Below are 55,873 nucleotides of genomic sequence, written 5' to 3' on the forward strand. Positions count from 1 at the left end.
ACTTGTGTTTTTACGTATTTATTAAGCGTCACCACTACAGCAATATTGCGCATTTATTTATTCTTCATACAGGTTTCACCGCTATTTATTGTATAGGTGCGGCCTTTAGCTTACTATCCGTTAACCTTGAGGAAATGAAATTTTGGACCGTTATTCAATACGTGGGCATGCCTTTTTCACCTCCTGCAGGACTGCTGTTTGTTATGCAGTATGTCGGCATAAAGGTAAGGAAAAAACATATTTTTGCGCTTTTTATCATTCCTTTTATTAGTTTGATCATGGTCGCAACAAATGACTGGCATCACCTTCATTACCGAGTGTTTGAAATTGACCCAGTTTTAGGTGCTCCTTACATTCATCAAGAAATTGGACCATGGTACACGATTCACGGCATGTTCATCTTTTCGTCTATGTTCGTTGCTTTGTTGCTTGCCGTTTACCGCTGGAAAGAAACAGCCAAAGCTTACCGCCTGCAGTTAATTGCATTAATGGTCGGGCAATTAGTCCCTATTGTCACAGCTTTTGTCTATTTAATGGGCTTTACGCCGCAGGGAATTGATCCAGTTCCGATGGTTTTATGGGTTTCTTCTTTTTTATATTTATGGTCCATTAACTCATCGCGTATGTTTACAGTCATGCCCGTTGCGAAAGATGCGATATTTAACAGCATCAATGACGGTGTTATCGTGCTTGATGAAGCTTACAGATTAATTGAATTTAACTTAGCGTCGAAGAACATGTTTCCGCAGCTGAAAAAAGCGATGTTTGGAAAACGGTTTGCTGATATTTGGTTCACTCTATCGGGCAGTTCATTTCCTTTTACATTCGAAAATAAAAACAGCAGTCAAGAGCTGCAGCTTTTTTCTGGGGATCAATCTCAGTATACGTATCAAGTTCGCACCTCTCCTTTGCAGTATGCTAACAACAGTCACGGCTTGCTGCTTATTTTTACAGATATCACAGAGCTAAAAAGACTTCAGCTAAAGCTTGAAAATCAAGCTTATTACGATGAGCTGACGCAAATTTATAATCGCAGAGCATTTTTTCAACACAGCAAGCAAGCATTCGATGAAGCAAAAAAGTCTGCATCTTCTTTTACGCTTCTTTTACTTGATATTGATTATTTTAAAAAAGTGAACGATACGTATGGTCATTATACCGGCGATCAGGTGCTTGTACATGTCGTAAAAGCCTGTCAGTCCGTATTACCGCAAGGAGCCCTTTTTGCTCGGTACGGCGGTGAAGAATTTGTACTCGCGCTAAAGGGCTATACTATATCCGAAGGCGAAACGCTTGCCAACCAAATTCGCCGTCACGTCGAGACTCAGCCCTTACTGATTAATAAAAAAACCATTTCTGTTACGCTGAGTCTTGGAGTAGCACAAGCGAAAAAACAAGAAAATGAAACGTTAGATGAGCTGTTGAATAAAGCAGATATCGCCCTGTACGCTGCCAAACAACATGGCCGCAACCAAGTACGTATATATAAAGAGATAAAAGAAACCCTAAAAAGAACCTAAACAGCACTGTTTCGGTTCTTTTTGCTTTTGATTACTATTCTTTCATTTATCAAGTGAAAGTGGTAAAAGACTTGATTTTATCTATGTATTTGCAACTAGAGCATCCTATAAACTATATGTAGATCAAAAAAAGGAGAGATACAGATGAAGATTACACATATTCGTAACGCTACTCTAATTGTTGAATACGGAGGAAAAACGTTTTTAATTGATCCTATGTTAGCAGAAAAAGGTACGTACCCTCCTTTTCCAAATTCGATCAGACAAGATCAAAACAACCCTTTAGTGAACTTACCGATATCCGTTGAAGAAATTATTGCTGATGTAGATGCGGTTATTGTCACTCACCTCCATTTAGACCATTTTGACGATGCCGCTAAACAGGCGTTGCCAAACAATATCAAAATGTTCGTTCAAAATGAAGAAGATGCCGCAGCAGTAAAAGAAGCTGGTTTTAAAAATGTAGAAGTACTTACGCAAAACACGGTTTTTGAAGGCGTTGAATTAATCAAAACAAAAGGCGAGCACGGAAGAGGAGAAATTTTAAAGCGTACTGGTTTAGTATGCGGTGTTGTTTTTAAATATAAGAATGAAAAAACGCTTTATATAGCTGGAGATACGGTATGGTATTCCGCTGTTGGAGAAGAAATCAACACATATCAACCGGATGTCATTGTCGTAAACGGCGGAGATAATCAATTTTTAGAAGGCGGTTCTCTTGTGATGGGGAAAGAAGATATTTACGAAGTTTTTAAAGCGGCCCCTCGTGCTACGATTATTTCTGTCCATATGGAAGCTGTAAATCACTGGACGCTATCAAGAGAAGAATTAAAAGGCTTTATCAAAGAAAAAGACATGACATCTCACGTCTTTGTTCCAGATGATGGCGAGGTTTATACTTTTTAAGAGAAAAGCTGAGATAAAAGTATTCTAGTTGAATGTAAATCCGAACGAGGAATCAAGATTCTTGATGGAGAATCAACTTCGTTCGGATTTTTTCATCGGTATGGTGAACGTAGGTTTCATGTATATGGGTACTTCTAGCGGTTGATTGGAGGGCAAGGCGAAGACTCCTGCGGGAAAAGCGGAACAGGTGAGACCCCGCAGGAGCGTAAGTGACAAGGAGGCTCAGCGGCCGCCGGCGGAAAGCGAAGTCTTGCACGGAAATCAACCGCGGTATTATAAGCGGTTCAGCTCATTTATTCCATTGGTTCATCTTTAGGTTAGATTCATGTAGTTATGTCCCAGCCTCTTTTAATAGTCGTTTCATTTATCAAGTAGTAGTCGTAGTAGCAACCGCTGAAGTGCTCGCAATAACCGCTAGCATAGCGGCTTGCTGGGCTTGAATAATCGTTTCAATCGTTGTATAGATACCTGTTTCGACCAGTCTAGAATCCTTTAGCTTTTCACTGATAACCAGATTAACCGCCAGCATAACATTGATGTCTTTCTGCCACTTGAAAAGTTTGTCTGTATTTAACTGTTTCACCACGTCATAAATAATTTCAATTTCAGCTTCCGGTTTTTCAAACAGTGCTAATAAGCCAAGAACCGGGTAATGCATTGCTTTTACTTTCATACCTGCCGATTCAGAGATTTCTTTTACTGCTAGGCATCTTTCAATAAGTGTATCCCCATGTAAGTTTTTATCGATTGCGAGAATATGACTTAAAAATTGAAGGTCATTCCCTCTTTTAAATCCATGCTGCCCCAATGTGGTATAGAAGTGTTCAATTTCATGCATCAAATCATCAACAGACTCGCTCGTTTCAGCTAATAAAACGGCAAGAGGTACATCACCATTTGATGTAAGGAAGAGATGCTTTTTTTTCATGCCTTGATAAATTTCTACTGACCTTCGAACCATTTCTTTATGGCTTCGACTTGACTCATTCGACAGCATAGCGGAAGCCGCGATATACGTAAATGCGCCTCTAGTAAACCCGCCATGTACCAATTGATCATATACATCCAGAAATTCATAAAACGTTTCTTTTGGATTCTCATAGCGGGTATCCAGCATGGCTGCAATCGTAAATCGCTGCGATGATTTTAATGTAGAAAACATTCCTACTTGATTTTTAATATAGTCACTTAACTCAATATAAGGCTGAAGCTGAAGCGATTTGCCTTTCACTGCATACATAGAAGCGATAGCCATAAACTGCTTCGGATCTGCCACTTTCCATTTGAGTTCATTTTTTAAGCTGATATAAAAACCTCTATACTGATCTACTTTTTGTTGAATCGTTTCCTGTAGCATATCAACACGTCCTTTATTCGTCGTTAGCTTATATACGTAATACTTCAATAAAAGTTTCAATATTTGGTAAATACGCCGTACATTTATGACAATACGAAAAAGACCCCGGAATATTCCGAGGTCTTTTTCATTCAGTTCTACCTATTAACCTCTTCCCGCTTGGAAAGAAGGATATTTTGTCATACCGCCATCAGCAAATAGTGTAATACCTGTTACGTAGCTTGCTTGTGACGATGCTAAGAATGCTGCAACTGATGCAATTTCTTCCGGATTGCCGATGTAGCCCATTGGAATCATGCTTTCTACGTCTGCACGCTGTTCCGGATCTGCGAATTTTTCAGCGTTGATTGGCGTATCGATCGCGCCTGGTCCAATGTTATTTACGCGGATACCTTTTGGCGCATATTCAAGAGCCAATGTTTCCGTCATTAGCTTCATACCGCCTTTACTTGCTGCATAGTGAACAAATAGTGGCCAAGGAATCATTTCGTGAACGCTGGACATGTTAATAACGTTTCCTTTAATGTCATTTTCAACAAAATATTTAATCGCTTCGCGGCTTCCTAAAAACGCGCCTGTTAAGTTTGTATCGATTACTTGATTCCAGTTTTCTAATGATAATTCATGTGAAGGAACCGGGTTTTCAACACCAGCATTATTAACCATAACGTCTAATGTGCCAAACTCTTTAACAGCTGTCTCTACAAGGTTCACAACATCTTCTTCTTTTGTTACGTCGCCTCGAACAATAATTGCTTGACCGCCAGCTTGTTCAATTTCTTTTTTCACTTCTAGCGCTTCATCTTCATTGCTGCGGTAGTTTACAACCACTTTTGACTGCTCTTGACCAAAACGAACGGCCATTGCGCGCCCCAATCCTTTTGATCCGCCTGTTACAACTACTACTTTATCTTTTAAATCTGTATACATCTTGAAGTCCTCCTACTTTTCCTGCGTGATATGTCTTGTTATACTGTACTAATTACAAATACAGTTTAGGTTTTAAAAAGAGAATAAACATTTCTCTATCTCTTCTTTCTCAAACTGTCATTCATTTAAAAAGTAACAAATTCACTTTTGTCTCTTTTCGTTACTTATCGTAACTAAGAGAAATAAAGTAGTCAAACTTTTTGTTTGATCACTTTTATAATTTATTTTTATCTCTCACTTTCTTCATATTTGTTCCCAGTAGAATATAACTTCACACTTCCAACTAACCCCACTTCAAAAGTTTAAACTTTTTCCCTTGCAATTCTTAAATCAATGTATTATATTGTTGATGTATCAATTATTGATATGTCAAACAATTGTCCACAATCAAAAATATGGGAATGACAATAAATAAGTTTAACGCCTAAAAAGAAAGGAATAATGACTATGACTATAAAAGATTTTAACGAAATTGCTTTAAAACGCCGTTCAATTAAAAAATATGATCCTTCAGTAAAAATCAGCCGTGAGGAAATGGAAGAAATTCTTACAGAAGCTATGCGTGCTCCTTCTTCTGTTAATATGCAGCCGTGGCGCTTTGTTGTAATTGAAACGCCGGAAGGCAAAGAAAAATTAGCTAAACTTGCGAAATTTAACAGTGAACAAGTTCATACATCTTCAGCTGTTATTGCCGTGTTTGGTGACATGAACAACGTCGAATATGCAGACGAAATTTTCGGAAAAGCAGTAGAGCTTGGCTATATGCCTCAGGACATTAAAGAACAGCAGCTAAATTTCTTTAAGCCGATTTACGAAAACATGCCAAAAGCAGATATGAAAGACATCGTGCTAATTGATTCAGGTCTTGTATCTATGCAGCTTATGCTTGTTGCTCGCGCTCACGGATATGATACAAATCCAATCGGCGGATACGAAAAACACTTAATCGCAGAAGAATTCGGTTTAGATAAAGAACGTTATCTTCCAATTATGCTTATCTCAATCGGTAAAGCAGCGAGCGAAGGCCATGCTTCTTACCGTTTACCGGTCAATACGGTTACAACTTGGAAATAAGCAGCAGCTATTTCTGTTCATTGAATAAAGAGTTAAAAATGTGAAGTAAAAGGAGATTTTCTGATGAATAACTATCAAGAACTTACAGAAAAACAGCTTTCATTCTTTAATAGCGGTAAAACAAAAGACGTTGGGTTCCGTATCGAAACGCTAAAGAAATTAAGAGAACTTGTTGTACGTCATGAAGACGACATTTTAAAAGCAGTAAAAGCTGACCTTAACAAACCAGAATTTGAAGCAAAACGTGCAGAAGTTGGTCTTGTGCTAAGCGAAATCGACTTTGCAGTTGAAAATCTTGCAGAATGGGCAGCGCCAAAAGAAGTAGAAACACCATCTACTCACGCCGGAGCAAAAAGCTATATTTATCAAGATCCGTACGGTTTAGCTCTAGTGATTGCACCTTGGAACTATCCGTTCCAACTTGCTGTATCACCAGTAGTAGGCGCGATTGCTGCAGGTAACTGCGTGGTGTTAAAGCCTTCTGAATTAACACCTCATACGTCAAGCCTTCTTGCTAAGATGTTTAATGAAAACTTCCCTGAAGAATACTTGACGGTAGTCGAAGGTGAAGTGGAAACAAGCACGGCTTTACTAAAAGAAAACTTTGATTACATCTTCTTTACAGGAAGTACAATGGTCGGCAAAATTGTGGCAGAAGCGGCTGCTAAACATTTAACACCTGTTACGCTAGAGCTAGGCGGAAAAAGTCCTACAATTGTACACGAAGATGCAAATATTGAAGAAGCAGCAAAACGCATTGCGCGCGGTAAATTTGCAAATGCTGGCCAAACTTGCGTAGCGCCAGACTACATTCTTGTTCAGCGAAATGTAAAAGACGAGCTGCTAGCTAACCTAAAACAAGTCGTAACAAACACGTACGGCGAAGATGTTTCACAAAACCTAGACTTCCCTCACGTAGTGAGCGAAAAGCATTTTGATCGCCTTAGCAGCTTCTTAACAAACGGAGATATTGTTTTTGGAGGCAAAACGGATCGTTCTCGTCTGTTTATTGAGCCAACTGTTCTTGACAACATCTCATTGGAAGACAATGTGATGCAAGATGAAATCTTTGGGCCAATTCTTCCAGTCATCGTATACGATGAAATCTCAGAAGTAATTGAAGCAATCGTAAAACGTCCAAAACCATTAGCACTTTATCTTTTCTCTGAAGATGAAGCAGTCCAAGATCACATCTTAAATAGCGTGTCATTCGGCGGCGGTTCTATCAATGATACGATTAATCATATGACGTCTCACTATCTTCCATTTGGCGGCGTTGGTGACAGCGGAATGGGTGCGTATCACGGAAAAGCAAGCTTTGATACATTTTCACACGCTAAAAGCATCTTAAAACGTTCAAATAAATAATTAAAAAGAAAAGCCGAAGTCACGCGTTGACTTCGGCTTTTTTACTTCTTCATTTGTTTAGTTATCTGTTCATATTGCTCTTCCTTTTCTGTAGAAATAGCTAAATCATAAAGAATATGCAAAAAATATTTTTTATCTTGAACAAATAAATATTCTTCTTCAAAGCCTTGAGACGTGTAGACGGCAAACTCCCAAATGTCGTCGTAATAAGCTGGCCCAATGGCCTCGGCGAGATTTCCAAGCGTTTTAAGCAGCTCCATTGTAATGATAATATTACGTCTAGCATAGTGCCGGATATTAGCAAATCCATCATACAAAAAGTCTTCAAATTTTTTATCAGGAATGACCATTCGTACAACGCCGCTGTCATCAACTAAATACGAAGAAAACTGACTAACATCACAAATTTTCCGAAGAATATCGCTAATTTGGTGAATGGAGTTAATCGCCGTTTTGAAGTCATCACTTCCTAATGATTTAATCGCCATCTCGACAAACTTGGTAATAATATGAGTTGTGTCTTGAATATCGGTTTGAGATTTTCCTATATGAACATATCGATGAAAAATAGTTTGATCGATTTCATCCTGCTCTGTAAAATCTCGGTTCCAATAATAAAACAATATCGTTCCGTCGAGTACGTAGTCCCCTACTTCCCTCTCCATTTTGATCACTAAGTTATGCTCTTTGGCATAGTGAATTAATCGGCTGTAATTAACGGTCTGAATATAGCCGGATGTTTGAATATATACTGGATTTTTATCTCCTTCAGGAAAGGAAAATGGTTCGTTATGAGCAGATTGCGTTCGATGAACCTCTAGCTCTTCACGTATCGTCGTTTCAATAGCTTTTATAGATTCCGTCTTCATCGATTGAGTCATATGATTAACTTGCAGCCATTTAACGGAATGATTAATAAAGTAGACAAACGTGCCTGCACTAAAAATTGATAGCGCCGTGGTCGCAAATGGGATAGCAAAGTAGCCATCTACTTGTGAACTGTTTAAAAAGAGAAAGACAAAAAGTGTATATAAGAAACTCCCCATAAAAATCCCGAGAATTCGCTGAGTCGATTTCGAAGAAGCAAAGTTTTTTAACACGCGAGGAGAAAACTGAGCTGCAAATGATGTAAACACAACAAGCATTAAATTAAAGGTAAAGGTCGTAATCGATAAAATTCCGGGCATAATCGTACTCACTAACGTATTGGTTAAATCCATGTTGATTGAAAAAAATGAAGGAACCTTCTCTCCTACTTTGCAATAATAGTCCAGAAACAGCGTCAATGCAGCTAAAAGGACAGAAAAAAGAGCATAAATTAAGGGACTAAACCATATTTGGCTATTTAGCTCATCTTTAAAAGCACGAGGAGAGAGCTGCTTCCTTGCCGCTATCCATCTAAATGTATTCATACAAAACTCTCCTTTTTATTTGTAAATCTCTAACTTTTTTCTTAGTTCCCTAATTTTTTTTGGTTATGCTTATACAATGGAAAAAAATCTATTTTTTAAAATATAGGTACACAAAGCAAAAATGAAATTGACACATACCTCATTAATTTAATCTAAAGATGCACAAATAGGATACATGAGTTGAATGAATATATAAAAGCTATGTTCACCATACAAATAAAAAATCCGAACGAGATGGATTCTCAACTAAGAATCCATCTCGTTCGGATCTTCCTTCAACTAACCTACTTTTATCCCAGCCTCTTTTTACTCTTATCGTTTTACCAGCCTCGGCTCGCTCCACCGCCTCCAGAGCTGCCGCCTCCCCCTCCGCGAGGACCGCTGCCGCCGTTGCCACCGCCACCGCCTCTTCCTCCAAACATCACAAGGAAGTTTAGCAGAAATTGTGTAATCGCTCCTTTAAAAAAGACGAAGTCGAGAATAAGAAAGCCCACAATAACAGCTGCAATCAGCAGCGTTTGAAGGGTTGAGAAATGAACACCGCTATCGGAAGACGGAGATGCTTTTGGCACTTTTTGTTCAAAGTCTGTTCCTAAATCATACTCTTTCACGACTTGGTTATAAACAGCTTTGTATGTGCTTTCTAGCGCCGTATCGTATTTGCCATTTTTTAAGTTAGGAATAGCATAAGAATCTAAAATTTCTCCCGATTTGATATCGGTGATAGCTCCTTCTAACCCGTATCCTACTTCGATTCGAATTTTTCGTTCTTTTTTAGCGAGTAAAATAAGAACGCCATTGTTCAGCTTTTTATCACCGAGTTTGTACTTTCGAAAAGCTTCATTCGCGTACTCTTCTATATCCGCATCACCTAATGAATTCACGGTAAGAATCGCTACTTGAGCTTTCGTTTCATCATCCAATTTTCTGCCCATTTGATTTATTTCAGCTTTTTCCTGATCGTTTAATAGATGGGCAAAATCTTGAACGTAAATATCGCCTACCCCATTTGGAATATCAGGTGCAGCAAAAGCAACGCTTACCGTATTACATAAAAGAGACAATAATAAAGCAAACGAAGCAAGAAATTTCATCACTTATCGCTCCCAAAATCAACTTTCGGCGCTTCTTTTTCTTCATTTGTTACTTCAAAATATGGCTTTTTTTCAAAGCCGAACGTACCCGCTAACATGCTTTTAGGAAATCTCTTAACTGATTTATTGTATTTTGCAACTTCATCGTTATAGTCTTTACGCGCTACAGCGAGTCGATTTTCCGTTCCTTCTAAACTGTCCATTAAGCTTCTGAAGTTTTCATTCGCTTTTAAATCCGGATATTTTTCAACCACTACGAGCAGGCGGTTTAATGCGCCGCTTAACTGTTGATTAGCATCAGCTTTGTCTTCAGGAGTTTTAGCTCCCGCTAGCTGTGCTCTTGCCTGAGTGACTGAATCAATTGCTTCCTGCTCATGCTTAGCATAGCCTTTGACCGTTTCCACTAAGTTCGGAATTAAATCAGATCTTCTTTTTAGTTGATTATCTATTTGGGAAAATTTATTATCTACATCTTCCTGTGCGCTAACGAGACTATTGTAAGAGCTCACTCCGTAAATTACAACAAGCACTAACACAATGATCGTAGCGATCAAACCTTTGTTTTTCAATGTACTACCTCTTTTCCTCATCAAAATAATTACTCTATTTACTAATACGAGCCATGGGCAAAAAAGATTCACTATTTACCAATTTTTATTAGGTTCACATAGATGACGCATCCCTACACTGTTCTTATAGCGCCTCCTTTTATAGTCTCGCCTCTTTCTTGCACATGTCATACCTTACCATTTTATTGCTGTTAAGATAAAGGAATTAGTTTTATATGTATGAGAATGGAAAAGATCAGAAGCTTGTCCAGTATGCGCGTAAGAAAAAGACAAGCTAAAAAGCTGCTTACAACTTCATTTGTTATAAGCAGCACACCTTTATATCTGATTGCCATACGAGTTATCAACATTCGCCAATTCAGTTTGATCAAATACATCCTGATCCAAATTCGTATTTTTCATTCGCGCACAAGCAGCTGAAATGTCTCCGTATGTTGAGTTGATTCCAACAGATTTAACATCCGCTGTGTGTCCGTTGTGAAGAACTTCTCCAAAATTCATCGATCCGTTCCTCGCCATACCATTAATTCTTGTGTTACAGATGTTAATAACTCCTGCCATGGCCATACCACCTTTTCTTAAAATGAATTCGTACATCGTATGCTGTAACAAGCCTATGTGTGAAAGATTTTCAAAAAGTGAAAAGCAAGGTACAAATACTAGTGAAATTATTCATTTCACCCTGCTTCACCCAAAGTTTCCACATGTTTTTATGCTTTTTCTGTTACAATAAATGCATAAGTTATTTTTCATCCATATTGTTTGAAGGAGGATACGTAATATGGACGAACCAAAAGATATTCAACCTAAAGTAGAAAAAAGTTTCGAACTGATTGGCAAGAAGTGGACAGGATTAATCATTTATGTACTTATGAGCGGTCCTAAACGCTTTAGTGAATTAAATGAAAGTATACCAGCCTTAAGCAGAAGGCTTTTGACAGAACGGATTAAAGAGCTTGAAGACCACGGCATCGTTGTCCGAAATGTTATTCCCGACCGCCCTATTCGTTCTGAATATTCGCTGACTCAAAAAGGAACAGAGCTAGGCAAAATATTAGGGCCGATTAGCCAGTGGGCAGAAAGCTGGGTCCAAGATTAATGTCAGTTACTAAAACTACTCCATAGAAAGGATGAGCATCATGGCAAATGTTCTCTATATTACTGCACACCCTTTAGCTGAAGACGAATCACTTAGCATGGCTGTGGGGAAAGAATTTATAGACGTATATAAGCAAACACATCCAGAAGATGATGTGGTTCATTTAGATTTATATCAAGCAGATATTCCATACTTAGATGCAGACGTATTTAACGGCTGGAAAAAGCTTCGTTCTCACTCTTCCATCCAGGATTTATCAACGGATGAACGATTAAAAGTGGGACGATTAGCCGAACTAGGCGGACAGTTCGTACTCGCTGACAAATATATTTTTGTCACGCCAATGTGGAATTTCTCTGTTCCTGCGATTATGAAAACGTACATTGATGCGATTACCGTGTCAGGTAAAACCTTTACATATACAAAAGAAGGCGCTCAGGGATTGCTTAAAGGAAAAAAAGCGATTCACATTCAATCTCGCGGAGACGTGTATTCAGAAGGCCCTGAAATGGCAAGAGAAATGGGCCACCGCTATTTAGAAATTATGATGGACTTCTTTGGAATCGAAGCGTTTGAAAGCATTATTATCGAAGGGCAAGTAAAATTCCCGGATCAAATTCCGCAAATTAAAGAAAAAGCACTCCAAAAAGCCCATTCAATGGCCAAAACGTTTTAAATTCAAGAGAAAAGAAAAAGACCTCGAAGCAGATCGAGGTCTTTTTCTTTTCTCTTCCCTCCCTTATATTTCCCTTGAAATAATGATCACCTTCCTGCTCGTTTTACGCTGAAAATAGATTTAAAGGAAAGATAAAACGCTGTTATTTTTTGTTACTATTAATAACGCACGAAGCAAAAATACACGATTTTTCTTTTTTATTTTTTAATTATCTACGTTCAAAAAAGATAGTTCCTCTAAATGAATAACGTTTAAAATAACGCTTTAAAATGAAAAAAACCTTTGTTTTTAAAGGGTTTAGCTACAAAACCCAAAAGCGTAATATTCTTAAAAACGTTTGTGAATATGATAAAACCCAATAAAAAACCTTTGACTAAATTTGTTACGTAAGTTACTATTAATAACGTAGTAGATGTTTTCGAACATATTATCTTTAATTCATGAAACAACATTTATATATTGAAGACAGAAAGGTGAAAAGAATTATGGCAAAAGTATTATATATTACAGCAAACCCTAACGATGCTACGCAATCATTCAGTATGGCTGCGGGAGACGCATTTATTAATGAGTATAAAGAAGTGAACCCAACGGATGAGATTGTTCACGTTAATTTATATCAAGAACATATCCCTCACATCGACGGCGATGTATTCAGCGGATGGGGCAAACTTGGAAGCGGCGCAGAATTTGACGCGCTTACTCCTGAAGAACAGCGCAAAGTTGCTCGTTTAAACGAGTTAAGTGACCAATTTGCTCAAGCGGACAAATATGTATTTGTTACACCAATGTGGAACTTCTCATTCCCACCAGTGATGAAAGCATACTTAGATGCTGTAGCAGTAGCTGGAAAATCATTCAAATATACAGCAGAAGGTTCTGTAGGTCTATTAACAGATAAAAAAGCGTATCATATTCAAGCAAACGGCGGTATCTACTCTCGCGGCCCTGCTGGTGAATTAGAGATGGGTCACCGCTATATGCGCATTATGATGAACTTCTTCGGCGTTCCTTCTATCGGAAGCCTATTTGTAGAAGGACAGGCTGCAATGCCAGATAAAGCACAAGAAATTAAAGAAGACGGCATTGCTCGCGCTAAAGAAGCTGCACGTACGTTCTAATAACAAATATAAGCATAAAAAAAGGAACATCTCCCCGTGTTCCTTTTTTTTATGCTTGCCATTATAGCTTTGCGTCCCCGCGCAGCAGCGAATAAACATATGTATCAAACGGGATGCCGTTTTGGAACAGGTACTCTCTTAGCGTCCCTTCCTTTTTAAATCCTAATTTGCTCAACAAGGCGATAGATCCACTATTTTGCGTAAATACAATCGCTCCTATACGATTGTATTGAAGTTCGTTGAAGCCATAAGAAATCGCTTCATGAACGGCTTCTGTTGCGTATCCTTTGTTCCAATACTCCGGAAAAAGAGCATAGCTTACTTTTGCTTTCTTATGCTCAGAAGACCACTCTTGAAACCCTATTGTTCCAATCAGCTTTTCTTTTCCTTTTAGCTGAATCCCCCATTTAATCAATTGTTTTTCTTCGTATCCTTTAGAAAAATTCTTAATGATCTCCTTCACTTGGTTGATCGATTCTAAAGGTTTTTGCCCGTAATAGCGCAGAACCTCTTCATCAGAAAAGCATTTTAAAATCTCACCGGCATCATCTTCTACAATTTTTCTTAATATCAGCCGTTTTGTCTCTAATTCTGGAAACATTTTCTTCCCTCTTTTCTGCGCAGCTTATCTATCTACGGTAAACCATACTATTCTCCTCTCAACTAGCAATATCCTGCTAAAACCTTACCCGGGAGGACTCATTTCCTATCCAAATAGTCGATTTACAGCGGAGGTAGTGGTATTTTATATAGTGGGCATAAGTTGCTTTTTATCAACACAGAGGCGGTGAACGCAGAAATGAACCAAGATAAAGAATTGCTGTCCACGATACACGCTCTTCAAAAGGAGCTGCAGCAAGAAAAAGAAAACCGTGCGTATATGCAAAAAGATATGGACGAACTAAGAAGCGCTTTATTACAATCAGAACAAGTAAAACAAAACTTAATTGATCAGCTAGAAAAGAAAGTCGATTTGATTTTAACGTTGATTCAAAAAGGAGACGCATAAAGGAATGGATTTTTTTAAAAACAGCAAAATACTATACACTATTGTGGCACTTGTTATTGCCCTCATCGCTGTATTTACCAACAATTCGCCCATTTCCCTCATTCAGCAGCATGAAAATTCAAGCAGTACATCGAGTAGCACACCGGACACTACATCAAGCAACCAATGCTCTGCAGAGACTCAAAGCGACAGATTATTTACCGGCAAAGAACTTGTCTTACAAGAAGGAAATGATAAATATGGATATTGCCACATTGTCGCGCATATGCAAAAACCAGGCGTTAACAATTATCAAGGTAAAAGCCAATTCAGCAAGTATTTAAATGAAAAACAAGCGATGTCTGTTGCTGAAGAAGTCATCAACGAAGGCGAAGACGGCACCAACAATAAATCTGGCAACTACGTTAAAGAAAAGTATATTAGTTCTTTAAACCAAGAAGTTAGAGTTGTATATACTGACTACAGAGGCAAAGACTACGACTACAGCGTAACGACCATGTATCCAATTGGTCATTAATAATAATGCAGTTAATAAAAGCAGGCGCATGCCTGCTTTTTTTATTTTACCTCTATTTATGATTTACACCTTTAAAAAAGTCTCTGTAAATTTACAGTAGCACTTTTACCTCTTGGACATATTCTAAATATAAAAAAGAAACAGCCCCTTGCTTCTTTTTTTAGAAAGAGGTTACAAATGAGTAACAAGTACAGAGTTAGAAAAAACGTATTACATCTTACCGACATGGAAAAAAGAGATTTTGTTCGTACCGTGCTAATACTAAAGGAAAAAGGGATATATGACCGCTATATAGCGTGGCATGGTGCAGCGGGTAAATTTCATACGCCTCCGGGCAGCGATCGAAATGCAGCACATATGAGTTCTGCTTTTTTGCCATGGCATCGTGAATACCTTTTACGATTCGAGCATGACCTTCAGTCAATCAATTCAGAAGTAACCCTTCCTTATTGGGAATGGGAAACGGATGCACAGATGCAAGATCCATCACAATCAAAAATTTGGAGTGCAGATTTTATGGGCGGAAACGGAAATCCTAAAAAAGATTTTATCGTCGACACCGGTCCGTTTGCAGCTGGGCGCTGGACGACGATCGATGAACAAGGAAATCCTTCCGGCGGGCTAAAACGTAATTTTGGAGCAACGAAAGAGGCACCTACACTCCCTACTCGAGATGATGTTCTCAATGCTTTAAAAATAACTCAGTATGATACGCCGCCTTGGGATATGACCAGCCAAAACAGCTTTCGTAATCAGCTTGAAGGATTTATTAACGGGCCGCAGCTTCACAATCGCGTACACCGTTGGGTTGGCGGACAGATGGGCGTTGTACCTACTGCTCCGAATGATCCTGTCTTCTTTTTACACCACGCAAATGTGGATCGTATTTGGGCTGTATGGCAAATTGTTCATCGTAATCAAAACTATCAGCCGATGAAAAACGGGCCATTTGGTCAAAACTTTAGAGATCCGATGTACCCTTGGAATACAACCCCTGAAGACGTTATGAACCATCGAAAGCTTGGGTACGTATACGATATAGAATTAAGAAAATCAAAACGTTCCTCATAACCCGTTCTATAAACAGCAGTATACAATCAAAAACAGGTAACCCCCTTCCCTTCTGACATAACTTATAAGACCACAAGCATCGTAAAACTCACTGCTTCATTTCCATTCACCATAAAATATAGTTAATCAACCATAATTGGGCTGTGAATAAGCTTCATATAAGGACCTTGGAACATATGAATAAGTTATCAAAGCTTTATAAAAGTTTTATAAATGAAGGGAAGATATCAAAATGCATAATAACGTAAACGCACCTTTTAGTTCTAATGAAAATATGCCATTCTCACCTGCTATGGCTCACCACGCCTATACAGCTCCTGCTTATGAGCACATGATTCCACACTGCGGGTATTCAATGCCGGACTATGGATATATGGTTCCTGAATGTGGATATGGCGTTCCTCACCACGGATGTAATGGTTTTGCCATTATCATCGTACTGTTTATTTTACTCATTATTATTGGTGCATGTGGTTGCGGTTTCTGGCACGATGAGTGTTAACCTAAAAAACTCCAGTATAAATACTGGAGTTTTTTCATGTCTTAATAGGCGGTAGGCACCTTCAGAATTCTATAGCGTTTCATCCAAATCTAGCGGTCTCAGCTTTTCTTCGATTTCTTTGCGCTTCGGCTCTAAAAATGGCGGCAGGGCTAATGTTTGGCCCATCGTTTCAAGCGGTTCATCGGTCGCAAATCCAGGTGTGTCCGTTGATAATTCAAATAAAATGCCGTTTGGTTCTCTGAAATAAAGTGCTTTGAAATAGTATCGTTCTACTTTACCGGAATTCGGCAGGCTGTTTTCATTTAATCGAGCTGCCCACTTATTGTATTCTTCTTCATTTGGAACACGGAATGCAACGTGATGAACGCCACCGCGCCCTAAGCGAACTTTCGGCAAATCAGGTCTCGTTTCAATATGAACTTCGGCTCCGCTTCCGCCTTCACCTGTTGCATAAACCAAAATATCTCTATGATCTCCTGCAAGAGATGGATAAGAACCCACGTAGCGAAATCCCATAATATTTGTCAGTACGTCAACAGTTGGTTCTGGCGTACCCACCGTTAGCGTGACCGGTCCTAAGCCGATAATCGCATGTTCTAATGGAATGTCTTCGCACTTCCAAGGCACACCTGCTCTTACCCCTTTTTCACCGTTGTCCGCAACAAGAAGCAAACGTGTACCTTCATAATCTTTAAATGCTAACGTATCACGATTAGCTCGTTTAGCTATTTCTTCATATTCCACTCCGTACTGCTCAAAGCGATTTTTCCAAAAGTGTAAAGAATCCGTACTTTTAACGCGAAGCGAAACAGTCGAAATGTCAGATGCACCTTGATGCGTTCTTGCAAGTCCCGGAATATCAAAAAACGTTACTTCCGTTCCTGGCGTCCCTTCTCCATCTGCATAAAACAAGTGGTAAGACTGAGTGTTATCTTGATTCACCGTTTTTTTTACTAATCGCATGCCTAAAACTTTGGTGAAAAACTGATAGTTTTTCTCAGCTTTCCCCGTCAAAATAGATACATGATGCAACCCTAACAATTCCATCTGCTCCGCCTCTTTTCATAATATATAAATTTTTTAATTTCCACTAAAATTATCTTTAATTTAATTATCTTTAATTAAAGATAATTTTAAAGGATATACAGCCTGTTTGTCAATAACAAGAAAATGTTGTGAACATAAAAAAGAAACTAAACACATAGTTAGTTTCTCTTTATCTTCCCTTTAACAAACTGCTGATCTTTTCCAACAGCGGTTACTTTTTAAGCACGCGCTGCACATTTTGCTTCATCAGCTCCGCAATTTTTGTTTCATTTTCACGAGACGTCTGCTCTAATTTTTCTATGACTAACTGCTGTCTTTCGACTGAATGATTTTGACTTATCTTTTGTTTGCCTTCTATTTTGCTGATGTCGATTTTAAACCCAATGATTCCTTTACTTAAACCATTCATATAAGCAGGATCAACGTCATTTAGTGTATATGTACTGCTCGGGCTTTCATATTTCTCCACCATCTTCCTCAGCAGCCCAAGCAGTTCTGTTGGTGCTTCAATCACTTTCATGGTGCCATACACGTGAACAGCTTCATAATTCCATGTTGGTACAGCTTGATTCGTTTCATACCAAGACGGTGAAATATAACAGTGAGGCCCTTGAAACACAACCAAAATTTCTTGATTTTCAGCATCTTTCCACTGCAGATTCGGACGAGCAAAATGTCCATATAAAGCTTTTTCTTTCCGGTTTAACATCAGGGGCAAATGAGTAGCATAAGGCTTTTCATTATGATACGAAAACAAAGTGGCAAATCCATTGTCTTCAATAAATTCATACATTATTTGTTCCTCATTCACTTTAAAATACTTTGGAATATACATCGGCGCTTCTCCTTTATCTCTTATTTAGTAAAAGATATAATACTATACGTGTTTGCAACAGCGTCAGTTATGAACTTTTTATGGAGGTCAGCAAACATTTAACCATCTATGAATGGATTTTTTAAGAAGCTTATGCTACACTGCTGCGATGTAAACCGCTGCTTTTTTATATGTATTTATTTAGCACATAATGTAATTAGATACATGTTTGTTAAATAAAGCTTCAGAAACTCAAAAAAAGAAGAGCTTGTTTAAAACAGCTCCTTTCTCACGTTTATCTATACAATTGAGGATTTTTTTCTCGTTTGATAGGTCCGCCTTTGGCTATATGCCACTCAATGACGCAGTCCGTCAAACGATCGTATACGTCGTCTTCTAAATACGGATCTTCTGTCGAAGTGAGCAAGGTGTGAACATCGGCTTTTATTTCGGCTAACATAGCTGTGCTGAATACGTCCGGATCATTCAATACGTCTAGTATATATAGCACCAGCATCTTAAATCCGCCGTCCCAATTGGCATTTCCGTTGCCTTGAGCTTCACAGCGAAGCTTTTCAATGGCCCGGATGACTTCTCCTTCTACGATATCCGACTGCCCATTTCTCGGGACATAGTTTAACCATAGTTCTTTTGCTTCGTCAAAATACTTCATTCTGAACTCCTTCTTTCAAAACTTTATTCCTTTTTGTTCCTTTGATTTATTGCCGTTCCAAATGCAACACCTAAGGCCGTGCCGACCGCAATGCCGAACCCAATATTATCCATAAGCATACCGAGAGAAGCCCCCATCGCAACGCCCATCCCTAACCCCATTCCTAGATAATCTGTCTTTTTCTTTTCTTCAGACAAAAAAACCTCTCCTTTTTCTACTATTTTATTGATACCTTTTATACGTAAAAACCGCGCTAAAAGTTTCATAAAAATGGAAAAAATCAGTCGTTGTAACTGCTTTTTATTTTTAGATGATGAGCTGATAAATGGCCTCTCCGAGCAGCAAAACTGACGTAAGTATGCAGATCACTCCAAATACGTACGTCGTTTTACGTGCAGAAAAATACAAACAACTCAACAGGGAAAGGTATCCAAAACTTAAGAAAAGGGCATTTTAAAAGTAACGAAATTTTTCTTACTTAAAAGGATGGATTACATTGACAGCAAACCAACAGGAATATCTAAAAAAGATACATAGCATACAAGAAAATCTAGCCAAAACGTGGGCTGAATACTGGCAGCAATACTCCACTCCAGGCTCTTGGCAGTTTTGGGTTACCTTGGGGGCTTTCATTTTACCTTTAGTCATTCTCTATTTTTTTATTGATCGAAAAAAAGCCTTTCACTTAGGGTTTTATGGATTTAACGTGCACGTTTGGTTTCACTATAGTGACACCGCTGGAGTTTATAACGGGCTGTGGACGTATCCTTACCAAATCAACACAATCATACCCGTAAGCTTTAGCCTAGATGCTTCGCTTATTCCTGTCTCTTTTATGCTTCTTTATCAATGGACAATTAACCATCATAAAAATTACTATGTATATGCAACTGTTCTTTGTTTGTTTTTTGCTTTTATTTTCAAACCGCTATTAACAGGGATTGGCTTTTTTCAGCTGCATGAATGGGCTACTTACGGTTATTTATTTGTATTTTATCTGGGTGTGATACTGCTATCAAAATGGATTACCAATCTGTTTCTTTATTTTGAAAAACAGCATTAAATTTGATAAGTGTCATCAATAAAAAACGTAAGCATCTTCAAAAGACCTTACGTTTTTTTGATTGTTTTCTTACTAGTTGTCTGCCTTCTCAAAAAATAGAGGGCTTTTCTCATTGTTAATTTAGAACATGCTGCATCTAGCAATAATAAAACTTCTGTTAGCAGCAAAAATCTCACTTTTTCTAAGCCCTGCTTAAATTAGCATTGTATAAGTCCATTAAACTGCTTAAATCATCCAGCAACGGGCAGTGGCCTACGCCTTTCATAATTTTTAACGTCGCATTTTCCCCTATGCCTTTCGCGATGTCAGATGCATCTCTTGTGGAAACCATCTTATCTTCATCGCCTTGAATAACCATAGTAGGGATCGTAATTTTTTCCACCTCTCCTGACCCTTCCACAACACCATTAAAATCGTTTGAAATATTAAATCTCATGAGTGCGTAATTGATATCAATTAAATTTCGCTGCTTGATCGTTCCTTCTAAATATGTTTCAAATTGATCAGCAGACGGCTTATTTTTTGTATATAAAAATTGACGCAGCATCATTTTTAAAAACCATGTGTTTTTTGTTTCTTTTGCGTTTTCTACCATTCTAAATGCTTCTTTTACTTCTTCTTTGGTTTGTATAAAGTTGTTAGGAATAGGCAGTTCTAGGAACGTTCTTCTTGGAATGGGGTAGCCTTTAATGTTGACGGAGCTTAAGAGAATTAAATTTTTGGCATCATTCGGATGATCAATCACATATTGCATAGCAACTGCTCCTCCTAATGACCACCCGCTTATTGTAAAAGCAGACAACTTTAAAGCATCCGCAAACAGTTTGACATCATCTGATAAGTCTTTGATTGTGTGGATAGGTGTATGATAAGTGGAGTCTCCAAATCCTCTTAAATCGATCGCATAAGCTGTGATATGTTCTGGAAGTTCATTCATTAACACATCCCAGTTAAGGGAAGAGTTCATGTTTCCGTGAATTAACAAAAGTACCTCTTTTCCGCCTTTTTTCATTCGGTAATTTACTGTTTCTCCATTCGGTAACTCTACTTTTGCTTGTTCTAAAACAGATACGGTCATCGCTATTTTCCTCTTTTCTTATATAATTAGAACGATCGGTAGCATTTATTTTTTAATACCCTATTTATCAAGATTTAAGCAGTTAGAAAGAAGTTGTGCAAAAGCCAACATAATGCTATGTTATTCTACTTGCTAAAAAAGACAGCCAAATATGCGATTCGGCTGCCTTTTTATAATGAAGAAATATACGAATGAGCAACAAGGCCATTACTTTTTCGGTGCGTCTAATGCTTGATAGGCAAGCTGATATTTCCCGCCTTCAGCCACTTCTGCATGGTACAGAGCTTTAAGAGCAAAGTTTTTTTCAAGGCTGTGCTCTTTCATCAGTCCATTCAGCTTACCTTGCAGTTCCTGATTGTCTTTAATGAGCTGCTTCATCTGTGATTTTAAATATTTCATGGTGTTTTCCGCTCCTTTCACTTGATGAATATCTATCAAGTATATCACTTAAGGATAGGATAATGGTAAAACGACTTACAATTAAGCGATTAAATCTGTACAGCTCTGTTCTTTAAGCGTCCTACAAGCGGAACGACGATGATGCCAGCGATAACAACTTGCATCACATTCCCCGGTATAGAGCCAAGCGGAAGGATCCAATTATGATAAAGAATCACTTCGGCAAAATAGTAGCCTACGATTTTTACAATCAGCGCAGCAGCAACTGCCAGTGTGTTCACAAGTGCTCTTTTACCAGGTGCTTTTTCTGAGATAAGACCTGCTAAAAAGCCCATTGCCCCTACGATAATAAACGTAAACGGCGCCCATGCTGTCCAGCCGGAGATGAGGTCGAATAACCCCATTCCAAAAGCCCCGGCGATGGCTCCTGTCTTTTTGCCGTAAATAAAGGCTGCTATAAAAAGAGGAACGTTGCCTAAATGGATGAGGCCTCCGTTACCCATGATTGGAAGCTTGATGTTGATAAACATTGTCGCTACAAACGTCAGTGCGATAAAAAGTGCATGCATAGATAAAGCTTTGATTTTGGTTGATTCTCTTGGTGAGTATGTTGAATTCATCTGTTGACCTCTTTCTTTTTTTACTACTATCATACTCCTAATTACATACTTAATAAATACGTAAAACTATTTATTTAGTAAGATATATCATTCTAGCAGCACAAAGGGATCCGGCAACTTCACAAATTGTCCTATCCGTTCTTAAAAAAATAAAGCTGCTTCTGCTTCCTTTAGCAGACTGCGGCGCCTAATTTTTGTTATGGTAAAGAGTCTGTTCGGGCATAATATGAGCAAATCGTTCTTTTTCAAGAGTTGACGAAGGCTGATAAATATGAGAAGTTATATGTTTGTAGAAATGAATGGAATAACCTAGAATTCCAGCGGAACCTGTTACTATAATTGTACTGATATTGACCAAGTTCGTTCAGATTGTGGCAGTCATGATTTTTACATACAGTAAGCAAGTTATAGGAGGAGCAAGAATGGATAATAACGATATTTTAATTAGATTACGATATGCCTTGGATTTAAAAAATACAGAAATGGTAGAGATCTTTAATCTTGGCGGAGTAGACGTAACAAAAGAAGACGTATTAAAGATCCTTACGAGAACGCCGGACGAAGAAGACGAGGATGCAGTTCATGAGGACGAACACATCACGTGCAGTAACAATATGTTAGATTCTTTTTTAAACGGTTTTATTACCTTTAAAAGAGGAGAACAAGACCCTAAACCAGGGCAAGCACCTCCAGCGCCGGTTCAAAGCAATCAAAATATGTATAACGTCTTATTAAAGAAAGTAAAAATTGCTTTGTCCCTAACCAGTGAAGAGATGTTAGAAGTATTCGACGACGGTGGCATACGTGTATCTAAAGCAGAATTAGGTGCTTTATTACGAAAAAAAGGCCACAAAAATTACAAACCGTGCAAAGAGAATTTTGCACGAAAATTCCTAAGAGGCTTAACCGTACAATATAGAGGATAAAATGATACACACTTTTTCAAATCAGAGTATCCATTATGAAATACGATATAAAAATCGAAGTTCTTTTGCGATTAAAGTAGACGGATACGGAACGGTCGAAGTCCTTGCTCCCAAAGGAACGTCTACTGAACAAGTACGGATGTTATTAGAGAACAACTGGGCATTGATTCAGCAAAAAATAAACGAAATGAAAGATAGAACGCATGGACCAAAGAAAAAAGTCTATGAACACGGAGAACGCTTTTTGTATGTAGGAAAAAACTATCCGATACAGATTCATCACGATTCGACCATTACAAAGGATTCTGTAGTGTTTAAAGCGAACACGCTTCAGATTTATGTCAATCAGCACGACGATGAAGCGATAAAACAAGCGCTCAAACGCTTTTACTATCAACAATGTAAAGCGCTAGTAACCAAGAGTATCTCCTCCTATCAAAAACATTTTAAAACAAAGCCGCGCTCGATTTCGATTTCGGATAGCAAAAAAGCGTGGGGCACGTGTGATTCCAAGCGTCAGCTAACCTTTAACTGGCGGCTGGCAATGGCACCGCAGCACGTCATTGATTACGTAATCGTTCATGAAATGTGCCACATGGTTCACATGAATCACGACCGGTCGTTTTGGCGTCTTGTCGGGAAAATTATGCCCGATTATCGTGAACAAGAGAACTGGCTGGCAATGTCGAGCTGGGAAATGACGGTGTAGTACCACTAAATAAGAAAAGAGCAGGAGCCCCAGAGGCACACTGCTCTTTTTTTATCTTTAACTATAGCGATATTTTCTTAAATCTTTTAAAATAGAAATTTCTTTTAACAATTCTTCTCCGACATTTGTTTCTAAAACCATTTTTCTTTCTAGTTCTTTGTCAACCAATCGCTTTACGGATAAGACGTCCGTTCCTTCTAATAAAATCTCTTCTTTTGAATTAAAGTGTTTGTGAGCGACTAGCTGCATGCCGTAAGAATTATATAATAATGTATATCCAGCAATCCCTGTTGTGGACTGATACGCTTTTGAAAAACCGCCGTCAATAACAATCATCTTTCCATTTGCTTTGACCGGGTTTTCTCCTTCAATTTCTTTGACTGGCGTATGCCCATTGATAATATGACCATGATCAGGATTTAATTTAAATTCTTCCAGGATGTTTCGGCAGACTTCCTCATTTTCCCGTAAATAGTAGTATGGATTCTTCTTCTCTTTATGCGTTGTTTTATCACTTATAAAATATCTTTCAAACGTCGTCATTGCACGTTTCCCAAAGAGTGATGAATATTCTCCTGTCCATAGATACCAGACCATATCTGTTGCCAAATCATCCGTTTCTTCAGGATGTGCAAAAGCCTCTTGTAAATAATGTTCAAACACATCAAGCAAGTTACGGCCTGCATACGTTTTATCTTCTATCGTCATCTTTTCCATGTTTCCTTGTTCATCTAAAGGAATGCAGCCGTGTATTAATAAGTTTCCGTTGTATTTCAAATAAAGGCTGCCTTTTTTCATCAGAAACTTCATATGTCTCGCCAGCTTTTCCGAATGCTGCACAGAAAGCAGCAGTCTTTCCATCACCTGCTCTTCTTCTTCTAATAGCTGATCAGGCTGCGCCGGGTTAATCGTTGCAAAGCAGCTGTTTTCTAGCTGATACGTGTTTCCGTATATCGTAATTTCATTTTTATCATAATCAATTTTTTCAAGCAACAGCCTTTCTGACATATTAAAGAAAGGACGTCTTTTTATAATCGGACTTTCAAGCTTGAATTGAATCATCGCAATGGCCTGATGAATTTTCGTAATTTGTAGTCGCTCGTGATCGGATAGTTTATCACTTGAGCTTACTTTTGGTCTAAAAGCGGGATTATCATCATAATATTTCTCCGCCAGGTTAAGCAGCGGTCTCAGGTTAATGCCATATACGTCTTCAATAATATCTAGATTGTCGTATCTCGCGCAGATACGAATAATATTGGCAAGACACACTTTCGAACCCGCAAAAGCCCCTAGCCATAGCACATCGTGATTTCCCCACTGAATATCAACGGAGTGATAGTTAATCAGCGTATCCATAATTTTATCCGGTTCAGGTCCACGGTCATAAATATCCCCTACTACGTGCAGGTGGTCCACAACCAATCTTTGCGTCGTATAAGCAAGCCCTATAATAAGCTTATCGGCTTGTCCTAGAGAAATAATCTGCTGAACAATCTTTGTATAGTACTGTTCTTTATTTGTAAATTCATCCGTTTTATATAGCAGCTCTTCAATAATGTACACAAATTGATTTGGCAATGCTTTACGCAGTTTAGAACGCGTGTATTTAGAAGAAGCGTACGAAATGAGATTAAGCATACGATCAATGATTTCTGTATACCATTGATAGAGTTCCTTTTTGTTTCGAAACTGCGCTTTAATTAACGGTAATTTTTCTTCAGGATAATACACTAATGTCGCAAATTCATTGATTTCTTTGTCAGATAATACATTTTTAAAAAGGTCTTTAATTTTCTCTTTTACATTTCCCGAACCGTTTCGCAGCACGTGCTGAAAGGCTTGATATTCGCCGTGTAAATCACTGACAAAATGTTCGGTCCCCTTTGGCAGATGAAGAATAGCTTCAAGGTTAATAATTTCGGTTACCACTTTTTCTTCCGTATCATACTTTTGTGCAAGTAAATCTAGATATTTTGTGTTCAAAACTATGTATCCCCTTTCAACGTTCACCATTTAATATAATCACCGTTATAATCCTGTAAGATAAATTGTGATTATAATGTTACGCACCTCTTATTTAACTCTTTTCTCTCCATGCCTCACCTCTTTATTTTAACCTATTTTACGTATAGGTAAAATGGTATAAAGTCTATTTGTCTATAAAGATTAACCGATCTTGCCCCCTTAAAGATGACAGCTAGCTGGTAACTTAAAAAAACCTGCTGATCTCAGTCAGCAGGTTCGATACATATGAAAGAAGCGCACATAATTAAGAAAGTTTACTCCGACCTCTATACCATAGCAGATTTTTTCTTCCCCCGCTGTGAGAAAACGCACAGCGCCAGATCCTTTGTGGTGGTACGATAAAGATGACCTTTCTGAGACAGGAAAAGTCATCCTTTGTATTATATAAGAGTCATCATTCTGTTGAATCTCTGTTCTTTTATGTTCAGAGATTTTTTCTGTTGAATTTGTTGGATGACGAGAAAAATCATCACATTAATATCTGCTGATACCTTATCCACTCTAATTCTGACCGTTTCACTATTTCAGCATATCCGGTTTTAAAACCCGCCCCTAAGCAAGTTAGCTGTACAACGGGCGCCTTGTACTAAATGGATTTTACGATATAAAAAAGCAGCGGATGTAAAACATCACGCTGCTTTTCTGATCTCTACACCCCAACCTAAAAGTGGATTATTGCAGAGTGTTCGTACAAATGTATTGATTTGTGAACTTAGTGAATGTTATTCTTTCTGAAATTACCGCCTTTAACTTCCGCTACGTCATATACCGTAACAAAAGCCGTCGGGTCAATTTCGTTGATAATTTCTTTCATTTTGCTTTCTTCCAAGCGGTTGATTACGCATGTGATTTCCTTGAATTTTTCATGAGAATAACCGCCGTAAGCTTCTTTGTATGTAGCGCTTCGACCTAAACGATCACGTATTGTCTCTACCATTAACGCAGGCTGAGAAGTGATAATCTGGAAGGTTTTCGATCCGCTTAACCCTACTTCTACGATGTGAATAACTTTGGATGCAATAAAGTATGCAATTGCAGAAAGAATCGCGCCTTGCAGACCAAATACTAATGAAACGAAAATAAATACAAATGCATTTAAGAATAAAATAAGATCACTTGTTCCAAACGGCAGTTTTCGAGAAAGCAGCACGGCCAGCATATCGATGCCATCTAAGGCCCCGCCGTTACGAAGTGCAATTCCCATTCCAAACCCAAGGATAATACCGCCAACAACGGTTACGAGTAGTGTATCTCCTTCAATAATTGCTGGAGTGTGATGCATGAGGCTAGTACCGACAGCTAATGAGACAATTCCGAGGATGGAAAATATGGCAAAGCTTTTCCCAATTTGTTGATATCCTAACCATACAAAAGGAATGTTGATAACGGCGATGAGAACCCCAAGTGGCAAGCCAAATAGGTTTGAAGCGACGATGCTAATCCCTGTTACCCCTCCATCTGAAACATGGTTTGGAATTAAGACAGTTTCTAAGCCGTAAGCTGCAATAATTCCTCCGATAATAACCATTAATGCTCGGAAAGCAATTTTTAGCCGCTTAGGCCTGTGATGTTTTTTAGTTGTGTTCATATAATTCCTCACTTTTAGATGTTTTTTACTATTTAAGTTTACCACAAACGTTCTCTTTATTTGAACTAAGGAGGCTTACGTATCGTTTTTCAGCTCACATAGTGCAAACATAGAGAAAAGAGAAATTCTAGCTGTACAGACTCTATCCTTGCAATAAGTCCCTATTTCTGTTAAGTTTAAGAAGAATTATTTTTGTTCGGTAAAGATTGATAAGTTACATAACTTTCGTCTATAGATTTGAGCAAGGATAGTAACACAATGTGTGCGTGTCACACTAGGAGGCAACAATTATGGAACAAGGTAAAGTAAAATGGTTTAACGCAGAAAAAGGTTTTGGATTCATCGAACGCGAAAACGGAGACGATGTATTTGTACATTTCTCAGCAATCCAAAGCGAAGGCTTCAAATCTTTAGACGAAGGTCAAGCAGTTACATTTGATGTAGAACAAGGTCAACGCGGCCCTCAAGCTTCTAACGTTCAAAAAGCGTAATCCATCATAAATATAAAAAGACAGACTCCTTGGAGTCTGTCTTTTTCATTTCCTTGAAAATGTCATAATAAAACCCTATCCACTGAGGAATAGGGCTTATTAATACAAAAATAGTAATCGGTAATACAAATGGTAAATTCAGTATAGCATAGTATAGACAAAATCCAAACTATAAATCAATATTTATTCATGTTTCATTAATTCTTCTTCAAAGAAAAACGTACTTGGATATTTATCCACTGTATAAGAATATCTTTTCATGTTTTTCACATAATGGCTTTTTAAGATAATCACTCTTTCATTAGATGCTTTTATATTTACAATTTCTCCATTGGAAAATAAGCTTATACTCATATCCCTCATCCTCTCTCCTATCAAAAATAATCAAATTTTTAACTTTATTTATCGGGAAATATAATGTGCATCTCTTAAGGCTAATCCAGCGAAGGTTAGTTATTTTTGATACCTTCAGGCGTATGTGTACTCCTAAAGCATACAGTTCTATAACCATAAGGGGGGTTTTTCTCTTTTTTTGCGACACGACATTTTACATATAGGTAAACCTTCATTAATAGCATTCTGTCACAAATGTCTCTACTTATTTTTTAAGTAATCTTTTTAAATTATTAAAATCCAAAGCAAAAAGACCCCTATGTGGAGTCTTTTTTAGTTTTAATTATGCTACTTTATGAACGTTAGCAGCTTGTGCTCCACGTTGGCCTTGTTCGATATCAAACGTCACTTTTTGACCTTCTTCTAGTGATTTAAAGCCTTCACCTTGAATAGAGCTGAAATGTACGAATACATCGTCTCCGCCTTCAATTTCGATAAAGCCGAAGCCTTTGTCTGCATTAAACCATTTCACTGTACCTTGTTCCATAATAGTGCCTCCTGGTGTGGAATACTCCACGCTTGTATTACTACCCTTGTCCAACCATACTATCTTAAGATAAAAAATTCTATGGAAGAGATTTCTCTTCTCTCAATCTTATACCGAACAAAAATAATTAACTTAATCGTAACATACAGAATCAAAGATAGCAAATACAGGGAATGGGATAAATGATTGAATCATAAAAAGAGCCTTCTCTATGCGTTACAAGGAGAAGGCTCTTTTTAAGTGTTCATATTTTGCGCAGCAGTTAATGTAGCACCTGCTGTTTATTTACTTTATTTTTCTGTTTGCTCTGTATTCCACCATAATGAATCTTTTGGATTTTCAACCGCTTCATTGTATTCAGATTTAGAAGCAACCGTTGGGTATGAACCTTTGAGTGATTTTCCTGCTGTGTTCGCAAACAAGAATAAAATCACGAAAAATCCGATGATGCTCACGATGGTTAAATAAAACGCTGGAGCCAAGTGATTGCCTGTTGCATGAACTAACCATGTCGCAACTAACGGCGTCGTTCCTCCAAAGATAGACACTGAAACATTAAACGTGATCGCTAATGTTCGGTAGCGAATATCTGTGTAGAACATTGTTGGCAGCGTCCCTGGCATTGTTCCTTCATATGTAGCAAGGAAGATACCTAGAATAAGAATACCGATTGAAACAAAGACTAAACCATTTAAGTTAATTAAATAGAACGAAAAGGCTGACAGTAAGCTCAATCCGCCTAAACCGATTAAGAAAACTTTCTTGTTTCCGATTTTGTCGCTCAGTTTTCCAAACATAAGAGCAAGCGGCACCATTAAAATCATAACTGCCGTAATTAATACCGTACCAACTGTGTTTGATAAACCAATAATTTCATTCAAATAAGAAGGCATGTACGATAATAGCATATAGTTTGTAATGTTAAAGAAAGCCACGGCTACGAAACAAACAAACACATCTTTTTTGTGATTTTTTAAAATAGAGAGGAAGCTTTCTTCTTCAACTTCGTCTTCGTTGGAAAGTTCATTTTCAAAAATAGGTGTTTCCCCTAAACTTCTTCGTAAATAAAAACCAATAAGTCCTAAAGGCAATCCTAATAAGAAGGGAATTCTCCAGCCCCATGAGGCCATTTGTTTATCCGACAAAATAAAAAATAGTAAGCTAGCTAGCAGTGAAGCAAGAATATAACCAACAAGTGTACCGATTTCTAGTCCACTTCCAAGCACATTTCGCTTGTTATCTGGAGACGATTCTGCAATATACACCATCGCACCAGCATATTCACCACCAGTTGAAAAACCTTGAATGATTCGTGCAATTAATAAAAGGATGGGTGCCCATATACCGATTTGATCATATGTAGGTAACAACCCAATGAGTAATGTGGAAAAGGCCATTAAAATAATGGTAGTGGTTAAAACGACTTTCCTTCCTAACTTGTCCCCAATTCTACCGAATATAACACCGCCTAATGGACGCATTAAAAAGGCAATCGCAAATGTGGCAAATGTGAACACTAATTTGAGCTGATCATTTTCAACTGCACTAAAAAAGTTTTGACTAATAATTACGGCTAAATATGAATACAAGCCAAAGTCAAACCATTCCATCGCGTTTCCTACTCCTGTAGCAAAGACGCTTTTTTTAGCTTTGTCAATATCTACGACGTTAATTTTTTTCTTATTAAACTTCATTTCATTACGTCACCTCCGCGGTATACGATTATACAAGACTGAGTAGTAAAGTCAAATTTGACTTACTGTATTTCACACTTAAATGTGTTGTAACTCTCTTTATTTTTAAGTAAAAAACAAAAACTATTCATGTGATGTTAAATATTAAAAAAGGTTATGGCTAAAGGGATTGAAGCCAAAAAATGCTGAGGAAGGAACGCTAACAAATAAATGAATTAAAACCAAAATAAACTTTTTTTATTTCAACGTACAATTCATTGCTATTTAAAAAACGATTTTCGCCTAAAATAGGGATCGTTTTCGATGGAATTACAGTCGCTAAAATAGTAACTTGTCGTTAAAGAGAGCGCATCTGGTTTACACTTTTATTGGTATCAATTTCCACTCAGGTTATCTGACAATTATTGTTACAACCCATTAGATATAAGCTTTATTTTGTAATAGATACACTGTTTCTATTACAAAAATTATGTAGCCTTAAAAATAAATATAAAGCTCGTTCTAACAAGTGAAGCAATGGATGATTCGGTCCATAGAATAAAACTTTAAGAGTTGGCTGGGGGTCGAGGGATAAAAATTCAACTCCTTTCTCCGTATAATCGTTCGTGGCTTCAAGTAAGTTTTCTACTGTAAAAGCAAGCTGGTTTACAGTGTTACTTTTGGCATATTCTTCAACTTGCGTAATATGCCAGCTCTACTCCCTCACCACGCTGTTTTCCGGATAGAAAGATACTCTCTTTCTTCTCTTAGATACCCCATATGACGAACTTTAAACCTAAATACACCCGTATAGTTTTGAATATAAAGATTCACAATTATTACATTTTTTTACATTTGGTAAACGTTTTATCTGCGTTAACATAAAAAAATAGACCTTCGCTTAGAAGAAGATCTATTTTTTTACTCGCTTTATTTTTTAGTAAGGCTGCCATTTCGCTCTAAAACAGGGACTTCAATATCTACTGTGTTTGGATATTTAACTCCAAGCCCTGTATTTAAAGCAACAACCGTTTCATTTTCTTTGATCCATCCTTCTTCTCGCAAACGGCGTGCAGCTAGAAATGTAGCTGCGCCTTCAGGACAAATAAACGAACCTTCAAGCTGCGCAACCTTTTTTTGTTCTTCCACAATCTTATCTTCATCCACCGCAATCGCACATCCATTTGTATTGTATACGGCTTCTAAAACTAAGAAGTCTCCAATTGCTTTTGGTACGTTAATACCAAAGGCAATGGTTGAAGAATCCGGCCAAAATTCAGATTCTTGTTTTCTTTCATTCCATGCTTTTACAATAGGCGCACAGTTTTCAGCTTGTACCGCAACTAAACGAGGAAGATCACCTTTAATCCAGCCAAGCTCTTTTAATTCATTTAACGCTTTATAGATGCCGATTAAACCAACCCCTCCTCCTGTTGGATATAAAATCACATCAGGAAGATTCCAAGAAAACTGTTCAGCAATTTCCAGGCCCATTGTTTTTTTACCTTCAATTCGGTACGGCTCTTTAAGCGTAGAAGCGTCATAAAGACCCCAGGCTTTAATAGCTTCACCGACAATTTTACCGGCATCGCTGATGAGTCCATCTACTAAGTAAAGGTCAGCGCCAGCGACAGCACACTCATTTCGTGTAATAACAGGCGCATCTTTTGGCATCACAACAGTTGCTTTTATGTCAGCGCGTGACGAATAAAGCGACCAAGCGGCTCCGGCGTTCCCATTTGTAGGCATCGCTAACTGTTCAACGCCCAGTTCTTTTGCTTTTGACACCCCTACAGCGGCGCCTCTAGCTTTAAATGATCCCGTTGGAATAATGCCTTCATCTTTCATATATAAGTTTGGAATGTCCATTTCTTTACCTAGCTTAGGCATTTTTATAAGCGGAGTCATCCCTTCTCCTAAGGAAACGACGTTTTCTGGATCTTCTACTGGAAGCAATTCATGATATCTCCATAGATTCGGTTCTCTACTTTTGACATCTCCTGGACTTAGATTGTCTTTCAGTCTCTCTAAATCATACGCTACTAATAAAGGTGAGCCACATTCACATAATTGATGTTTTTCTTTTGGACTATATTCTCTTTTACATTTAGGACAATATAAGTGAGAAACATAACTGAACGGCATCATACACACTCCTTTAAATTCTGTAAACATACTACCCTATATATATTATAATTTATATTATTTTTATCAGAATTGTAAGGTATGATTTACCCATCATTTTATTGAATATTAATAAAAGCCTAAAAACCCCTGTTATAGTAGGGTTTTTAGGCTTCTTTCCACTTTGTTTATATTACTTTTTTAGATTTACCCATCATTACCTCATCTGCGGATATGAACTTTTGATAGTTCTCTCCCTGTTCCTAAACAGATTTATTCATACTTTCTTTCTTAAAGATTCCTATTAACAGCGTAACAAGTCCTATTAAAAAGAAAAACGGAAACAATAACATCATTAATGCAACTCCCGCAAAACCTTCTTCCTGGCTAATCGCAAACAAAATCGAAACGACCCATGAAAAGAACGGAGCTATGATCAATATGGTTGTTGTTCCCCACACTATATATTTTCTTTTAGCTCCTTTCCCTTGGCTTAGTCCGCTTGCAAACATCAGACCTACTACTAAAACCGTTAACGCAACTCCAATTGCCATTTCATCACCGCCTTTAGCAGCTATTTTATTTCTGGCTTTACAGCGTTTTCTTTTTTGCCTCTTGGACGGAGATGAATGCACTTGTAATAACGAGTAAGATCAAACCTTCTCCGATAATCATCAAACCTTTTATTTGAATGTCTAAAGCATCAAATCCGCTTATTTTGGCAAAAGCGTAAAGAAGTAAAAATAAACCGAACAACACCGTAACAAAGGAAATAACAAGGGCAACTATTCTTTTGTTAAACGCAATACTTATAAAAAGGAAGACCGTAAATACGATACTAATGGCCATACAATTAGTTAGAATAAAAGACATAAACACCCCCTTAAATACCTTTTTATTTCATTAATCTTACTCAAACCTAAACCCAATTCCACCATCTACAATAATATTTTGACCCGTAACAAAAGATGCGTCATCCGAAAGAAGCCACTTTACTGCTTTTGCCGCTTCAAGCGGCTCACCAATTCTGCCTAGCGCGTTTAGCTTTTGATAGGATTCATTGAGCTTTGCTTTTTCACCTGAAGATAGATTTGAAAATTTTTCTTCTAACATAGGCGTACGAAATGCGCCTGGGCAAAAAGAGTTAATTCTTATATGTTGATGGCCATATTCTTGAGCAACTGACTTCGTTAAAGCGATCACACCGCTTTTTCCAGCCGCATATACGCCAGTCCCCGCTGAGCATAAAATCGCGTCCATTGATGATGTATTTACAATTACACCGCTGTTTTGTTTGGTCATTACCTGCAGCTGATACTTCATACAAAGCCATACACTTTTTAACGTAACGTTAATTAAATGATTAAAGTCCTCTTCTTTGAATTCATGTGTAGCACTAGAGGAAGCCTCAGTGTTAGCCGCATTGTTAAAGCCCACGTCAATTTTTCCAAATGTAGAGTATGTTTGGCTAACAAGGTTTTTAACATCTTGACTATTCGTTACATCGGTTTTGATAAAAAGAGATCGAGGAGACCACTTTCTTAATCCAGAAAGAGCTTCTTCTCCTTTTTCACTATTTCTAGAAGCGATCACAACATGCATGCCCTCTTTTGCGAGTAATTCCGCTGTTGCTAAACCAATCCCCGACGTTCCACCCGTAATAATACCTACCTTTTCTTCAAACATATCTTTCTCCCCTTTTGCGTTTAATAAGATCTCAACCAATTAAATTTAGCAGCATTATTAGTCATAAGAGTTATTCAGTTTTGGAGAGATTAATACCTGCTTCGGAACTCTAAAAAGAGAGTGAGACACAACTAAAGCAATTCAATCTACAGGCGAGCAAATTGGAGAAAGGAGCTAGTATAGGTCACTTGCTACACCGCTGTTGATTTCCGTGCAAGGCTTCGCCTTGCCCTCCAATCAATCACTAGAAGCACCTACCCACATAAACGAAACCTACGTTCATCACAACAACAAAAAATCCGAACGAGTTTGATTCTCCATAAAGAATCTCCATTCATCGTTCAGATTTTTCTTTAACTAAAATACTGTTGTTACAGTCTCTTTTGATTAGCTACTAATCTGATGTTGAGAAACTGATAAAGTAGATTTTCGATTCCATAAATAAAAGGCATATCCGCTTAAAAATAGAAGCAGCGCGTAATTAACAAGGAAAGAATCGTTAGCGTCGACAGGGCTTGTAAACTGGAGAAAATTATTTAAGCCGTGGAATGCAATCGTAATTCCAATCGATTGACCGTTAACGATCAGCAAAGCCAGCACCAACCCAATAACAAATGCAAATAAAATTTGAAAAATTGTATTTGCTACCGATTGACCGCTTAGTATATTCAAACTGTGCGTAAAGGCAAATAGAAACGATGATAGAAGAACCGCCACTTTATAGCTTTTTGCTGACAGCAGATTAAGGATAAATCCTCTAAATACCATCTCTTCTACAAATGCTATGACTAGAGTTTGGGTAAGCAAAATAAGAACAAGATCAGCAATGGAACTTCCGTGTACACCTTTGTTGCCAATGAGGATAATAAGCAAATACAAAAGAAGCGGAGAAAGAAACAGGATTCTCGTTCTAAACGACATGTTTTGTTGAAAGGAGAAAAAATGCGGCCACTTTTTTGTTTTTGTTAGATAAAATGCTATTCCAATCGCCAAAGGGACGATTCCTAAAAACTGAAGATAATGTGTAGCAGGATGCGTCATGCTCACGTATGCACCGTTTACCACAAACCAAAAGATAACTAAGATTTCTAGGCCAATAACTTTCCACAAAAGCTTTGACTTGATCATCACTACGCCACCTTTCTGCTTTAGGCTTCATTGATAACCTATACTATTCGTTTTAAGGATTTTATATGTTTTCATCCTTTTATCATTTGAGCTCAAAGGCCATGTGAAGCAACGCTTTTTCCTTTTAAAATAAGAAGGTAGTTCCTTACTTTTTTAATGTAACTACACAAGGTACAAAAATACACAAAACCCTGCCCACGTGACATAATCACTGAACTCCATTTTTTTACCGCCTCTAACAAGTACACTAAGTACCCAATTGGAAACACTTCCTTCAGGCGTTTTGTGTATATATCTGCTGGCTAAAGCGTATCCTCCCACTCGAAATAAGTAATAGCTTACTAAACATAAAAAAGATATGGTCATAAAATTTAAATTTAACTCTTTCACCTAGTACACCTCATTATTTTTCTACTATTTCATAGGATAGCTTACGCAGCTTGTTCTTTTACCCTTGTTCGTAAAAGTCCTTTTTGATATCTCGCAAAAGTTTTAAGATACCTTTATAAAAACAAGCAATTAGCATTCCAGCCATGTTGGTTACCATCGTGATTGTAAGATTGCCGATAATCAGGCTAAGAAAAGTACCAAGAAACATGATGCCTATTCCGATATAAAAACCTGGGTGAAGCAGTTCATCGTCGTCTTCTTTTTCTTCTTCCCGAATATTTATTCTGCTTTGTAATGCAACATCACTTTTAATAAATTCATCAATGGTTGTTCCATAGATGTCCCCTAACTTTAAAAGATGCTGGATCTCAGGATAGCTCTGATTATTTTCCCACTTATGTATGTTTTGTACAGATACCCCCACTTGCTTAGCAACCTCTTCCTGAGACATCTTTTGTTCTTCTCTTAATTTTTCTAGCTGATTTCCTAACCTCAACTCATTCACCTCTATGACTGTAGCAGCGTGTAAACAGAATCTGATTGCACTACGTTTTCTCGTTTCCTACAATTCTAACATATTGTGGTAAAAAAGAAAGAAACAGTTAATAAGGCGTATACCAAAGCCTGAAGCGACGGTAATAAAAAATAGTGAGAATTCTCATGTGTAAAAAATGAAAGAATGCACTTTTATCTCTATCCTTTTATTGTTTATACTAAATAGTGGATTGTACGAACGTAGAAATAAAAAAGGAGGCAAAATAACGATGGAAATGCTGCTTATTTATATATTTGTTATGGCTCTTATTGGACTCATTATTTGGAGAAAGATGAAAAAGAAAAATAAGCCCATTAAAAAGAATGGACTTGGTATATTAGCACCTATTTTTTTCATATTGATTGCATTTTCACTTAGTCTAAGTCAGCTGATGCACATACCGGGCCAGCCCTTTCACTTACCACCCTACTGGGAAATGCTGATTGCTGGTGTATTAGGTGTTATATTTGGACTTATTATGCTTAGCCAAACGGACTATGAAGTAAGAGAAGACGGCTTCATTTACTCAAAGCCAAATAAAAATTTTAAATATGTGATTATTGCTATTATCTTCATAAGAATGGCTTTGAGCCAGTACTTTAAAGGGTTAGATTCGATAGACTTCGCGGTCTTAACGATGACGCTAGCCTTTATATATATTGTTATTTGGAGAGTTGGCAGCTATCTAAAATTTCGTAAATTAAACGGTGATAATTACAGCGTAAATGCTGGGTAATCATCAATATGAATGGTCCTTCTTTCTGCTTGGAAAGAAGGATTTTTTGTCATAGGGAGTAAAAGTACCGCCTGTTGTGTAAGACAATAAATATGTTGTATAATACAATATGTGTTTTTTATAACGGTAGTCTATATATAAAAATAAAACAGATTAAATTAAAAATGTACCTGGTCATCCACTGTTTGATTTACAGGTAGATTATGAAAGGAATCATACTATGACATTTATCAATTCTGTAACAGGCCCAGTCAACGCGTCAGAACTAGGGCTAACGTTAATCCATGAGCATATGCGTGTTCGTTCTGAATCTGTTCACGCACAGTTTCCTCATTTATATAATGAAAAACAAGAAATCGCAAAAGCAGTCGAACAAGTAAATCGCGCAAAGAAGCTCGGAGTCAAAACCATCTGTGATCCTACGGTGATGGAACAAGGGCGAGATATTCGTTTTATTGAAAAAATTGCCCGTGAAACGGACACTCAAATCATCGCAGCTACGGGAATTTATACGTATAACTACATCCCTACCCATTTTCAAACTCACAGCATTGACTATATGGCAGATCTGTTTGTTCGAGATATCGAAGTCGGCATTCAAAACACGTCGATTAAAGCAGGCTTTCTAAAATGCGCTACAGATGCACCTGGCGTAACGGCCGATGTAGAAAAAGTAATGCGTGCCGTGGCACGCGCTCATAAAAAAACGGGCGTGCCGATTATGACCCATTCACACCCTGCAAGCGGCACAAGCTTAAAGCAGCTTGATATCTTACTGGATGAAGGCGCTAATCCGAATCAAATTCTGATTGGACATACGGGAGATACGGATAACCTTGAATATATTTCAAACATTTTAAATCAAGGGGCTTTTATTGGAATGGACCGCTACGGTTTGACAAGAGAATGTTCAACTGAAAATAGAAATAACACGGTCATTGAGTTAGCCAAACAAGGATACTCAAACCGCATGTTTCTATCACAAGACTACTGCTGTACAATGGACTGGTTTCCAGAAGGCGTAATTGAAGAACGTTTTCCAAAATGGTCAATGAGCTTTGTGTTAGAAGAAGTGGTGCCGGAATTAAAAAGAAAAGGCGTAACCGAACAGCAGATTCAGCACATGCTTTTTGATAACGCCCGCTGTTGGTTTGAAGGAAAGTAATTGAGATAGTCTTTTTCATTACTACTAAAACCCCCACTGTCTAAGCCTACAGCGGGGGTTTTTACGCGTATTATTTTATATGCTTACATTAACCAGTTTTTCTTAATAGCTTTTGTTTTTCTTGACTCTTTTTCACCATAAAGTGTACACCACACAGGCATAATCCAACGGCTATTCCTACTGTCAAATTTGTAAATACCGTTAACAAAAAAGTCGTGAGTAAAACCAGCGAATGAAATGATCTTTCTTTTATCACTTTTGCAAACTGTTCTTTTTTACTTATATTCCACGCTACGACCATCAAAACTGGAGCGAGACTGGCAAGCGCCACGTATGAAGCGTACGGAGCGAGCACTAGCAGCACAATCAACACAAAGATAGCGTGCGTGATTCCTGCAATTGGAGAGGAAGCGCCGTTTTTAATATTGGTAACCGTTCTTGCAATTTCTCCTGCTGCGGGAATACCTGAAAACATCGGCGTTACCATGTTTACGATTCCCTGGCCAATCAGTTCTTTTTTGCTGCTGTGCTTTGATTTTGTCATTTCATCTGCAACGCGAGCTGTCAGTAAAGATTGTAACCCTACAAGTATAGCAATGACAAATGCAGAAGGTAAAAGAGTGACCACCCTCTCCACTGTTATATCTGGAAACGCTGGCGCCGGGAAATGACGAGGTATCTCTCCGTAAATGGAACCAATGGTTTCAAACTGATTTGCAAAGAAAAAAGATGCCAAGCCCGTTGATACAATAATTCCAAGTAAATAAGACATTCCCAGCGACTTAGGTGAAAAGTAAAGAACAATTAAAATCGTAGCTAAGCACAATCCTGCTGTAGCGATACTATAGATGTTGATGAAGTGTAAATTACCAAAGATCTCTTTTATATTCAAATGAAAAAACTGAAATTTGTCAATCGCGTGCAACCCAAGGAAGTTTGGTATCTGCCCGCTAAAGATAATCAGCGCAATTCCCGACTGAAATCCTACAATAATAGAGGACGGAAAATACTTGATTAAAGCTCCTACTTTACATAGCGCAAAGATAATGAGGAGAATTCCGGACATAAAGCCGGCAATTAATAAGTTTTCATAGCCATATTGCAACACAATCCCTAATAAAACAGGAACAAACGCACCGGTAGGTCCCGCGATTTGAAACCTACATCCACCTAAAATAGCAATTAGCAAGCCCGCTACAATCGTTGTATAAAGTCCTGTAACAGGCGATATTCCAGAAGCTATCGCAAATCCTAACCCTAAAGGTATAGCTATAATACCAACAACAATACCCGATAGTATATCTTTCTTCAAATGCTGCAAGGAGTAATTTCGAAAAACCTCTAGATTCATAAGTGTACATCAGCCTCCATTTTAAGTAGTGAGGTTACCCATTCGTATTTTCGTCATACAACCTTATTGAGCTTTCAACCATTCAAAATAAGGTGGGCTACTCGATTACTTTTATTTTAAAGGAGACAACTTACAAAAAAATAAAGAGGAAATTAGAAGTTTCTTAGCGAGTTATTAAAATTTTCTTAAAAATTTGCGTTATTTATTCTTTTAGTTATTTTTTAGATGGAATTAGGTGAAACCTATATTTCTATATATCAGCCAAGACAGTTAGACCCTATAGTAGCTATAGAGTCGATGTGGCTAGACTGTACTTAGTTGGGGAGAATTTTTAAGGTCGAATAGACGACAGCGCTACCTCCATTGGTTTAACTATATTCGAATCCATAGGGCGCTTGGTTGCATAAGTCGTATTGATCACAAACTTGAACACTTTAAAAAAGTTGTCTCGTTTAGTGTTGACATATCATAGTTACTATAAAACACGTTGTCGGAATCCTAAAAAGATATATAATACCAGTTCTTGTGTATCTTTTCTATTTCATCAAACTTCAGACCAAAATCGCCTGATGAAGGTTTACGGTTGTTTGGGTCATACACAAAACCTGAGAAATGGCCGAAGAGCCCAAGATTTGTAAAGAAAAGTACGGAGGTTGCCTCTCCTTTGGTTTCTACTGCGACCTCATCTCGACCTCTAGATACGCTCACGTACTCTTTCGGTAAATCAACTAGAGATGAGAGGTCGGGTTCATTGGGTAAAAAATTGAACGATGGGTAGTTGGCTTCATCCGGTTTCAGGATACCTTTTTGTATTTTAGCTGCCACTTCTTCTCTCTTCTGCTGATGGAGTTTAAAGTTTATGTCTAAATTAAGCTGCTCAAACGGAATGAAGAACCACAGCACAACGGTTATCACTTGAATGACTAAAGGCAGCCACTTTCTACTGCTAAACAGATAAATTCCTGTCCACAGCGTTAGTAGTAAAAAGAAAGGAATGACAAAGAATAACCATATATACGGACTTACGTATTTCCCTATCCGATCATCTAAATCCCATTGAAACAGTGACAATAAAAAAACAAGTAAACTACTACATAACGATAAAATTAAGGTTAAATGACGTTTCACACATTTCCCTCTCTCTGAAATAATTCTTTTTTAACCTTCATTCTTTATAATTCGTTATTTACTATAGTTCTATGAATCCGCTTTAAGAATTCTCTTATTATTCTAGAAAGACCATTATTAGCGTTATAAAAGTAGCCAAAAGAATAAGTTTTGTAATGCGGAGGAGCAAAGTTAACGACTACATATTGATCACTTCTAGATAAGCCGGCATCTGTTTTAAATGCGTAGTCAAATCCTATATTTATTGCCGTATTATTTTCCAATGTATTACGAATTGTATCTACATTATTGGTAGTAAACAAGATATCAAATGGTAATGAACTAAAACCTTTCATAAATTCCTGAATATATTTATCGTTATATAAAACAATTGGCTGGTTGAGCAACATCTCTTCAGTAATGAGTGTTTGTTTGGCTAATGGCGACTTCTTATTTACTGCTGCTACCATATGGCCATCTAATAACTTTTTAAATACCAAGTTCCGATACTTTGTTTCTTCTTTTTCTGTATAAGTAATAAAACCTACATCTACCTCCCCCTCTAGAACTTTATCTATAATATACTCGGTGCTATTTTCATAGACAGAAGCCTTTATGTTCGGATATTCTCTTTTAATTTCTGTTATTAAGTGAACGAGAATCTCCATTGGTCCTGGGTAGGTTGCAATCTTTATTTCACCATTCATTGTATTTGTATACGCTTCTGCTTCATCCATAAATTCTTGAATTTTCAATAAAGCAGAATTGGCCTTTTCAATTAACCTATGACCTTCTTCAGTTGGAATAGATCCTCTTCTAGAACGATGAAAAATCATTATATTTAGTTCTTTCTCTAAATTTTTTATAGATTGGCTTAGTGCAGGTAACGTAATATGCAGATTATTAGCTGCTTCTTTTAGTGAACCCGTTTTATCTATTTCCACCATATGTTTTAACTGTTCAATATTCATAATGCCCTCTTTTTCTTTTAGTTAAGTATTACTTAACAATCGTTAATATTAACTAAATTTACCATAAGGATATCTGATTGTATACTTATAGGTATAGTAAAAGAAATGACACAAGGAGATGTAGTATATGAAGGCGCTAAGATGGCATAATCAAAAAGATATTCGTCTTGAAGAAATAAATGAACCGGTTGTACAGGCTGGTCAGGTAAAAATGAAAGTTAAATGGTGTGGAATTTGCGGTAGTGATTTGCATGAATACTTAGGCGGTCCCATCTTTATTCCAGTTGATAGACCGCACCCTCTCACTAATGAGGTTGCTCCAGTGACGCTTGGACATGAATTCTCAGGTGAAGTAGTAGAGATTGGAGAAGGTGTAACTCGTTATAAAGTGGGTGATCGTGTGGTAGTTGAGCCAATCTTTGCTACACATGGACACCAAGGTGCTTATAACCTAGATGAACAAATGGGATTCTTAGGTTTAGCCGGAGGCGGTGGAGGTCTTAGTGAATATGTTGCTGTAGACGAAGAACTTTTATTCAAACTTCCAGATGATTTATCTTTTGAACAAGGTGCTCTAGTAGAACCAGCGGCAGTAGCTCTTTATGCAGTACGTTCAAGTAAAGTGAAAGCAGGAGACAAAGTTGCTGTATTTGGATGTGGCCCCATTGGACTTCTTGTCATTGAAGCGTTGAAAGCAGCAGGTGCAACCGATATTTATGCAGTTGAATTATCTCCAGAAAGACAAGCGAAAGCAGAAGAATTAGGAGCAATCATCATCAATCCTGCTGAAGTTGAAGATACGGTAGCTGAAATTGGTAGATTAACTGACGGTGGCGTAGATGTATCTTTTGAAGTAACAGGCGTACCTATTGTATTACGTCAAGCAATCCAATCTACAGGAATTGGTGGAGAAACTATTATCGTTAGCATATGGGAAAAAGGAGCAGAAATTCTACCAAATGATATTGTAATGAAAGAACGAACTGTTAAAGGAATCATTGGCTATCGTAACGTGTTCCCAGCGGTATTATCTCTTATGCAAAAAGGATACTTCTCAGCCGAAAAGTTAGTAACGAAAAAGATAGCTCTAGACGATGTAATTGAAGAAGGATTCGAAAGCCTGATTAAGGAAAAAAACCAAGTTAAAATTTTGGTTGAATCAGAACAGCGATAATAAGGATTTCTCTAGGCCACTGATAGTAATTAGTGGCTTTTCAGCTCTTTAATAGTATTCAGCCGAGATGTGTGCAGAGTTCCATCAACATAATTTGACAGTGTAGAAGAATTAACGAGTGAACTCCAGGACCATCCCCGTTGATTTAATTACATTCGAATCCATGGGATGCTTAGTTACATGAATTTCATAGATTACAGACTTTAACACCTAAAAAAGTTGTTTCATCTAATACTAACATATCAATAGGTTAGTTCATGAGGACTAGACAGATATAAAATACGCCACCTTTTCCAACAAAATAAAGAACTAGGGGCCATTCCGTAAACAACTTAGCTATGAAACTTTTTATTTTCTTTGTTCTTTTGATGCTCTACAAAAAATGAGACTGGGACTGCACCAATACATATACCAATTGAAATAAACAGCGCCTGGTTCAGCTGAAAACTCGTATTTTCTACTGCTTTACTATAAATCATAAAACATACGAAGCTTAAAAAGCCTATAGCTAAAGGAATGAGCGCGTGCTTGTACCATTTCATTGTATTAATCTCTCCTCTTTTATAACAGGATAAAGTTAGAAAAACCCCCAGCTTCCAAGGTTATGATCATTTCCAAATTATCACATCTTCTTTTCCTTCCTTTTCCTTCTTATATTCTTCTTAAACAAGTTTAGCCAAATAGTCAACAGTGCCTCTCCAGAACTTACGAGTCCTCTTGAAATCATACGAAAATAAAAAAAGCAGGATTTCTCCTGCTTTTGTGCATATGTAATTCCTCTTCACTATGTCAACTCAGCGCTTTTAGCGAGCATAAAAGCAGAGATACTAAACAAAACAATAAATAAAGAAGCGGCATGTAACAGGAAAAAAAGAAATTTTTGACCGCCTTTAATGAAGAGCGAATAAATCATTCCAAGGATTGTTACTAAGATTAAAAGTGCTGCTGCTATTTTAATTACTATAGCAAAGAAAGCTCCCGCAAATACAATTGACGGAATAAAAGATGCTACAATAATGATATACAAAATCAGTGTAGCAATAAAAGCGTTTTTTGATACGTTTGAAGCCTGTTTAAACAAATTCCCCATATAATCTCCTTTCTCATTTTAAAACTGCATCTTTTACTATAATACATGTGCATAAAGGACACAATTAACTTTTGTAAAAGTGCTTATTACTTAAGCTTGATCACCAATCATATCCGTTATATTTTTGAGATCTTGTTTGCTTAGTTTATCAAATGTTCTAGCTGTTTTTTTGTTTGAATTATTTGTTGATAAATAGCCTTAAAGAACGCTTCGTAGTCTTTACTTCAAAATCAATTCATACTAAAATTCTCTCTTCCGGTAGATAGACAGCGCAATAAAGTAAGAAGCAATATACATTACCATCCCAAAAAGAGTATATAAGATAGGAACATACAAAGAAGAAGCAACCGGTAAGCTTGATGCCGCTAATATCTCGACGAAATAGCCAACAGCTCCCTGTAAAGCAATCGCAACGAAAAGGCCTCCCATGCCCCCTCCAAGTACTATTCCGTCAGATTTCTCTGCTCCGAATAGGTAAAGAAGCGGATAAGCAATTGCACCAGCGAAAAGTACGATAAATGTACCAAACGAAACGATATTTATTATATCCTCTACTGCACTCTGGGAAATAAGCGAATACATTGAAAAAACACCATAGGATAGGATGGTTCCGCTGACGACAATTAAAAAATAAAAAACATAGTGACTTTGCACCATATTTTTTCGACTAATCGGAAGAGTAAGCACGTATTTGTCATAGCCGGTCTTACTTTCTAATTTGATCACTTCAAGCGCTGGCATTGCCATTAATAAAATAATTAACATCGCTATAATACGGTAAAATGAAGGATCCGCAAAATAAAAGATGACCGCAGAAATAACTATCGCAAGCGCTGTGTACGTCAAAAAGCTTCGGTGAATGAGGTAGTAGTTCGTTAACAATAGACCTCTCATTTACGTTTCACTCCTCGTTAAAAGCACGCTTAGTTCTTCCATAGACATCGGTTCAGTTATAGTTTCATCTGGCAGCTGATGCTTATCTGATACTAATACGCGGATAGACGTATCATACGTTCTTTTTGCCACTATTACATCTTCTGGAAGTAAGTTCAGCTGTTCTTCATTCATAACAGCAATTGCATACTCCTGAAAAACTTTCTCTTTTTCTTCATTTAATAAAACCTCACCGTTTTTAATCACAACAAGGTGGCTCGCTATTTTTTCGACATCGCTCATAATGTGAGACGAAAGCAATATTCCGCTGTTTCCATCGCTGACAAATGCTTTTAATTCATCTAGTATTTGCTCTCTAGACGAAGGATCCAATCCTCCTGTCGCTTCATCTAACAGCAATAATTTAGCACGATGAGACAGCGCTACCGTTAGAGATAATTTCATCGACATGCCGCGTGAAAACGTATGTATTTTTTTATCTTCCGGCAGTGAAAAAGAATGAATCAACCGGTAAAAATCAGCTTCTTTCCAAGAATTAAATAGTTTCTTAAAAACGTTGTTTAGCTGTTTTATGGTCAAAGAAACCGGCAGATTAATCGCATCAAACACGACTCCAATATCTTCTTTAATCGCGGCATCTGTATTCAAATTGTCTTCACCAAATATTTCTACAGTTCCGCTATCTCTCGAAATTAATCCTAATACTGCTTTAAACGTCGTAGATTTCCCCGCTCCGTTATCACCAATAAATCCCACAATCGATCCAGGAGGTACATGAAATGAAACATCTTTTAAAACCTCATTTTGGCCAAACGATTTTGCCATGTTTCTAACTTCTAAAAGATTTGTCATTTGCTCACTTCACTTTCTCTATTAGTAGTTAGGTGTAATCATAGAAAGTAACTGATTTAGCCATTTTGACGGCACACGAAATCACCTTTTATTTACAAAAATGACTATTTAATACCAATTATAGCTAGTAAACTAGAAAAAGTCGATGATAACATAAAGGTTTGCTGCCCCTTCGTTTGTTTTTGATGACCGTAATATGTATGACAACATCTGCCTGTACTATTATATTCACTTATTGAAAGCACAAATAAAAAAAGGATCTGCTATATAAGATCCTTTTTTCTTCACTATAATTGATGACCCTGCTTTTTTTCTTTTTCACTTAATACGCAGTCGGTTATAAAACCAAGAATAAGTCCAAGGGCTACCGGTATTAAACCGCCTTTTGCTTCCATTTGAAAATTTTCCGGTTCATTTACATAAATCCACTGAACTGACAGTAACGAAATATGAAATGTGTTTCCGATAAAAAACAAAAGTGCTATTGTGCCAAATGTTACGCCGAATGAAATGATGTATTTCTTCACTGTACCCCCTCCTTTCATTAAAAGGCTAATCCCAATGGAGCAACCTCTTAGTTTCTTTATTCCACTTCAAACACTGCCTTTTCTTGAAAAAACTTCTTTAATACAAGAGACTGAAAAATCATAAACAAACTGCCCGTCATCCAGTATAAAACGAGACCAGACGGTGAAAATATTCTAAATGAAAGCACCATAAGGGGCGAAAGAATTTGAGATAACACTGCGTGCGATTGATTCATTCCTTCTACATCACTTTGTATAACTTTTGACTGTAAGTACGTAGCAACTGCCGCCGCGATTGGAAGAATAAAATACGGATCTGCATGTCCTAAGTCAAGCCACAAAAAAGATGATGCGCTAATTTAATAGCAGCATGCACAAAGAATGCCGTCATAATCGCAAATGATAAATACAGAAAAGCATCCGGTATAAACAATTCCATTTTTTCACATCCTTGTGGATTATTATATCTTATTTTCCTTAATTTAGGTTAAATGTTTTATGAAGCAGATATAATCTAAGGTAGCCCGCAAAATCGATTTTCTTATAGGAGTCAAAAAATAAGTTTCTTTTTGTAGCTGTCATTATACGGTTGATGAAATGACGTATAGACAATATACCGGGACACATATAATTCTAAAAATTTCTATTTTTATTAGTAAAAAGGATATTATTCCTTTTTATGTTATAATCAAAAAATATCATTTATAGGGAGTGAAACTATTGGAAACTAATACAAAACCTCAAGTAAACACCAACTCTATTGTTTCTCTAACTCTAGGTATCCTATCCATTTTTATTCCAATCATCGGGTTTATTACAGGTATTATCGGCATTATCCTCTATAAAAAAGCATCAAACGAAATAGCTGCTTCCAATCAAGGCGGTAAAGGACTCGCAATTGCCGGGCTGATTTGCAGTATAGTAGGCGTAATTTCTCAGCTGTTCTTTGTATTAGGGATTATTACGTTTATGTTTGCGGGAACGACGGTTGGCTATGAATAAAACAGGTAAATTAAAACAGGTAAGAAAATTGGGGTTTAGATAGGATTATTGAAACTTTTATACGAAAGAATAAAAGCTTGATTTTCGATTATCCGAAGATCAAGCTCTTAAAATTCAAACGTTAACTGTGACTCATTGTTACTAGACCTATAGCTTTTAATGTAAATTTCAAAGGAGAATAAAAAATTAAACCTATCGTTGAATCCAAAATAAAAGAAATCATAATTGTTTTACTTACTTTACTACTAGTAATCTCTGTGTTGCTTAACTGTTCTAGCTATTTTAATAGTACAGAGATACAAACTTTGACCTCAAGATGTTATGATAACGGCGGAGAAGCCATGGTAGAAATACATAATCCAATTACCAATGACTATTCTTTTGAATGTAAATAACTGAGTTATAAAACAGCTGGTCACTTAACAAGCTTACTTAAAAGAGGGCTAACGATTTAGCCCTCTTCTATACGTTAAAATATAACTATGGTCTTAACCTTATAGGAAAGGTGCTAACCCTGTCCGTTTTAACTGGAGTTACGTATAAAATTATTGAAAAGAGATACGGGAACAGAGCAGCTACACCAAAGGATGAGAGGTAATTTTGAGCGGGCTTACGATTTTGATTATTTCTGCAGGATGCTTACAAAAGGTTCTCTAAACGAGAACCTTTTTTCGTACCTTTTATGTACCTACTATGAAAAAAGATTGCCGATGAAGATAATAAATCCTGTCACTAGAATTAACCCAGCACTAATTACCACTGTTAGAATACTTCTTAGAGCCGATGCCCAATTGTTTATTCCAAAGAAACCTGCGATGCCGATAAAAAATAGAATAATTGCTAGACAAAAATTTATATTCAATAATGCTGAATAATAAAAAGCGATGAAAAAGAACACAACGCACAGTAGTGTAAAGATAAATGACCAAAAATTGATAACTCGTGCCATTTCAACTAACCTCCCCTACCTTTGAAACGTTCACGTTTAAACACATTCTTAAATCATTTATTTCGAGCCTGGTTTTAAACACTGCAAGAAAAAATCGCAAACTTCAGTTTGAATAAACTGCTTCTTTAAACTGCACAATAAATACTCTAATTCAAATTCCTGATAAAAGATCTTAGCAACAACCAATTTTAATTCTTCTACAGTTGGTTGTTCTGACACATATAGTTTATCTAACGCAAGGTTAAATGGAGAAAACAGCTGATCATCTTGATACCAGACGGAAATATCTTCACCTTTTATTCGGCAGCTAAACACACCTAGTATTTTTAAAAATGCCTGAACTTGATTTTCTTCAAACTCATGATCAATCGCAAACATAAAAAAAGGATGTTCCTCAGCGTTAATCATATGTTTCATCAAACTCATTTGATATTTTAATAGCTTTACTTCTTTTACTACGTCCAACTTCTTCACATCTTTCTTAAAAAAATCATCATACTATAATGCTATACTCTGTGAATTTTACCATAATATAGTAGTTACAATAAACCATTCATAGTACTTTTATCTATTTGTAATTAATTGGATAACAAGGTATATTGTTATAAATAGGAAATTACTTCATAAACTGAAAGCGAGGATACATATGGGCCTATTAATGATTGCTGCTATTATCACGTTATCCGTCATTTTGGATTACTTCATCTTTGACCATGATGATAAGCATTGGGGCTGGCTAAAAAAAGCTTCTAAACCAGTTAGAAGAAGTGTTATCGGCTGCTACTTGCTTATGTCATTTGTTATTTACGTCGGTTTAAGCCTTCCATATATCAAGCCTTTTTTATAAATATCAGTCTGCTTAAACTGGTTAGCCTGTAATTCTTACCCAAAAGTTACAGGCTAACCAACTCACTTAACCACCACTACAAATTGTTTATCTTCAAATGTAAACATTTCTCCTAATTCATAGATGTACTTCTTTTTATCTAATTTATAATGCTTTCCAAAATAAAGCGTTTTTAAGTTAATAAACGTATCTAGACTTGAATCTTTTTCTTCCGCTTCATCACCGTCCAAGCAAGAATATAATTCAATGTGACAGCCCTCTATCAGGTGTTCTTCAATATAAGTAAACAACTCTCTTATTGATTTAGAATGTGCATCACAAGATACTTCGTAGATATATGGCAAGGTGAATGCGTGCTCTATGTCACTGTACCCGTCGGTTAAGTGATTGATACTAATACCGTACGCATCTTCTTCTTTCTCGTAAATTGTAATTAGCTTATCTTTCTTTTGATTTTGATTAAAAGGAGAAACTTCGGATAAAGGCACCCGCGTTTCTTTTGTGCCAAAGCTTCCTGTAGGCAATTCATAAGGAGAACCTATATAATGATGTATCGTCATATTGGTCACTTCGCTTTCTCTTTGCTTATGTAAAATACTATTATTCTATCACTCTTATTAAGATTACATACAAATACAAGAAAAATATGTATAATAAAACCAGGAGGTGACAACATGAAGAAACTACTGTCTTTTCTATTTCTAGCCGCTCTTTATTTGTATGACTCTTCATACAATCATACTGCTTTTTTACATAACCCGGTTGTTTCTGCGTTTTTATATGTAGCTGCTATTTTAATTTGTGCGCTATTATTTGTAAATGTAAAAAGAGATAAAGCTGTTTAAGCAAGGAGATTACTATGAGCTATAAAATCGTATTCTTTGACGTGGACGGAACTCTTACTCATCACGAAAACGGGATTATTTCCACCAAAACTCGAGAGATTGTAAAAAGCTTAAAAGATAAAGGAATAAAAGTTGTTGCCGCAACAGGCAGACCTTTGTCTCTCTGTGAAGAAATTAAAGAATTAGGCATAGATACGCTTATTACCGCAAACGGATCGTTTACTGTACATAATGAAGAAGTCATTCATAAGCTGTCCATGGACAAGCACGTCGCGCGCGAAGTCTTTGAATACGCAGCCTCGCAAAATCACGGTCTTTCATTTTATACAAAAGAGCTCAGCATGAATGGAATTAAAGATGATAATATTTTAAAAGCCCTGAAGGAAACATTATCGCTCAGTGATTATCCTCAAATTAATGAGCGTATTTATGATGAAGATATTTATTTAATGTGTCTGTATGGTGATGACAAAACCGTTGGGCAGTATGCACAGCGATTTCCTCATTTACTATTTAAAAGATGGCATCCTTTTACCGTAAGTGTTCTTCAAGAAGAAATTACAAAATCGGTAGCTATCCTGAAGGTCTTAGACTATTTTAACATTGATCAGTCCGAGGCTATCGCATTCGGAGACGGAGAAAATGACATCGATATGATAGAATTAGCCGGCCTTGGAATTGCGATGGGCAACGGATCTGATAAGTTAAAAAACGCCGCTGATTTTGTCACGAAGAAATCGGGTGAAGACGGGATTGAGTTTGCCCTTAAAAAATTTAAAGTCCTATAGAAAAGTGGCACGCCTAGACAACTTATCTAAGCGTGCTTTTTTCTTTCCATAAATGTTTCAGGATGTAGCTCCTCCGATTGAATGACAATGGCTGTCATGCCGGTTTCACTTCCCGACGTATGCCACTCTCCTTTTTCCCACAGTACTGCTTCTCCACGTTTAATGGGTATTCGTTTTTGATTCTCTCCTGTTACCCATCCTTCACCTTCGACTACGATAAATAGCTGAGGTATAGGCGCTTCGTGATATCCTACTGTTCCTTCTCCTTCTATATACATATAGCCGATCGTAGCTGCTTCATTTGTTCGTGCCATTTTTACGTAAGTGGCTAAATGCGACTGATATTTTTCTACTTTTTTGCCATGTTCTTTACTGAATTTGTAGATTTTCAATGTGCATACCCTCTTTGTTTATTACGTTTTCTTATTTATTTTTATTGCGTTTAAGATACTCGGGCGGAGAAACAGACTCAACAAGTAAAGCACCGTCTAGCTGATCACGCGGTACAAATAAAGTTGGCATGGTACCACTTTCTAAAAAGATAGTTTTAGTGAATATCCACTTGTTTCCTGAAGTTTTTTCAAGCTGTGAAAAATCTGTAAATAAAGCTGGTGACTGCACTTGATGCATATAGTCCTCCAGACTTTTTTTAGGCGGGTTCTCTATTTTATATGGCTGTCCCGTGTCCGTATGTATTTCACCTTCATACATAAATAACCCTAAGTAATAAGACTGTTCTTTTATTTCATTAGAAACGATTGCTCCTAGTGGTTCAAAGCCTGTAAACGTTTTATATTGTTTGAAAATATGAAGGTTATGTGCCCAGATAATAATCTTTTCATTAGGGTACAGTTCTTGACAAATCCATTCTAAATTTTCCTTCATTCGCTTTTCTCTTAGTTTTTTATACGTCCGGTGATTATGGTGAATATAATTGATAAAATACAAACGGTTTTGCAGGCATCGAATAATTATTTTAACTTTACATACAAGCTCTTGATTTTCAAGATGCAAAACGTATTCTTCAAGTAGATAAGCTTCTAAATCTCCTATTACTACGCTTGCTTTTTCTTTAAACTCTGCAAACTCACGTAACATTTCTGCTGGAACTTTTTTTCTTCTCGCTTTATATTGCCCTAGTTGGTAATACCATTTATACACGCCTGCTTCAATGTATTCTATCTTTTCTATCATGTCTTCAGACACTACGGAACTCAGCTGCTGAACGAATTTCAAGAAAAGGTCAGGATTAGAAGAGGGATTAATATCTATTCCTATTAAACTTAAATCTGATTTTTTCATTAGCTGAAACAAAGACAGATTTTCTTTTGTTGCCCATAGGGAATAAATTGCATTTTTTAAAAAGTCTTCATCTGTAAACTCTTCTTTTAACTCATTAGCGCTATAGCATTCCGCTAATCCACTTTCAAATGCCAGTACGGTAAAATTCATTTCTTTATGTAGAAATTCTATTATTTTTGACTTCATCATATTATGTTCTCTTATGTTGTGACCGTTTTCTCCTAACCACACAATTCTTTTATTTTTTACTATATGACGGAGAAATTCAAACTCTTCAGGCATACATTCAGTTGGTTCTCTTAATTGGATTGAGTTTTCAGCTAGCCACTCCACAGAGTTTAAATACTTCTCTTTTCCTCTAAAAAAATTCCCATACCCTATCCTCATCCTCCTTTACTACATTACCTATTACTTCCATCTTACTAAAATACATCTAACACTTCACTATTTATGTCCAGTAACTGATCATTAGCAAAAAGACCTTATATATCTATAAGGCCCTAGCTTTCTAGAATCTTAGATTAATCCCTTCTGAGCTTTCTCTACACGTTCTTTGACTATTTTTTTAAACGCATGAGGATCATCTACCCGAATGGCGACCTGCTGGTATTTCTTTTTGATTCCCATAAAAAGCGTTGCTTCAATTGGAGACTTTAATGTTAGTAAAAGATCAGGATAAACTTTTGCAAAATCGCGTGCGATAAATTCAATCGTGGTATTAGGGATTTTTTGTTGGAGGATGTGAGCGTCTTCTGCTATTTCTTCAATATCTTTAAAAGAGATTTCCATACGCTTAGCTAAGCCAAACGAAATGTATATACGATCGTCTTCCACTCGTAAAGGGTTAAGCCTTAATGCTTGAATGTCTCCTAAAAAGAAAACAATGCTATAAATATTAAGGATCAGTAAAACGACTGAAAGAATGATAGACGTATTGTGCAGCAGCCAGTGAAGCCCTAATGTTTCAATGACAATCGCATGAATAATCATAATTTGAAACGTAATAAAACTAGAGCGTTTATACAGAGTAAACGTATTCCCTTCAGTATTCGGCTGCTTCTTCCACGTTCCAAACGCATAGTAAAACATCAGCATTTCTGAACAAAGGATGTGTATAAAAGTTTGTTTGGAGAACTTTTCGTTTACAGCCCGCGAAAAAGAAAATAAAAGCGGCAAAGAGCTTGATTTGATCCTTCTTAAAATAGGCGGTACGTTTTTAACTAGCATAAACAACAGTGAAAGTTCAAACAAAATAAGTAGTCCTTCTATGCCAACTCCTAGCCACATAACCGACTGAAAAGAAGCCAAGTATTCACTTGGAATGATAAAACGCGCAGCAATAAGGCCTGTAGCCATTAATACAATAAAGTACTTTAGCCTGAACTTACGCTGCCAAGCTAGAAATAAGAGCGGAGCCACAAGGCTTAAGTCTAAAATAGAACCTACTACTACTCCGTTGAAATCACCAGGCAACGACTGAAGTCCAAAAGAAGAATGATATAACACATAATTCGAGCTTATCACTAATAACAACAAGAAAAGAGCAACAAAAGAAACTGTTTTTTTATGAAGAACCAAACAACCCACCTCACTTTTAGTTGGTGAAACACAAAAATTCCTGTTACTTCCATTTTAGCAGTGAAGTTGACTTAAGTCACTTTGTAACGTGAGTTTGTTTTATAAAACCATTTTAAAAATATCTACTTTTCTTATAGCGGTTCTTCCATTCAAATAATTTACAATGTAAAAAGAGTTTAACATTTTTGGAACTGATGATACAATAATAAATGTAAAATACTTTTTACATTTATTATAAGGAGGATTAAAATGGATTGGGTTAAAATTGTGTATTCATTCATACTGTTAGTTTGCGGAATTTTGATTTTTGTTTCATCATCTTCGCGAAAAGGTGACGAAAGAAAGAAGTTTATCAGCACGAAGGCTCAATCGTATTCATTTATGATCGTTATTGGTGTACTAATTTTAGATGTTGTAGAGTCCATTTATCGGACTTTTCAAGGGAAAAGTTCTTATGATGGCATTGGCATTTCGCCGCTAATATTTCTGACAATGATTTCAGTTATATATTTAATAACGTTTCTCATGTACAGAAAAAAATACGGTGATTAAATGAACAATCTTAGTATGAAATTACGAAGTTCAGCTAATTTTTCCCGGTTAAACGATAAATATAGCCTCCCTTTATAATTAGCTTTTGACACAGCCTCTAGATGACATCCGACAGTAGATGAGCTTATTATAAGTGCTTTTAAAAGTAATAACTAGACCTCCTACTGAGGTTTTTTTTATGCACTCTTAAAATAAAACATCTCCCGTAACTAAAGTCAGGAGATGATATCATAAACGTTGAGTTCATTAGCGTTTTCTTACTCTCTATTCTGTTTCTCAAGTAATTCAATCACTCGATCATTTTGTTTAACAATCATTCTTAGCTTTGCTTCTAATGAACACAAAGTGATAAAAACGGCTATAAAACCTATAACGCCATAAAACATAACGGCTTCTTCCCTTTTTTAAAACAATCAACCATATACGCCCTACATCTCAAAAAAGCTATGTCTTTCCACTTTACAAACCCTAAGCGAAAACGTTTGATACCATTCTGTTTTCCCTTTGTGCTGTGCTGCGCGGTGAGCTGAATGTTCTTTCCATATTTTGATTGATTCTAAGGAATCCCAGTATGAAATGGTAATGCCTAAATCTTTGTCCCTGGCACTTTCTATTCCTAAAAAGCCTTTTTGTGCAGAAGCAAGCTCCACCATTTTGTCTGCCATGATTCCATAACCCTTCTCACCTTCTGTTCTTTCAGAAGCAAAAATAACGGCATAATAAGGCGGTTCGGGGGTTTTGGCAATTCCAGTCATATTGATTTCCTCCTTTAGAAGTCACATTAATAGTATAAGTACATGGTTATTTTTTTCTATTATATTTATCTTCTTTCAGCACTATTTTTATAAATTCCATTATAATACTTTTTTTAGTTTAACTACACGGAATGTAACATTTAATAGTATATAAAGATAAATATTCCATTTATGTGATATAGTCTTTTATATGCAAGCAATAAACAAATAGAAATGGAGTTTCAACATGAGGCACATAAGCAAGATCAGAACTGGGACCATTACGATAGCTTTGACGCTTGGATTAATGGGATGCAGTCACACAAGTTCAAACAATGCAAGCATAGATGGAAGCGAGGCAAAAAAAGAGCTGGCCATAGAGCTGAAATTTCTGCAAAACGAGTCTGAACGCTTAATCAATAAAGAGGGAAAGATAGAAGATAAAACGTTTCAAAGCTATAAAAACGATTTCAACCTGCTGTCTGCGTCTATTAATAGTACGTCAAAAGTAGAAACACAAAGTGATAGTGAGCTAAAAAAAAGCATAGCGCAATTAAAAAGAGATGTAGCTGCATTAACAGAAAAAGAATATGTAAAATCCTATAAAAGATTTAATTCAAGCAAGACTATCTATGAAGTTACGCTCATGAACAACATGTATGATGTTATAGATGCAACCAAGACTTCGGAAGGAAGCCATAACATGTCAGATTCATTTGATGATAAACACTTCCATTCTTCTGAAGCACAAATAAAAAAAGATATGGGGCCTGCAATTGATCATATTAACACCCTATCTAAATATAAAATAGAACTCATGCAAGATGAAATCCAAAAACATCGTGACAGTTATACAAAACTGCAGCTCGAACAATTAAAAAAAGCAACTCATAATTTTAATTTATCTCTCAACGATCAAATTAAATCGATTCAATTCTATCAACCTATAAGTGGAGATTATAATGTAAGCAGAAACTTTAGCTATGATTCCTATGATAAATATACGAATGCCTGTGTATACATTACTGACTTTGAATCTAATTTAGGAATTGCTAAGGCCGGTGAATTTTTAAAAAAGCTTTTCTAAAAAATTATTTTTAGAAAGGCTTTTTTTACTGTATTTATTACAAGCGCTAGTTCTTTATATCTTTTAACGCTCTATAGGCATTTGCTTCTCCTGAACCAAATAAAGCGTCGTGTCCTTTTTTGCCATAGTCAAAAGCTGTTTGCTTAATACGTGCTGTTACTTGAGCGGGTTTATACTCAGGGTGAGCTGCTTTAAGAACTCCCGCAATTCCAGCTACTTGAGGAGTTGCCATGGAAGTACCGGCG

General features: G+C 37.0%; 67 protein-coding genes (2 of these 67 running past the window's edge). 24 read left to right on the forward strand and 43 right to left on the reverse strand.

Annotation, left to right across the window (positions count from 1 at the left end):
• Both AC1DEF_RS14460 and AC1DEF_RS14465 read left to right on the forward strand, forming a co-directional pair.
• Window positions 1-1,520, forward strand: the 3' portion of a protein-coding gene (locus tag AC1DEF_RS14460) for a histidine kinase N-terminal 7TM domain-containing diguanylate cyclase (protein ID WP_477727417.1). The gene continues 76 nt to the left of window position 1, outside the view; the window shows 1,520 of its 1,596 coding nt (coding positions 77-1,596); its start codon lies beyond the left edge, outside the window; its stop codon occupies window positions 1,518-1,520.
• Window positions 1,521-1,664: 144 nt separating this feature from the next.
• The gene (locus AC1DEF_RS14465; protein WP_097822856.1) at window positions 1,665-2,426 is read left to right on the forward strand and encodes an MBL fold metallo-hydrolase; all 762 of its coding nucleotides are present in this window, start codon (window positions 1,665-1,667) and stop codon (window positions 2,424-2,426) included.
• Between the two features lie 367 nt (window positions 2,427-2,793).
• On the opposite strand, the gene AC1DEF_RS14470 is transcribed toward AC1DEF_RS14465, so the two are convergent.
• Together AC1DEF_RS14470 and gdh are read right to left on the reverse strand one after the other, a co-directional pair.
• Window positions 2,794-3,843, reverse strand: a complete 1,050-nt coding sequence (locus AC1DEF_RS14470; protein WP_477727418.1) for a DUF4003 family protein — start codon at window positions 3,841-3,843, stop codon at window positions 2,794-2,796.
• 84 nt (window positions 3,844-3,927) lie between these two features.
• Window positions 3,928-4,713: a glucose 1-dehydrogenase gene (gdh, locus tag AC1DEF_RS14475; protein WP_025750943.1), complete on the reverse strand. Its 786-nt coding sequence runs from the start codon at window positions 4,711-4,713 to the stop codon at window positions 3,928-3,930.
• Window positions 4,714-5,160: 447 nt separating this feature from the next.
• Here gdh and AC1DEF_RS14480 point away from each other — a divergent pair, with 447 nt between their 5' ends.
• Together AC1DEF_RS14480 and AC1DEF_RS14485 are read left to right on the forward strand one after the other, a co-directional pair.
• Window positions 5,161-5,787: a nitroreductase family protein gene (locus AC1DEF_RS14480; protein WP_080781659.1), complete on the forward strand. Its 627-nt coding sequence runs from the start codon at window positions 5,161-5,163 to the stop codon at window positions 5,785-5,787.
• A gap of 63 nt (window positions 5,788-5,850) precedes the next feature.
• Window positions 5,851-7,155, forward strand: coding sequence for an aldehyde dehydrogenase (locus tag AC1DEF_RS14485; protein ID WP_097822858.1), 1,305 nt, complete (start codon window positions 5,851-5,853; stop codon window positions 7,153-7,155).
• 41 nt (window positions 7,156-7,196) lie between these two features.
• On the opposite strand, the gene AC1DEF_RS14490 is transcribed toward AC1DEF_RS14485, so the two are convergent.
• The 4 genes from AC1DEF_RS14490 to AC1DEF_RS14505 form a co-directional block, all read right to left on the reverse strand.
• Entirely contained in the window at window positions 7,197-8,567 is a 1,371-nt protein-coding gene (locus AC1DEF_RS14490) for a DUF2254 domain-containing protein (RefSeq protein WP_097822859.1), read from the reverse strand.
• A 320-nt stretch (window positions 8,568-8,887) separates the two neighbouring features.
• The gene (locus AC1DEF_RS14495) at window positions 8,888-9,661 is read right to left on the reverse strand and encodes a TPM domain-containing protein (protein WP_097822860.1); all 774 of its coding nucleotides are present in this window, start codon (window positions 9,659-9,661) and stop codon (window positions 8,888-8,890) included.
• A complete protein-coding gene (locus tag AC1DEF_RS14500) occupies window positions 9,661-10,230 on the reverse strand; it encodes a LemA family protein (protein ID WP_097822861.1) in 570 nt (189 codons plus the stop codon). The genes AC1DEF_RS14495 and AC1DEF_RS14500 overlap by 1 nt, the downstream gene beginning before the upstream one ends.
• A 318-nt stretch (window positions 10,231-10,548) precedes the next feature.
• Window positions 10,549-10,791 (reverse strand): spore germination protein, encoded by a 243-nt coding sequence (locus AC1DEF_RS14505; RefSeq protein ID WP_013058075.1) that lies wholly within the window; start codon window positions 10,789-10,791, stop codon window positions 10,549-10,551.
• Window positions 10,792-11,011: 220 nt separating this feature from the next.
• Here AC1DEF_RS14505 and AC1DEF_RS14510 point away from each other — a divergent pair, with 220 nt between their 5' ends.
• The 3 genes from AC1DEF_RS14510 to AC1DEF_RS14520 all read left to right on the forward strand — a co-directional run bounded on the left by AC1DEF_RS14510 (window position 11,012) and on the right by AC1DEF_RS14520 (window position 13,126).
• The gene (locus AC1DEF_RS14510; protein ID WP_013058076.1) at window positions 11,012-11,329 is read left to right on the forward strand and encodes a winged helix-turn-helix transcriptional regulator; all 318 of its coding nucleotides are present in this window, start codon (window positions 11,012-11,014) and stop codon (window positions 11,327-11,329) included.
• A gap of 40 nt (window positions 11,330-11,369) precedes the next feature.
• Window positions 11,370-12,005: an FMN-dependent NADH-azoreductase gene (locus tag AC1DEF_RS14515; RefSeq protein ID WP_028414603.1), complete on the forward strand. Its 636-nt coding sequence runs from the start codon at window positions 11,370-11,372 to the stop codon at window positions 12,003-12,005.
• A 485-nt stretch (window positions 12,006-12,490) separates the two neighbouring features.
• The gene (locus AC1DEF_RS14520; protein WP_013058078.1) at window positions 12,491-13,126 is read left to right on the forward strand and encodes an FMN-dependent NADH-azoreductase; all 636 of its coding nucleotides are present in this window, start codon (window positions 12,491-12,493) and stop codon (window positions 13,124-13,126) included.
• Window positions 13,127-13,187: 61 nt separating this feature from the next.
• Here the strand turns inward: AC1DEF_RS14520 and AC1DEF_RS14525 are convergent, their stop codons facing one another.
• Window positions 13,188-13,727, reverse strand: a complete 540-nt coding sequence (locus AC1DEF_RS14525; RefSeq protein WP_097822862.1) for a GNAT family N-acetyltransferase — start codon at window positions 13,725-13,727, stop codon at window positions 13,188-13,190.
• 186 nt (window positions 13,728-13,913) lie between these two features.
• Here AC1DEF_RS14525 and AC1DEF_RS14530 point away from each other — a divergent pair, with 186 nt between their 5' ends.
• The 4 genes from AC1DEF_RS14530 to AC1DEF_RS14545 all read left to right on the forward strand — a co-directional run bounded on the left by AC1DEF_RS14530 (window position 13,914) and on the right by AC1DEF_RS14545 (window position 16,225).
• Complete coding sequence (locus AC1DEF_RS14530; protein ID WP_232217020.1) at window positions 13,914-14,135, forward strand: hypothetical protein; 222 nt, start codon at window positions 13,914-13,916, stop codon at window positions 14,133-14,135.
• Between the two features lie 4 nt (window positions 14,136-14,139).
• Window positions 14,140-14,652, forward strand: coding sequence for a hypothetical protein (locus AC1DEF_RS14535; protein ID WP_097822863.1), 513 nt, complete (start codon window positions 14,140-14,142; stop codon window positions 14,650-14,652).
• A gap of 177 nt (window positions 14,653-14,829) precedes the next feature.
• Window positions 14,830-15,723 (forward strand): tyrosinase family protein, encoded by an 894-nt coding sequence (locus AC1DEF_RS14540; protein ID WP_097822864.1) that lies wholly within the window; start codon window positions 14,830-14,832, stop codon window positions 15,721-15,723.
• A 232-nt stretch (window positions 15,724-15,955) separates the two neighbouring features.
• Window positions 15,956-16,225 (forward strand): YjcZ family sporulation protein, encoded by a 270-nt coding sequence (locus tag AC1DEF_RS14545; RefSeq protein ID WP_034276228.1) that lies wholly within the window; start codon window positions 15,956-15,958, stop codon window positions 16,223-16,225.
• Window positions 16,226-16,294: 69 nt separating this feature from the next.
• Here the strand turns inward: AC1DEF_RS14545 and AC1DEF_RS14550 are convergent, their stop codons facing one another.
• The 4 genes from AC1DEF_RS14550 to AC1DEF_RS14565 all read right to left on the reverse strand — a co-directional run bounded on the left by AC1DEF_RS14550 (window position 16,295) and on the right by AC1DEF_RS14565 (window position 19,025).
• Complete coding sequence (locus AC1DEF_RS14550) at window positions 16,295-17,272, reverse strand: ring-cleaving dioxygenase (RefSeq protein ID WP_097822865.1); 978 nt, start codon at window positions 17,270-17,272, stop codon at window positions 16,295-16,297.
• 211 nt (window positions 17,273-17,483) lie between these two features.
• A complete protein-coding gene (locus AC1DEF_RS14555; RefSeq protein WP_097822866.1) occupies window positions 17,484-18,107 on the reverse strand; it encodes an FMN-binding negative transcriptional regulator in 624 nt (207 codons plus the stop codon).
• 274 nt (window positions 18,108-18,381) lie between these two features.
• Window positions 18,382-18,759: a hypothetical protein gene (locus AC1DEF_RS14560; RefSeq protein ID WP_097822867.1), complete on the reverse strand. Its 378-nt coding sequence runs from the start codon at window positions 18,757-18,759 to the stop codon at window positions 18,382-18,384.
• Between the two features lie 23 nt (window positions 18,760-18,782).
• Entirely contained in the window at window positions 18,783-19,025 is a 243-nt protein-coding gene (locus AC1DEF_RS14565; RefSeq protein ID WP_141425861.1) for a glycine zipper domain-containing protein, read from the reverse strand.
• Window positions 19,026-19,255: 230 nt separating this feature from the next.
• Between AC1DEF_RS14565 and AC1DEF_RS14570 the strand changes: the two genes are divergently transcribed.
• Entirely contained in the window at window positions 19,256-19,822 is a 567-nt protein-coding gene (locus AC1DEF_RS14570; protein ID WP_097822868.1) for a CBO0543 family protein, read from the forward strand.
• 181 nt (window positions 19,823-20,003) lie between these two features.
• On the opposite strand, the gene phaZ is transcribed toward AC1DEF_RS14570, so the two are convergent.
• From phaZ to AC1DEF_RS14585, 3 genes are all read right to left on the reverse strand, one after another.
• Entirely contained in the window at window positions 20,004-20,900 is an 897-nt protein-coding gene (phaZ, locus tag AC1DEF_RS14575) for an intracellular short-chain-length polyhydroxyalkanoate depolymerase (protein ID WP_097822869.1), read from the reverse strand.
• Window positions 20,901-21,107: 207 nt separating this feature from the next.
• Window positions 21,108-21,299 carry a hypothetical protein gene (locus AC1DEF_RS14580; protein ID WP_013058089.1) on the reverse strand — a complete coding sequence of 64 codons (192 nt, stop codon included), beginning with the start codon at window positions 21,297-21,299 and terminating at the stop codon, window positions 21,108-21,110.
• A gap of 89 nt (window positions 21,300-21,388) precedes the next feature.
• The gene (locus tag AC1DEF_RS14585; protein WP_097822870.1) at window positions 21,389-21,919 is read right to left on the reverse strand and encodes an ECF transporter S component; all 531 of its coding nucleotides are present in this window, start codon (window positions 21,917-21,919) and stop codon (window positions 21,389-21,391) included.
• Window positions 21,920-22,341: 422 nt separating this feature from the next.
• On the opposite strand from AC1DEF_RS14585, the gene AC1DEF_RS14590 reads away from it, so the two are divergent.
• Both AC1DEF_RS14590 and AC1DEF_RS14595 read left to right on the forward strand, forming a co-directional pair.
• Window positions 22,342-22,845 (forward strand): YehS family protein, encoded by a 504-nt coding sequence (locus AC1DEF_RS14590; RefSeq protein ID WP_043981287.1) that lies wholly within the window; start codon window positions 22,342-22,344, stop codon window positions 22,843-22,845.
• 1 nt (window position 22,846) lies between these two features.
• Window positions 22,847-23,554: a M48 family metallopeptidase gene (locus tag AC1DEF_RS14595; RefSeq protein WP_097822871.1), complete on the forward strand. Its 708-nt coding sequence runs from the start codon at window positions 22,847-22,849 to the stop codon at window positions 23,552-23,554.
• Window positions 23,555-23,611: 57 nt separating this feature from the next.
• Here the strand turns inward: AC1DEF_RS14595 and fbp are convergent, their stop codons facing one another.
• Both fbp and AC1DEF_RS14605 read right to left on the reverse strand, forming a co-directional pair.
• On the reverse strand, window positions 23,612-25,540 hold the full coding sequence (gene fbp, locus AC1DEF_RS14600; RefSeq protein ID WP_043981285.1) for a fructose-1,6-bisphosphatase: 1,929 nt from the start codon (window positions 25,538-25,540) through the stop codon (window positions 23,612-23,614).
• Window positions 25,541-26,294: 754 nt separating this feature from the next.
• Complete coding sequence (locus AC1DEF_RS14605) at window positions 26,295-27,170, reverse strand: YitT family protein (protein ID WP_013058095.1); 876 nt, start codon at window positions 27,168-27,170, stop codon at window positions 26,295-26,297.
• 290 nt (window positions 27,171-27,460) lie between these two features.
• On the opposite strand from AC1DEF_RS14605, the gene AC1DEF_RS14610 reads away from it, so the two are divergent.
• Complete coding sequence (locus AC1DEF_RS14610) at window positions 27,461-27,661, forward strand: cold-shock protein (RefSeq protein WP_013058096.1); 201 nt, start codon at window positions 27,461-27,463, stop codon at window positions 27,659-27,661.
• 183 nt (window positions 27,662-27,844) lie between these two features.
• Here AC1DEF_RS14610 and AC1DEF_RS14615 read toward each other — a convergent pair whose 3' ends face one another.
• The 10 genes from AC1DEF_RS14615 to AC1DEF_RS14660 form a co-directional block, all read right to left on the reverse strand.
• A complete protein-coding gene (locus AC1DEF_RS14615) occupies window positions 27,845-28,015 on the reverse strand; it encodes a hypothetical protein (protein ID WP_013058097.1) in 171 nt (56 codons plus the stop codon).
• Between the two features lie 322 nt (window positions 28,016-28,337).
• Window positions 28,338-28,541 (reverse strand): cold-shock protein, encoded by a 204-nt coding sequence (locus tag AC1DEF_RS14620; protein ID WP_013056405.1) that lies wholly within the window; start codon window positions 28,539-28,541, stop codon window positions 28,338-28,340.
• Between the two features lie 290 nt (window positions 28,542-28,831).
• Entirely contained in the window at window positions 28,832-30,235 is a 1,404-nt protein-coding gene (locus AC1DEF_RS14625) for an MFS transporter (RefSeq protein WP_097822872.1), read from the reverse strand.
• 909 nt (window positions 30,236-31,144) lie between these two features.
• Window positions 31,145-32,359 (reverse strand): threonine synthase, encoded by a 1,215-nt coding sequence (locus AC1DEF_RS14630; RefSeq protein ID WP_097822874.1) that lies wholly within the window; start codon window positions 32,357-32,359, stop codon window positions 31,145-31,147.
• Between the two features lie 242 nt (window positions 32,360-32,601).
• Window positions 32,602-32,892: a hypothetical protein gene (locus tag AC1DEF_RS14635; protein ID WP_097822875.1), complete on the reverse strand. Its 291-nt coding sequence runs from the start codon at window positions 32,890-32,892 to the stop codon at window positions 32,602-32,604.
• Window positions 32,893-32,929: 37 nt separating this feature from the next.
• On the reverse strand, window positions 32,930-33,211 hold the full coding sequence (locus AC1DEF_RS14640; RefSeq protein ID WP_097822876.1) for a hypothetical protein: 282 nt from the start codon (window positions 33,209-33,211) through the stop codon (window positions 32,930-32,932).
• Between the two features lie 36 nt (window positions 33,212-33,247).
• Window positions 33,248-34,024: an SDR family NAD(P)-dependent oxidoreductase gene (locus tag AC1DEF_RS14645; RefSeq protein ID WP_097822877.1), complete on the reverse strand. Its 777-nt coding sequence runs from the start codon at window positions 34,022-34,024 to the stop codon at window positions 33,248-33,250.
• A gap of 387 nt (window positions 34,025-34,411) precedes the next feature.
• Window positions 34,412-35,152 (reverse strand): CPBP family intramembrane glutamic endopeptidase, encoded by a 741-nt coding sequence (locus AC1DEF_RS14650; protein ID WP_097822878.1) that lies wholly within the window; start codon window positions 35,150-35,152, stop codon window positions 34,412-34,414.
• A 162-nt stretch (window positions 35,153-35,314) separates the two neighbouring features.
• Window positions 35,315-35,542 carry a hypothetical protein gene (locus AC1DEF_RS14655; protein ID WP_097822879.1) on the reverse strand — a complete coding sequence of 76 codons (228 nt, stop codon included), beginning with the start codon at window positions 35,540-35,542 and terminating at the stop codon, window positions 35,315-35,317.
• 58 nt (window positions 35,543-35,600) lie between these two features.
• Window positions 35,601-36,047 (reverse strand): helix-turn-helix domain-containing protein, encoded by a 447-nt coding sequence (locus AC1DEF_RS14660; protein ID WP_477727419.1) that lies wholly within the window; start codon window positions 36,045-36,047, stop codon window positions 35,601-35,603.
• Between the two features lie 259 nt (window positions 36,048-36,306).
• On the opposite strand from AC1DEF_RS14660, the gene AC1DEF_RS14665 reads away from it, so the two are divergent.
• Together AC1DEF_RS14665 and AC1DEF_RS14670 are read left to right on the forward strand one after the other, a co-directional pair.
• Window positions 36,307-36,813, forward strand: a complete 507-nt coding sequence (locus AC1DEF_RS14665; RefSeq protein WP_043981270.1) for a CcdC protein domain-containing protein — start codon at window positions 36,307-36,309, stop codon at window positions 36,811-36,813.
• A gap of 220 nt (window positions 36,814-37,033) precedes the next feature.
• Complete coding sequence (locus AC1DEF_RS14670) at window positions 37,034-37,978, forward strand: phosphotriesterase family protein (protein ID WP_477727420.1); 945 nt, start codon at window positions 37,034-37,036, stop codon at window positions 37,976-37,978.
• An 88-nt stretch (window positions 37,979-38,066) separates the two neighbouring features.
• Here AC1DEF_RS14670 and AC1DEF_RS14675 read toward each other — a convergent pair whose 3' ends face one another.
• From AC1DEF_RS14675 to AC1DEF_RS14685, 3 genes are all read right to left on the reverse strand, one after another.
• Entirely contained in the window at window positions 38,067-39,290 is a 1,224-nt protein-coding gene (locus tag AC1DEF_RS14675) for a SulP family inorganic anion transporter (RefSeq protein ID WP_477727421.1), read from the reverse strand.
• A gap of 537 nt (window positions 39,291-39,827) precedes the next feature.
• Window positions 39,828-40,457, reverse strand: a complete 630-nt coding sequence (locus AC1DEF_RS14680) for a hypothetical protein (protein ID WP_165574883.1) — start codon at window positions 40,455-40,457, stop codon at window positions 39,828-39,830.
• Between the two features lie 44 nt (window positions 40,458-40,501).
• On the reverse strand, window positions 40,502-41,407 hold the full coding sequence (locus AC1DEF_RS14685) for a LysR family transcriptional regulator (protein ID WP_028409434.1): 906 nt from the start codon (window positions 41,405-41,407) through the stop codon (window positions 40,502-40,504).
• Window positions 41,408-41,534: 127 nt separating this feature from the next.
• Between AC1DEF_RS14685 and AC1DEF_RS14690 the strand changes: the two genes are divergently transcribed.
• Window positions 41,535-42,581 carry a 2,3-butanediol dehydrogenase gene (locus AC1DEF_RS14690; protein ID WP_097822884.1) on the forward strand — a complete coding sequence of 349 codons (1,047 nt, stop codon included), beginning with the start codon at window positions 41,535-41,537 and terminating at the stop codon, window positions 42,579-42,581.
• Between the two features lie 332 nt (window positions 42,582-42,913).
• On the opposite strand, the gene AC1DEF_RS14695 is transcribed toward AC1DEF_RS14690, so the two are convergent.
• The 6 genes from AC1DEF_RS14695 to AC1DEF_RS14720 all read right to left on the reverse strand — a co-directional run bounded on the left by AC1DEF_RS14695 (window position 42,914) and on the right by AC1DEF_RS14720 (window position 46,285).
• Window positions 42,914-43,123, reverse strand: coding sequence for a hypothetical protein (locus AC1DEF_RS14695; protein ID WP_097822885.1), 210 nt, complete (start codon window positions 43,121-43,123; stop codon window positions 42,914-42,916).
• Between the two features lie 242 nt (window positions 43,124-43,365).
• Complete coding sequence (locus AC1DEF_RS14700; RefSeq protein ID WP_097822886.1) at window positions 43,366-43,671, reverse strand: hypothetical protein; 306 nt, start codon at window positions 43,669-43,671, stop codon at window positions 43,366-43,368.
• Window positions 43,672-43,911: 240 nt separating this feature from the next.
• Window positions 43,912-44,565 (reverse strand): ABC-2 transporter permease, encoded by a 654-nt coding sequence (locus tag AC1DEF_RS14705; RefSeq protein ID WP_477727422.1) that lies wholly within the window; start codon window positions 44,563-44,565, stop codon window positions 43,912-43,914.
• A complete protein-coding gene (locus AC1DEF_RS14710; protein WP_477727423.1) occupies window positions 44,566-45,417 on the reverse strand; it encodes an ABC transporter ATP-binding protein in 852 nt (283 codons plus the stop codon).
• 287 nt (window positions 45,418-45,704) lie between these two features.
• Entirely contained in the window at window positions 45,705-45,944 is a 240-nt protein-coding gene (locus AC1DEF_RS14715; protein ID WP_043981257.1) for a hypothetical protein, read from the reverse strand.
• Window positions 45,945-46,000: 56 nt separating this feature from the next.
• Complete coding sequence (locus tag AC1DEF_RS14720) at window positions 46,001-46,285, reverse strand: YidC/Oxa1 family membrane protein insertase (RefSeq protein WP_176521194.1); 285 nt, start codon at window positions 46,283-46,285, stop codon at window positions 46,001-46,003.
• 379 nt (window positions 46,286-46,664) lie between these two features.
• Between AC1DEF_RS14720 and AC1DEF_RS14725 the strand changes: the two genes are divergently transcribed.
• Entirely contained in the window at window positions 46,665-46,946 is a 282-nt protein-coding gene (locus AC1DEF_RS14725) for a DUF4190 domain-containing protein (protein WP_097822890.1), read from the forward strand.
• A 691-nt stretch (window positions 46,947-47,637) separates the two neighbouring features.
• Here the strand turns inward: AC1DEF_RS14725 and AC1DEF_RS14730 are convergent.
• Window positions 47,638-47,895 carry a hypothetical protein gene (locus tag AC1DEF_RS14730; RefSeq protein ID WP_097822891.1) on the reverse strand — a complete coding sequence of 86 codons (258 nt, stop codon included), beginning with the start codon at window positions 47,893-47,895 and terminating at the stop codon, window positions 47,638-47,640.
• A gap of 57 nt (window positions 47,896-47,952) precedes the next feature.
• A complete protein-coding gene (locus AC1DEF_RS14735) occupies window positions 47,953-48,360 on the reverse strand; it encodes a DUF1878 family protein (RefSeq protein WP_097822892.1) in 408 nt (135 codons plus the stop codon).
• Window positions 48,361-48,541: 181 nt separating this feature from the next.
• Between AC1DEF_RS14735 and AC1DEF_RS14740 the strand changes: the two genes are divergently transcribed.
• Window positions 48,542-48,742: a hypothetical protein gene (locus tag AC1DEF_RS14740; RefSeq protein ID WP_043981248.1), complete on the forward strand. Its 201-nt coding sequence runs from the start codon at window positions 48,542-48,544 to the stop codon at window positions 48,740-48,742.
• A gap of 62 nt (window positions 48,743-48,804) precedes the next feature.
• On the opposite strand, the gene AC1DEF_RS14745 is transcribed toward AC1DEF_RS14740, so the two are convergent.
• Window positions 48,805-49,302: a hypothetical protein gene (locus tag AC1DEF_RS14745; protein ID WP_097823073.1), complete on the reverse strand. Its 498-nt coding sequence runs from the start codon at window positions 49,300-49,302 to the stop codon at window positions 48,805-48,807.
• Between the two features lie 114 nt (window positions 49,303-49,416).
• Between AC1DEF_RS14745 and AC1DEF_RS14750 the strand changes: the two genes are divergently transcribed.
• Complete coding sequence (locus AC1DEF_RS14750) at window positions 49,417-49,587, forward strand: hypothetical protein (protein WP_176521195.1); 171 nt, start codon at window positions 49,417-49,419, stop codon at window positions 49,585-49,587.
• A 14-nt stretch (window positions 49,588-49,601) separates the two neighbouring features.
• A complete protein-coding gene (locus AC1DEF_RS14755; RefSeq protein WP_097822893.1) occupies window positions 49,602-50,375 on the forward strand; it encodes a Cof-type HAD-IIB family hydrolase in 774 nt (257 codons plus the stop codon).
• A gap of 26 nt (window positions 50,376-50,401) precedes the next feature.
• Here AC1DEF_RS14755 and AC1DEF_RS14760 read toward each other — a convergent pair whose 3' ends face one another.
• From AC1DEF_RS14760 to AC1DEF_RS14770, 3 genes are all read right to left on the reverse strand, one after another.
• On the reverse strand, window positions 50,402-50,767 hold the full coding sequence (locus AC1DEF_RS14760; RefSeq protein ID WP_097822894.1) for a cupin domain-containing protein: 366 nt from the start codon (window positions 50,765-50,767) through the stop codon (window positions 50,402-50,404).
• Between the two features lie 31 nt (window positions 50,768-50,798).
• Window positions 50,799-52,064, reverse strand: coding sequence for an erythromycin esterase family protein (locus AC1DEF_RS14765; RefSeq protein WP_097822895.1), 1,266 nt, complete (start codon window positions 52,062-52,064; stop codon window positions 50,799-50,801).
• A 129-nt stretch (window positions 52,065-52,193) separates the two neighbouring features.
• Window positions 52,194-53,264: a beta-carotene 15,15'-monooxygenase gene (locus tag AC1DEF_RS14770; protein WP_318331162.1), complete on the reverse strand. Its 1,071-nt coding sequence runs from the start codon at window positions 53,262-53,264 to the stop codon at window positions 52,194-52,196.
• A gap of 240 nt (window positions 53,265-53,504) precedes the next feature.
• Between AC1DEF_RS14770 and AC1DEF_RS14775 the strand changes: the two genes are divergently transcribed.
• Window positions 53,505-53,807, forward strand: a complete 303-nt coding sequence (locus AC1DEF_RS14775; protein ID WP_097822897.1) for a hypothetical protein — start codon at window positions 53,505-53,507, stop codon at window positions 53,805-53,807.
• Between the two features lie 428 nt (window positions 53,808-54,235).
• On the opposite strand, the gene AC1DEF_RS14780 is transcribed toward AC1DEF_RS14775, so the two are convergent.
• A complete protein-coding gene (locus tag AC1DEF_RS14780) occupies window positions 54,236-54,562 on the reverse strand; it encodes an antibiotic biosynthesis monooxygenase family protein (protein WP_318331161.1) in 327 nt (108 codons plus the stop codon).
• A gap of 226 nt (window positions 54,563-54,788) precedes the next feature.
• Between AC1DEF_RS14780 and AC1DEF_RS14785 the strand changes: the two genes are divergently transcribed.
• Window positions 54,789-55,628 carry a hypothetical protein gene (locus tag AC1DEF_RS14785; protein WP_097822899.1) on the forward strand — a complete coding sequence of 280 codons (840 nt, stop codon included), beginning with the start codon at window positions 54,789-54,791 and terminating at the stop codon, window positions 55,626-55,628.
• Between the two features lie 46 nt (window positions 55,629-55,674).
• Here AC1DEF_RS14785 and AC1DEF_RS14790 read toward each other — a convergent pair whose 3' ends face one another.
• Window positions 55,675-55,873, reverse strand: partial view of a S8 family serine peptidase gene (locus AC1DEF_RS14790; RefSeq protein WP_097822900.1) — the 3' end only. Its footprint extends 1,259 nt past the window's final position; only the last 199 of its 1,458 coding nucleotides appear in the window; its start codon lies beyond the right edge, outside the window; it ends in the stop codon at window positions 55,675-55,677.

The sequence above is a fragment of the Priestia sp. 10L35 genome, assembly GCF_056395685.1.

Excerpts from the sequence above, each read along its gene's own strand:
- AC1DEF_RS14465 (WP_097822856.1), top strand. The coding sequence starts at position 1,665 with ATGAAGATTACACATATTCGTAACGCTACTCTAATTGTTGAATACGGA.
- gdh (WP_025750943.1), bottom strand. The coding sequence starts at position 4,713 with ATGTATACAGATTTAAAAGATAAAGTAGTAGTTGTAACAGGCGGATCA.
- AC1DEF_RS14480 (WP_080781659.1), top strand. The coding sequence starts at position 5,161 with ATGACTATAAAAGATTTTAACGAAATTGCTTTAAAACGCCGTTCAATT.
- AC1DEF_RS14485 (WP_097822858.1), top strand. The coding sequence starts at position 5,851 with ATGAATAACTATCAAGAACTTACAGAAAAACAGCTTTCATTCTTTAAT.
- AC1DEF_RS14490 (WP_097822859.1), bottom strand. The coding sequence starts at position 8,567 with ATGAATACATTTAGATGGATAGCGGCAAGGAAGCAGCTCTCTCCTCGT.
- AC1DEF_RS14495 (WP_097822860.1), bottom strand. The coding sequence starts at position 9,661 with ATGAAATTTCTTGCTTCGTTTGCTTTATTATTGTCTCTTTTATGTAAT.
- AC1DEF_RS14505 (WP_013058075.1), bottom strand. The coding sequence starts at position 10,791 with ATGGCAGGAGTTATTAACATCTGTAACACAAGAATTAATGGTATGGCG.
- AC1DEF_RS14510 (WP_013058076.1), top strand. The coding sequence starts at position 11,012 with ATGGACGAACCAAAAGATATTCAACCTAAAGTAGAAAAAAGTTTCGAA.
- AC1DEF_RS14515 (WP_028414603.1), top strand. The coding sequence starts at position 11,370 with ATGGCAAATGTTCTCTATATTACTGCACACCCTTTAGCTGAAGACGAA.
- AC1DEF_RS14520 (WP_013058078.1), top strand. The coding sequence starts at position 12,491 with ATGGCAAAAGTATTATATATTACAGCAAACCCTAACGATGCTACGCAA.
- AC1DEF_RS14525 (WP_097822862.1), bottom strand. The coding sequence starts at position 13,727 with ATGTTTCCAGAATTAGAGACAAAACGGCTGATATTAAGAAAAATTGTA.
- AC1DEF_RS14535 (WP_097822863.1), top strand. The coding sequence starts at position 14,140 with ATGGATTTTTTTAAAAACAGCAAAATACTATACACTATTGTGGCACTT.
- AC1DEF_RS14540 (WP_097822864.1), top strand. The coding sequence starts at position 14,830 with ATGAGTAACAAGTACAGAGTTAGAAAAAACGTATTACATCTTACCGAC.
- AC1DEF_RS14545 (WP_034276228.1), top strand. The coding sequence starts at position 15,956 with ATGCATAATAACGTAAACGCACCTTTTAGTTCTAATGAAAATATGCCA.
- AC1DEF_RS14550 (WP_097822865.1), bottom strand. The coding sequence starts at position 17,272 with ATGGAATTGTTAGGGTTGCATCATGTATCTATTTTGACGGGGAAAGCT.
- AC1DEF_RS14555 (WP_097822866.1), bottom strand. The coding sequence starts at position 18,107 with ATGTATATTCCAAAGTATTTTAAAGTGAATGAGGAACAAATAATGTAT.
- AC1DEF_RS14560 (WP_097822867.1), bottom strand. The coding sequence starts at position 18,759 with ATGAAGTATTTTGACGAAGCAAAAGAACTATGGTTAAACTATGTCCCG.
- AC1DEF_RS14565 (WP_141425861.1), bottom strand. The coding sequence starts at position 19,025 with ATGAAACTTTTAGCGCGGTTTTTACGTATAAAAGGTATCAATAAAATA.
- phaZ (WP_097822869.1), bottom strand. The coding sequence starts at position 20,900 with ATGACCGTATCTGTTTTAGAACAAGCAAAAGTAGAGTTACCGAATGGA.
- AC1DEF_RS14580 (WP_013058089.1), bottom strand. The coding sequence starts at position 21,299 with ATGAAATATTTAAAATCACAGATGAAGCAGCTCATTAAAGACAATCAG.
- AC1DEF_RS14585 (WP_097822870.1), bottom strand. The coding sequence starts at position 21,919 with ATGAATTCAACATACTCACCAAGAGAATCAACCAAAATCAAAGCTTTA.
- AC1DEF_RS14590 (WP_043981287.1), top strand. The coding sequence starts at position 22,342 with ATGGATAATAACGATATTTTAATTAGATTACGATATGCCTTGGATTTA.
- AC1DEF_RS14595 (WP_097822871.1), top strand. The coding sequence starts at position 22,847 with ATGATACACACTTTTTCAAATCAGAGTATCCATTATGAAATACGATAT.
- AC1DEF_RS14605 (WP_013058095.1), bottom strand. The coding sequence starts at position 27,170 with ATGAACACAACTAAAAAACATCACAGGCCTAAGCGGCTAAAAATTGCT.
- AC1DEF_RS14610 (WP_013058096.1), top strand. The coding sequence starts at position 27,461 with ATGGAACAAGGTAAAGTAAAATGGTTTAACGCAGAAAAAGGTTTTGGA.
- AC1DEF_RS14615 (WP_013058097.1), bottom strand. The coding sequence starts at position 28,015 with ATGAGTATAAGCTTATTTTCCAATGGAGAAATTGTAAATATAAAAGCA.
- AC1DEF_RS14620 (WP_013056405.1), bottom strand. The coding sequence starts at position 28,541 with ATGGAACAAGGTACAGTGAAATGGTTTAATGCAGACAAAGGCTTCGGC.
- AC1DEF_RS14625 (WP_097822872.1), bottom strand. The coding sequence starts at position 30,235 with ATGAAGTTTAATAAGAAAAAAATTAACGTCGTAGATATTGACAAAGCT.
- AC1DEF_RS14630 (WP_097822874.1), bottom strand. The coding sequence starts at position 32,359 with ATGCCGTTCAGTTATGTTTCTCACTTATATTGTCCTAAATGTAAAAGA.
- AC1DEF_RS14635 (WP_097822875.1), bottom strand. The coding sequence starts at position 32,892 with ATGGCAATTGGAGTTGCGTTAACGGTTTTAGTAGTAGGTCTGATGTTT.
- AC1DEF_RS14640 (WP_097822876.1), bottom strand. The coding sequence starts at position 33,211 with ATGTCTTTTATTCTAACTAATTGTATGGCCATTAGTATCGTATTTACG.
- AC1DEF_RS14645 (WP_097822877.1), bottom strand. The coding sequence starts at position 34,024 with ATGTTTGAAGAAAAGGTAGGTATTATTACGGGTGGAACGTCGGGGATT.
- AC1DEF_RS14650 (WP_097822878.1), bottom strand. The coding sequence starts at position 35,152 with ATGATCAAGTCAAAGCTTTTGTGGAAAGTTATTGGCCTAGAAATCTTA.
- AC1DEF_RS14665 (WP_043981270.1), top strand. The coding sequence starts at position 36,307 with ATGGAAATGCTGCTTATTTATATATTTGTTATGGCTCTTATTGGACTC.
- AC1DEF_RS14670 (WP_477727420.1), top strand. The coding sequence starts at position 37,034 with ATGACATTTATCAATTCTGTAACAGGCCCAGTCAACGCGTCAGAACTA.
- AC1DEF_RS14685 (WP_028409434.1), bottom strand. The coding sequence starts at position 41,407 with ATGAATATTGAACAGTTAAAACATATGGTGGAAATAGATAAAACGGGT.
- AC1DEF_RS14690 (WP_097822884.1), top strand. The coding sequence starts at position 41,535 with ATGAAGGCGCTAAGATGGCATAATCAAAAAGATATTCGTCTTGAAGAA.
- AC1DEF_RS14695 (WP_097822885.1), bottom strand. The coding sequence starts at position 43,123 with ATGAAATGGTACAAGCACGCGCTCATTCCTTTAGCTATAGGCTTTTTA.
- AC1DEF_RS14700 (WP_097822886.1), bottom strand. The coding sequence starts at position 43,671 with ATGGGGAATTTGTTTAAACAGGCTTCAAACGTATCAAAAAACGCTTTT.
- AC1DEF_RS14705 (WP_477727422.1), bottom strand. The coding sequence starts at position 44,565 with ATGAGAGGTCTATTGTTAACGAACTACTACCTCATTCACCGAAGCTTT.
- AC1DEF_RS14710 (WP_477727423.1), bottom strand. The coding sequence starts at position 45,417 with ATGACAAATCTTTTAGAAGTTAGAAACATGGCAAAATCGTTTGGCCAA.
- AC1DEF_RS14730 (WP_097822891.1), bottom strand. The coding sequence starts at position 47,895 with ATGGCACGAGTTATCAATTTTTGGTCATTTATCTTTACACTACTGTGC.
- AC1DEF_RS14740 (WP_043981248.1), top strand. The coding sequence starts at position 48,542 with ATGGGCCTATTAATGATTGCTGCTATTATCACGTTATCCGTCATTTTG.
- AC1DEF_RS14745 (WP_097823073.1), bottom strand. The coding sequence starts at position 49,302 with ATGACGATACATCATTATATAGGTTCTCCTTATGAATTGCCTACAGGA.
- AC1DEF_RS14750 (WP_176521195.1), top strand. The coding sequence starts at position 49,417 with ATGAAGAAACTACTGTCTTTTCTATTTCTAGCCGCTCTTTATTTGTAT.
- AC1DEF_RS14755 (WP_097822893.1), top strand. The coding sequence starts at position 49,602 with ATGAGCTATAAAATCGTATTCTTTGACGTGGACGGAACTCTTACTCAT.
- AC1DEF_RS14765 (WP_097822895.1), bottom strand. The coding sequence starts at position 52,064 with ATGAGGATAGGGTATGGGAATTTTTTTAGAGGAAAAGAGAAGTATTTA.
- AC1DEF_RS14775 (WP_097822897.1), top strand. The coding sequence starts at position 53,505 with ATGGATTGGGTTAAAATTGTGTATTCATTCATACTGTTAGTTTGCGGA.
- AC1DEF_RS14780 (WP_318331161.1), bottom strand. The coding sequence starts at position 54,562 with ATGACTGGAATTGCCAAAACCCCCGAACCGCCTTATTATGCCGTTATT.
- AC1DEF_RS14785 (WP_097822899.1), top strand. The coding sequence starts at position 54,789 with ATGAGGCACATAAGCAAGATCAGAACTGGGACCATTACGATAGCTTTG.